The sequence below is a fragment of the Streptomyces sp. NPDC043738 genome, from assembly GCF_056436545.1.
This window is the reverse complement of the sequence record NZ_JBWKCJ010000046.1, coordinates 1-43,455: the sequence shown is the minus strand read 5'-3', so window position 1 is coordinate 43,455 and position 43,455 is coordinate 1. Positions and strand designations below refer to the sequence as shown.

44 protein-coding genes are annotated in these 43,455 nt (G+C 70.6%); 20 read left to right on the top strand and 24 right to left on the bottom strand.

Translation table 11 applies throughout. The features are described 5' to 3' along the window. Positions 1-595: 595 nt before the first annotated feature. Genes AC0680_RS36090 through AC0680_RS36080 form a run of 3 tightly spaced genes read right to left on the bottom strand, consistent with a single transcriptional unit; the run spans position 596 to position 1,842 of the window. Positions 596-1,213 (bottom strand): HAD family hydrolase, encoded by a 618-nt coding sequence (locus AC0680_RS36090; RefSeq protein WP_478637263.1) that lies wholly within the window; start codon positions 1,211-1,213, stop codon positions 596-598. An 11-nt stretch (positions 1,214-1,224) separates the two neighbouring features. Continuing rightward, entirely contained in the window at positions 1,225-1,401 is a 177-nt protein-coding gene (locus AC0680_RS36085) for a hypothetical protein (protein ID WP_478637260.1), read from the bottom strand. 21 nt (positions 1,402-1,422) lie between these two features. Then, a complete protein-coding gene (locus tag AC0680_RS36080; protein WP_478637259.1) occupies positions 1,423-1,842 on the bottom strand; it encodes a hypothetical protein in 420 nt (139 codons plus the stop codon). 113 nt (positions 1,843-1,955) lie between these two features. Here AC0680_RS36080 and AC0680_RS36075 point away from each other — a divergent pair, with 113 nt between their 5' ends. After that, positions 1,956-2,378 (top strand): hypothetical protein, encoded by a 423-nt coding sequence (locus AC0680_RS36075; protein ID WP_478637258.1) that lies wholly within the window; start codon positions 1,956-1,958, stop codon positions 2,376-2,378. Positions 2,379-2,826: 448 nt separating this feature from the next. Here AC0680_RS36075 and AC0680_RS36070 read toward each other — a convergent pair whose 3' ends face one another. Both AC0680_RS36070 and AC0680_RS36065 read right to left on the bottom strand, forming a co-directional pair. After that, positions 2,827-3,786 carry an ADP-ribosylglycohydrolase family protein gene (locus tag AC0680_RS36070; RefSeq protein WP_478637257.1) on the bottom strand — a complete coding sequence of 320 codons (960 nt, stop codon included), beginning with the start codon at positions 3,784-3,786 and terminating at the stop codon, positions 2,827-2,829. Between the two features lie 252 nt (positions 3,787-4,038). Next, positions 4,039-4,554: a hypothetical protein gene (locus AC0680_RS36065; RefSeq protein ID WP_478637256.1), complete on the bottom strand. Its 516-nt coding sequence runs from the start codon at positions 4,552-4,554 to the stop codon at positions 4,039-4,041. Positions 4,555-5,379: 825 nt separating this feature from the next. Between AC0680_RS36065 and AC0680_RS36060 the strand changes: the two genes are divergently transcribed. The 3 genes from AC0680_RS36060 to AC0680_RS36050 all read left to right on the top strand — a co-directional run bounded on the left by AC0680_RS36060 (position 5,380) and on the right by AC0680_RS36050 (position 8,148). Further along, a complete protein-coding gene (locus AC0680_RS36060; protein WP_478637255.1) occupies positions 5,380-6,600 on the top strand; it encodes a lipase family protein in 1,221 nt (406 codons plus the stop codon). 423 nt (positions 6,601-7,023) lie between these two features. Beyond that, positions 7,024-7,560 carry a hypothetical protein gene (locus AC0680_RS36055; protein WP_478637254.1) on the top strand — a complete coding sequence of 179 codons (537 nt, stop codon included), beginning with the start codon at positions 7,024-7,026 and terminating at the stop codon, positions 7,558-7,560. 90 nt (positions 7,561-7,650) lie between these two features. Further along, entirely contained in the window at positions 7,651-8,148 is a 498-nt protein-coding gene (locus tag AC0680_RS36050) for a hypothetical protein (protein ID WP_478637253.1), read from the top strand. Positions 8,149-8,369: 221 nt separating this feature from the next. Here the strand turns inward: AC0680_RS36050 and AC0680_RS36045 are convergent, their stop codons facing one another. Beyond that, positions 8,370-9,344 carry a TetR/AcrR family transcriptional regulator C-terminal domain-containing protein gene (locus AC0680_RS36045; protein ID WP_478637252.1) on the bottom strand — a complete coding sequence of 325 codons (975 nt, stop codon included), beginning with the start codon at positions 9,342-9,344 and terminating at the stop codon, positions 8,370-8,372. A gap of 166 nt (positions 9,345-9,510) precedes the next feature. Here AC0680_RS36045 and AC0680_RS36040 point away from each other — a divergent pair, with 166 nt between their 5' ends. Beyond that, positions 9,511-10,620, top strand: a complete 1,110-nt coding sequence (locus AC0680_RS36040) for an FAD-dependent monooxygenase (RefSeq protein ID WP_478637251.1) — start codon at positions 9,511-9,513, stop codon at positions 10,618-10,620. A 378-nt stretch (positions 10,621-10,998) separates the two neighbouring features. Here AC0680_RS36040 and AC0680_RS36035 read toward each other — a convergent pair whose 3' ends face one another. The 5 genes from AC0680_RS36035 to AC0680_RS36015 form a co-directional block, all read right to left on the bottom strand. Next, positions 10,999-11,985, bottom strand: coding sequence for an NAD-dependent epimerase/dehydratase family protein (locus AC0680_RS36035; RefSeq protein ID WP_478637250.1), 987 nt, complete (start codon positions 11,983-11,985; stop codon positions 10,999-11,001). A 193-nt stretch (positions 11,986-12,178) separates the two neighbouring features. Beyond that, positions 12,179-14,308: a hypothetical protein gene (locus AC0680_RS36030; protein ID WP_478637249.1), complete on the bottom strand. Its 2,130-nt coding sequence runs from the start codon at positions 14,306-14,308 to the stop codon at positions 12,179-12,181. After that, the gene (locus tag AC0680_RS36025; protein ID WP_478637248.1) at positions 14,286-14,723 is read right to left on the bottom strand and encodes a hypothetical protein; all 438 of its coding nucleotides are present in this window, start codon (positions 14,721-14,723) and stop codon (positions 14,286-14,288) included. The genes AC0680_RS36030 and AC0680_RS36025 overlap by 23 nt, the downstream gene beginning before the upstream one ends. Next, on the bottom strand, positions 14,720-16,183 hold the full coding sequence (locus AC0680_RS36020; RefSeq protein WP_478637247.1) for a PrsW family glutamic-type intramembrane protease: 1,464 nt from the start codon (positions 16,181-16,183) through the stop codon (positions 14,720-14,722). The genes AC0680_RS36025 and AC0680_RS36020 overlap by 4 nt, the downstream gene beginning before the upstream one ends. Next, positions 16,180-16,599, bottom strand: a complete 420-nt coding sequence (locus AC0680_RS36015) for a hypothetical protein (RefSeq protein WP_478637246.1) — start codon at positions 16,597-16,599, stop codon at positions 16,180-16,182. Before AC0680_RS36015 ends, AC0680_RS36020 begins: the two co-directional genes overlap by 4 nt. A 318-nt stretch (positions 16,600-16,917) precedes the next feature. Here AC0680_RS36015 and AC0680_RS36010 point away from each other — a divergent pair, with 318 nt between their 5' ends. Beyond that, positions 16,918-17,874, top strand: a complete 957-nt coding sequence (locus AC0680_RS36010; RefSeq protein ID WP_478637245.1) for a GlxA family transcriptional regulator — start codon at positions 16,918-16,920, stop codon at positions 17,872-17,874. A gap of 128 nt (positions 17,875-18,002) precedes the next feature. Continuing rightward, positions 18,003-19,001, top strand: a complete 999-nt coding sequence (gene gap, locus AC0680_RS36005; protein WP_478637244.1) for a type I glyceraldehyde-3-phosphate dehydrogenase — start codon at positions 18,003-18,005, stop codon at positions 18,999-19,001. Between the two features lie 200 nt (positions 19,002-19,201). On the opposite strand, the gene AC0680_RS36000 is transcribed toward gap, so the two are convergent. Then, on the bottom strand, positions 19,202-19,732 hold the full coding sequence (locus AC0680_RS36000) for a hypothetical protein (RefSeq protein WP_478637243.1): 531 nt from the start codon (positions 19,730-19,732) through the stop codon (positions 19,202-19,204). Positions 19,733-19,886: 154 nt separating this feature from the next. On the opposite strand from AC0680_RS36000, the gene AC0680_RS35995 reads away from it, so the two are divergent. Both AC0680_RS35995 and AC0680_RS35990 read left to right on the top strand, forming a co-directional pair. Continuing rightward, positions 19,887-20,642: a leucine-rich repeat domain-containing protein gene (locus tag AC0680_RS35995; protein ID WP_478637242.1), complete on the top strand. Its 756-nt coding sequence runs from the start codon at positions 19,887-19,889 to the stop codon at positions 20,640-20,642. 108 nt (positions 20,643-20,750) lie between these two features. Further along, positions 20,751-21,956, top strand: a complete 1,206-nt coding sequence (locus AC0680_RS35990; protein WP_478637241.1) for a PP2C family protein-serine/threonine phosphatase — start codon at positions 20,751-20,753, stop codon at positions 21,954-21,956. Between the two features lie 29 nt (positions 21,957-21,985). On the opposite strand, the gene AC0680_RS35985 is transcribed toward AC0680_RS35990, so the two are convergent. Further along, a complete protein-coding gene (locus AC0680_RS35985) occupies positions 21,986-22,873 on the bottom strand; it encodes a LysR family transcriptional regulator (protein WP_478637240.1) in 888 nt (295 codons plus the stop codon). A 76-nt stretch (positions 22,874-22,949) separates the two neighbouring features. Here AC0680_RS35985 and AC0680_RS35980 point away from each other — a divergent pair, with 76 nt between their 5' ends. Continuing rightward, positions 22,950-23,669, top strand: a complete 720-nt coding sequence (locus AC0680_RS35980) for a CTP synthase C-terminal region-related (seleno)protein (RefSeq protein ID WP_478637239.1) — start codon at positions 22,950-22,952, stop codon at positions 23,667-23,669. Between the two features lie 192 nt (positions 23,670-23,861). Here AC0680_RS35980 and AC0680_RS35975 read toward each other — a convergent pair whose 3' ends face one another. Together AC0680_RS35975 and AC0680_RS35970 are read right to left on the bottom strand one after the other, a co-directional pair. Further along, positions 23,862-24,110: a hypothetical protein gene (locus AC0680_RS35975; protein WP_478637238.1), complete on the bottom strand. Its 249-nt coding sequence runs from the start codon at positions 24,108-24,110 to the stop codon at positions 23,862-23,864. A 49-nt stretch (positions 24,111-24,159) separates the two neighbouring features. After that, positions 24,160-24,693 carry a hypothetical protein gene (locus tag AC0680_RS35970; protein WP_478637237.1) on the bottom strand — a complete coding sequence of 178 codons (534 nt, stop codon included), beginning with the start codon at positions 24,691-24,693 and terminating at the stop codon, positions 24,160-24,162. Positions 24,694-25,101: 408 nt separating this feature from the next. On the opposite strand from AC0680_RS35970, the gene AC0680_RS35965 reads away from it, so the two are divergent. After that, positions 25,102-26,334, top strand: coding sequence for a GNAT family N-acetyltransferase (locus AC0680_RS35965; protein ID WP_478637236.1), 1,233 nt, complete (start codon positions 25,102-25,104; stop codon positions 26,332-26,334). A 49-nt stretch (positions 26,335-26,383) separates the two neighbouring features. On the opposite strand, the gene AC0680_RS35960 is transcribed toward AC0680_RS35965, so the two are convergent. Continuing rightward, positions 26,384-27,127, bottom strand: a complete 744-nt coding sequence (locus AC0680_RS35960) for a class I SAM-dependent methyltransferase (protein ID WP_478637262.1) — start codon at positions 27,125-27,127, stop codon at positions 26,384-26,386. A gap of 194 nt (positions 27,128-27,321) precedes the next feature. Between AC0680_RS35960 and AC0680_RS35955 the strand changes: the two genes are divergently transcribed. Beyond that, on the top strand, positions 27,322-27,801 hold the full coding sequence (locus AC0680_RS35955) for a DUF6234 family protein (RefSeq protein WP_478637235.1): 480 nt from the start codon (positions 27,322-27,324) through the stop codon (positions 27,799-27,801). Between the two features lie 125 nt (positions 27,802-27,926). Here the strand turns inward: AC0680_RS35955 and AC0680_RS35950 are convergent, their stop codons facing one another. The 3 genes from AC0680_RS35950 to yczE all read right to left on the bottom strand — a co-directional run bounded on the left by AC0680_RS35950 (position 27,927) and on the right by yczE (position 29,901). Further along, positions 27,927-28,208 carry a peptidylprolyl isomerase gene (locus tag AC0680_RS35950; protein WP_478637234.1) on the bottom strand — a complete coding sequence of 94 codons (282 nt, stop codon included), beginning with the start codon at positions 28,206-28,208 and terminating at the stop codon, positions 27,927-27,929. 218 nt (positions 28,209-28,426) lie between these two features. Beyond that, positions 28,427-29,227, bottom strand: a complete 801-nt coding sequence (locus AC0680_RS35945; RefSeq protein WP_478637233.1) for a glycerophosphodiester phosphodiesterase family protein — start codon at positions 29,225-29,227, stop codon at positions 28,427-28,429. Next, a complete protein-coding gene (gene yczE / locus AC0680_RS35940) occupies positions 29,224-29,901 on the bottom strand; it encodes a membrane protein YczE (RefSeq protein WP_468985393.1) in 678 nt (225 codons plus the stop codon). The genes AC0680_RS35945 and yczE overlap by 4 nt, the downstream gene beginning before the upstream one ends. A gap of 107 nt (positions 29,902-30,008) precedes the next feature. Between yczE and AC0680_RS35935 the strand changes: the two genes are divergently transcribed. Further along, positions 30,009-31,514 carry an SCO1417 family PLP biosynthesis transcription factor gene (locus AC0680_RS35935; RefSeq protein ID WP_384437974.1) on the top strand — a complete coding sequence of 502 codons (1,506 nt, stop codon included), beginning with the start codon at positions 30,009-30,011 and terminating at the stop codon, positions 31,512-31,514. 30 nt (positions 31,515-31,544) lie between these two features. On the opposite strand, the gene AC0680_RS35930 is transcribed toward AC0680_RS35935, so the two are convergent. Next, positions 31,545-33,275, bottom strand: coding sequence for a hypothetical protein (locus AC0680_RS35930; protein WP_478637232.1), 1,731 nt, complete (start codon positions 33,273-33,275; stop codon positions 31,545-31,547). 157 nt (positions 33,276-33,432) lie between these two features. Beyond that, on the bottom strand, positions 33,433-33,627 hold the full coding sequence (locus tag AC0680_RS35925; protein ID WP_030412631.1) for a hypothetical protein: 195 nt from the start codon (positions 33,625-33,627) through the stop codon (positions 33,433-33,435). Positions 33,628-33,822: 195 nt separating this feature from the next. Here AC0680_RS35925 and AC0680_RS35920 point away from each other — a divergent pair, with 195 nt between their 5' ends. Continuing rightward, positions 33,823-34,275: a YchJ family protein gene (locus tag AC0680_RS35920; RefSeq protein ID WP_478637231.1), complete on the top strand. Its 453-nt coding sequence runs from the start codon at positions 33,823-33,825 to the stop codon at positions 34,273-34,275. A 21-nt stretch (positions 34,276-34,296) separates the two neighbouring features. Here AC0680_RS35920 and AC0680_RS35915 read toward each other — a convergent pair whose 3' ends face one another. Together AC0680_RS35915 and ku are read right to left on the bottom strand one after the other, a co-directional pair. Continuing rightward, the gene (locus AC0680_RS35915) at positions 34,297-34,671 is read right to left on the bottom strand and encodes an RNA-binding S4 domain-containing protein (protein WP_478637230.1); all 375 of its coding nucleotides are present in this window, start codon (positions 34,669-34,671) and stop codon (positions 34,297-34,299) included. A gap of 49 nt (positions 34,672-34,720) precedes the next feature. Beyond that, positions 34,721-35,749: a non-homologous end joining protein Ku gene (ku, locus tag AC0680_RS35910; protein WP_478637229.1), complete on the bottom strand. Its 1,029-nt coding sequence runs from the start codon at positions 35,747-35,749 to the stop codon at positions 34,721-34,723. 30 nt (positions 35,750-35,779) lie between these two features. On the opposite strand from ku, the gene ligD reads away from it, so the two are divergent. Further along, the gene (gene ligD, locus AC0680_RS35905) at positions 35,780-36,673 is read left to right on the top strand and encodes a non-homologous end-joining DNA ligase (protein ID WP_478637228.1); all 894 of its coding nucleotides are present in this window, start codon (positions 35,780-35,782) and stop codon (positions 36,671-36,673) included. A gap of 10 nt (positions 36,674-36,683) precedes the next feature. Further along, positions 36,684-38,387 (top strand): murein biosynthesis integral membrane protein MurJ, encoded by a 1,704-nt coding sequence (gene murJ, locus AC0680_RS35900; protein ID WP_478637227.1) that lies wholly within the window; start codon positions 36,684-36,686, stop codon positions 38,385-38,387. A gap of 10 nt (positions 38,388-38,397) precedes the next feature. On the opposite strand, the gene AC0680_RS35895 is transcribed toward murJ, so the two are convergent. Continuing rightward, entirely contained in the window at positions 38,398-38,802 is a 405-nt protein-coding gene (locus tag AC0680_RS35895; RefSeq protein ID WP_478637226.1) for a hypothetical protein, read from the bottom strand. 389 nt (positions 38,803-39,191) lie between these two features. Between AC0680_RS35895 and AC0680_RS35890 the strand changes: the two genes are divergently transcribed. The 4 genes from AC0680_RS35890 (at position 39,192) to AC0680_RS35875 (ending at position 43,321) form a co-directional block, all read left to right on the top strand. Beyond that, complete coding sequence (locus AC0680_RS35890) at positions 39,192-40,421, top strand: MFS transporter (protein ID WP_478637225.1); 1,230 nt, start codon at positions 39,192-39,194, stop codon at positions 40,419-40,421. Positions 40,422-40,685: 264 nt separating this feature from the next. After that, positions 40,686-41,453, top strand: a complete 768-nt coding sequence (locus AC0680_RS35885; RefSeq protein WP_478637261.1) for an endonuclease I family protein — start codon at positions 40,686-40,688, stop codon at positions 41,451-41,453. A gap of 126 nt (positions 41,454-41,579) precedes the next feature. After that, positions 41,580-42,824, top strand: a complete 1,245-nt coding sequence (locus AC0680_RS35880) for a D-alanyl-D-alanine carboxypeptidase family protein (protein ID WP_478637224.1) — start codon at positions 41,580-41,582, stop codon at positions 42,822-42,824. A 293-nt stretch (positions 42,825-43,117) separates the two neighbouring features. Then, positions 43,118-43,321, top strand: a complete 204-nt coding sequence (locus tag AC0680_RS35875) for a cold-shock protein (RefSeq protein ID WP_085922226.1) — start codon at positions 43,118-43,120, stop codon at positions 43,319-43,321. The last annotated feature ends 134 nt before the right edge of the window (positions 43,322-43,455 follow it).

The window sequence follows — 43,455 nt, the reverse complement described above, 5'->3', positions numbered from 1 at the left end:
CCGGCCATGACTTCGCGGCACCACGGCGCCGAGACACCAAGGCGTGGACGGTCGTGGCAGCCGTGCTGGCTGCCGGACTGCGTTACGAGGGCCGCGAACCCTGCGGCTGCGGCAAGGACCCCAAGTTCCGCCCCCGTACCCGGGCCCAGTTGCGAGCGCGCCGAATCACAGCGGCACGAACCGGGGTTTCTCTCGCCGACGTGCTGGGACGCGTAGATCCACAGACACCCGCATGATCTGACCCGGTGGTGCACGCGCGGCACGTGATCCGCCGCTTCACCCCACGAGATCATTCACGGAACTGCGGACAGAGCCAGATTCAAGAAGCGCCATCAGGGGGACTAGAAGCTGTCGTATGTGGTCACCCTGGCCGGACCGGCCACTGGTGAATCAGAGGTAGGCGCGGCTTGGCACGTGAGGAGTACGCCTTGCCGGCGGCGACCGCGTGGGGACGGGTGCGCACCGCCCGACTACTCCGCGCACCTTTTCGCCCTCAAGATCGGCGATGAAACGGGTGTTGTCAGCTGCCTGACCAGTGATGAGGCGGAATCCCAACGGGCCCTCCACCCGGCTGGCACTGGGGGATTGGGGCCTGTCAATCGTCGAGCACGAGGCGCAGAGCCTGCTGGAGGTCGGCAGGTTCGTGGAAGTGCACACCGGTCATCCCGAGGGTGATGGCGGCCTCGACATTCTCCAGCCGGTCGTCCACAAACAGGCACTGCCTGGTGGCGGTTCCTGCCCGGCGGGCTGCGATCTCGTAGATCTCCCGGTCGGGCTTGGCCACCCCCACCTGGGCACTGCTGACGACATGGTCCGCGAGATCCGTCAGCCCCATCGACTCAAGGTCGCGCTCCAGCTCCAGGGTTGCGTTGGTTACGAGGACCAGGGGCATGTGTCTGCGTACCCGGTGCAGCAGGGCCACCACCGTGTCGTCGGCCTGGAACGGAGCATGGGCAAGCGCCATGCCCAGCCGACGGGCGTGCGTCTGGGGTACTTGGTCGGAGAGCGCTGACGCGATGGCGTCCACCCACTGCTCTTTGGTGATCTGGCCGAGCAGGAGCGGCAGGTCTATTTCCGGGGTGAAGGCCACCCTCGTGGTGGTGCCCTCGGCCGGCCCCGCAGCACGTTCCAGCTCAGCCAGTGGAGCCATGTCGTAGAAGCGGATCACGTTGTCGAGGTCGCACAGCACCGCGTCAAAGGGCCTGCTGCACATCTCGGAAGCCGTCACCGCCCATGAATAGCACGGTGCTCGTCCACTGCTGGATCACAACCGGGCACAGGCCCCAGCACGCCGCCACCCAGCGCAACCTCTTCAACCGCAATATCGGGCAGCTCTACCACTGTCTTGAGCACGGCCGCAGCTTCAATCGAAGCGGCGGCCTTCTCCACTCCGTCTGCCATGGCGGTGACCGCTGAGCGCGCCTACGGCACCGGAGGCCGCACCCACGGCGCAAACCGCTGACCTGGAGCTACGTCGTCGCGCCAGTACCGCAGAACGGTCTCCCGCACGACCTCGATCCGTTCCGCGGCGATCAGGCAGGAGACGGGGTCCGGTCCGCCCGCGTCCGCCTCGAAGGCGACGAGGACGGGCGGCTCCTCACCGAGCTGACGAGTGACTCTCACAAGTTCCTCGCTCGTCGGTGCGCGAAAGGCCGGATCAAGAAACGTCGCCGGACAACTGACGAGGATCGGACCGCCGAAGACCAGCTCCAAGCCGTGGTAGTAGGTGAGATCGTGCCCGGCCGCCAGCCGGAACTCAGCGGCGTCCCAGGCGATGACGTCCCAGTCCCACCAGGACCCTTCAGGAAGCTGGATGCCGTCATGCCGGCGTTCCGCGTCCACCCTCAGCCCCCTCGTTCAGTTCGAACAGGTCGGCAGGCTACACATGGACTCAGCCGCTGTCTCTCAGGGAGGATCCCGTCGGCATTGCCCCATGACGTGAAGGAGTTCCGCCTGTGGTCACGCAAGGAGTGCAGGTCACAGGTCGGTGCAGTGCCTGCGGAGGCACCACGATCTGTGATGTCGGCCAGTTCATCGACCGTGGCGTGCTTCGCTGGGGCACCGAAGGACGCTGTGAGGACTGCCTCAGCGTGTGGTGCGAGCAAGACAGCGGCCCCATGACACCCGAGAACATTCGACAAGCCCTGCTGCAAGCCCACGGGCCGACGCGACTTCGCCTGACTGGAGACGTGTCGGACCTCGTTCCGGTGATGAAGGCCCTGCGCGATGCAAGCGGACTGCCTTTGAGGGAAGCCCGAACACAGGCTGTTCGACTCGCCGATGCCGGACTTGTCGGCACGCTCGTGGAGATGGAGGCACTGGCGGTCCGCCTTCGAGCGCGAGCCATCCAGGCCACCGTCGAACCGGTTGGTGAGTGAACTTTCAAGTCAGCACTCGGCGCGGTTGACATTGGCATGGAGAAGTCCTGTCCGGCCCTCACCGGGATCGAGTGGCGAGGACCAGCCGGAGCGACCGGAGCGACTGCAGTGACCGGAGCGACCGCAGCGGGCCAGGCGAGAACGTGACGCCGGCGGCGAGGGCGCGGCGGCCGTCAGCAGGAGCGGCGGAACAGGCAGCCTGGGAGACTTCCGGCCTTGGCGCCCCGACGGAGATCGAGACGCTCACCCGCCGGATCGGCGAGGTGGAGCAGCACGTTCTCGCCCTCAATCGGGGCTGGTGGAACGGAGCGAGGACCTCGCCGCGGTGCGCGCAGCAAAGCGTGAGCTGATGGCCCAGCTCAACCGCTGACCGCTTCAGTCCCTGGCGGTCCCCGTCAGCACCCCGTCAGTCCTCATCACCATCGCGTCAGTCCTCGTCACCATCGCGTCAGTCCTCGTCACCACCGCGGCAGTCCTCATCAGCCCTGAGGCGACGGGCGAGATCGATGAGATCGGCCATACGCAGCACCCGCCCGCCGAACCCGGGCAGGGGAACATGCAAGGGCTCGGTCCAGCGGGCGGGAATCGCCTCCAGCCCGTAGTACGCGCCCGCGAGACCTCCGGTGACCGCGGCGACGGTGTCTGTGTCACCGCCGACGTCGATCGCCGCGCGAAGGGCGTCCTCGAAGCTGGTCGTGCTGCGCAGGGCCCACACCGCAGACCCCAGGCAGGGCCAGACCGCACCGTTGAACTCGGTTGCCTGGTCGGGGTGCCAATCGGCAGCCAGGACTGTGGCATATCGTCGGCGATGGTCGGGATGGACGAGATCCAGAACGTCAGGAAGGGCGCGGAGGGGATCGGCGCCTTCCAGGGTGAGGCGAATAAGTTCGTGGAATATGGCGGTGCCTTCCCAAGCGGCGCGGTCGCCATGGGTAAGAGCAGCAATGCGCCGTGCGGCATCCATCGTCGGCAATTGTCCGGCACCTGCAAAGTGGACCGCAGATGTCGATGCCCTCATCAAGGAGCCGTTGCCGGCCGCTCGCTGGTTGACTTGGAAATGCACTGCGGCGGCCCGATCCCACGGCATGGCGTTTGTCAGCACGTCCTCGGTCTGCAGGCCGATGTCTTTGGGGTCAGCCGCGGCCCATCGTTGGAAGCGGGCGAAGATGTCCGGCAAGTCCAGTCCGCCCCGCTGCAGTAGCGACTCCGCGACAAGAACGGCCATCTGCGTGTCGTCCGTGGCTTCGCCCGGTTCCCAACCGCCGCCTCCGCACATCTCGCCACCGCACCCTGGTTCTGGGAACCGGCCAGAGAACGCACCTGGGGGACCGAACTCGAAAGGGGCTCCCAGCGCGTCACCCACCGCCGAGCCGACAACGGTCGCGACGGCTCGCTCCATACGCTTCATTCGCGCAGGCTATCGGCGTCACGCACGGCAGCCACACCGGCCAATTCTTCTTCCAGCTTCCGGAGACAGGAAGTTGCAGAACAACGACCCGCCACCGTGGGGTGATTCGCAGGAGCCGGCCCGCCTGCTCGCCCGCCGCTGACACCGTCCTCGACGCGCTGCCAGCCTTGCAACAGGCGCCGGGTTGAGTGGCGGGCTGGCGGATCAACGTGGGTGGGGCCGCTGTTCGCCCTTTCTGCGCCAGGAGCGACCCTAAACTCGATCTGGATTTCCCCGGTGACCGGGATGCGCGGTAGGCCAAACCGGATCATCCGGCGCCGGACGCCCCGACAGACGCGGGAGCGAATCCCCTGCCAGGGATAACCGACGACGCGCGGTGATGATGAGATCGGACCGGGCCGCGGTCACCCCGGCCTGCAGGTCCAGCCAGCTTTCGTCGGGAGTCAGACCCCGTCGGATCTTTATGTGCATACGCCACAACTGCTCGTCGAGGGCATGCGCGGCCTCCGCGACATCACGGTCGGCAACAACGTTGACCAGGCTGATCGCCTCGTTCCAGGGGTTCCAGTCAACCGTGGTCGAGACGACCATCCCCTGCGGAGCGGACGCAGGACGACTTGCCTCCATCACGCTCAACGCCGTCAATGCGGCGGATGACTCCTGCAGCACACGCAAACACGCCGCCACTTGCTGATCGCGATTCCAACTACGATCCTGCGCCCGCCTGCTGACCACACTGCCGGCGAAAACGCCGATGAGCGTGGTCAAGACCGCCCCCACAGAGGGGACCAGCACACTCCATGTGTCCGTCACCAACCCAGTGTGTGGGAGCGGCGAAGGACCTCTCATCGGTATACGGGGCGTATGGCCCAGATATGCGCCCAAAGGTGATGAGTGCCGTCGCCGATTCGACGCACCCTGATTAGTGCGGTGCGCCGCCCCCCGTCCCTGCCCCAATGTAAGTCCGCCAAGTCCGCCAAGTCCTCTGGGTCTACCGGGACCTCGGTTTCACGGGGACCACCAGGCCGGCGGGCCGGCTCCGATCGAGGCGGCTCGTGTGCAGCGGCGTCGCCAGGCCGCGGCCACCGCGGCCACCATTCCCCAGCCTGCCGCGCTGCGGCTTACGGTTGAACACCGCGATCACCCGCCTCATCGGCAACACAGCAGGTGGGACGATGAGTTGGGCCGGAGAGCGCGGTGTTCACGCAGGGAGACAGGCGGCACATGGTGCGGAAGCCGGCTGGGCGGCAGCAGCCGGCAGCTGATGACGAAGCCGTACGTGGACCGGTTGTGCCGCTGCGGCTCCGCTTGAGGGCGGCTTATCGGACTTCTGTCGCTCGCCTGGCGGCTCAACAGGGTGATGCCGCAGTAAGCCGGAACTACTCCAGCAGGAGCCCCTGCCACGATCAGCACGACCTGCCGCGGGCGATTCCGGCCGCAGAGGCGAGGCACACGCATTTACTGCGGCAGTGCACACGAGGCGGGGTGGTGGGGCGTCCGGCATCCCCTACGGGCCCTGAGGGGGTTTCCCCCCTTGCGGCCCGGGGGGTCGCTCCATGGCCCAGCGGCGCCGTCGACGGGCAAGATCCATCCATGACTTCACGGCGAACGAAAGTCCGAATTCTGGCTGGTGCGGCGGTCCTCGGCAGTGCGTCCGCCCTGCTGGCTCCGGTCTCGGTGGCGGCCGGCTCCCACAGCGAGCGGACACAAGGCGGGGCCGTCGTCTCCGTCGAGCAAGCGGCCGACCTTACAGCGGAGGAAGTAGCAGGGGAACTCCGGGGCAAGATCGACTCGTCCCAGGTCCGCTACGGAGTGACCGCCTATCGGGTCACCTACCGCACCACTGACAGCGCGGGCGCCCCCACGACCGCGAGCCAGCTCGTCGTCCTGCCCAAGAACGGGGCGCGCCACCTGTCCACCGTCTCCTGGCTGCACGGCACCACCGTCTACCGCAAGGACGTCGCCTCGGAGAATCCGAAGTCGAACGACCGGCTCGTCGCCCTGCTGTTCGCCTCGACCGGGCGGGCCGTTTCGGCGCCCGACTACGTGGGCCTCGGCTCGGGCGAAGGCTTCCACCCCTACGGTGACCCTCGGGCCACCGTCGCCGCCTCGGTGGACGGCCTGCGCGCGGCCCGGACCTTCGCCCACCGGCACGGCCGGGAGCTGAAGCGGAAGGTTCAGGTCAGCGGGTTCTCGCAGGGCGGCCCCGCGACCATGCTGGTAGGACGGGCGCTCGAGCAGAAGGGCGCCGACCGCTACTTCAGGCTGGGGGCGCTCGCCCCGGTCAGCGGCCCCTACAACCTCTCGGCCTTCGAGGCCGCCGCGGCCGACGACAAGATCGTCAAATCCGGCCTCTACCTCGCCTACTTCGTCACCGCCTGGAATAGGATGTACGGCCTCTACGCGTCGCCCGGCGATGTCTTCCGCTCCCCCTACGACAGCAAGGTGGAGGGTCTCTTCGACGGCCATCACACCACCGGGCAGATCGCCAGCGAACTTCCGTCGGCCTCCAAGGACCTGTTCACCGAGGACTTCCTGAAAAAGGTCCGCAAGCCCGACGGTGTCCTGAAGGACAGGCTTCGCCCGATGGACAACACCTGCGACTGGCGACCGCACGTACCGGTGGAGATCTTCCACGGCCGGAGCGACAAGGACGTCGACTTCAGTCATGCGGTGTACTGCGCCGACCAGTTGGCGAGGAACGGCGCCGCACGCCGGCTGACCGACGTCGGAGACTACGACCACAACGGAACGGTGCGGCAAGCCCTGCCCCAGATCGTCAGGTTCTTCGACAAGTCGGCGAAGACCGACTGATGCGCGCCGCCGGCTGTCTTCGGCGGTGAGGACACCCAGGTCGGCGCGGACGCTCCACTGCCGGGCGAGCGAGCCGTGGTGTCGCTCGCGCCGTCTGTCACCGAGCCGGCATCGTGGAGCAGCCCATAGCCCATAGCCCATAGCCCATAGCGAGACCTGGACCGTGCGCCGTGGCAGGCAAACATTGGCTGATGGGGCACTAGGGCGGGATGTGTCCGTAATGCTGCTAACGAGGTGATCTTGTTCACCCTGCCGCTTTTTGGATCTTGATAGCGGTCTGAGCTAGTCTCGCAGCTCACCGCCGGTCACGCCCGACTCGGGCTCAACCGGGGGATATCAGGGGGAAGACGGCACGGGGAGCCGTTCAGTTTCCACGCCAAGCGGCGTACCCGTATGCCCTCTTCCCCCACCTACAAGGGGAAAGTGTACGTGAAGACCAATTACATCCGTATAGCAGCAGCCACCGTCGCGACAGCAGTCGCCCTGGGAGTTGCCGCACCTGCCGCGAGTGCTGTCGAGGCTCAGTCGGGCACCGCCGCCGCATCGCAGGCGACCGAGTCGCTGCAGCCGACCGCGGGCGATGTCCGTGACCTCATCTCCCGGATGCGCGCCGACGGGGCGGACGCGAATCAGATCCGCGAATTCGAGCAGTACGCACAGCAGTTGGAGAACCCCGACGCCCACAAGCGCAGCAAGCGCGCCCTGGGTATGGGCACGATCGTGCGCAAGCTGATCGTCGCCGGGCTGCGTCACGGCGGCGCCTGGGCCGGGAAGATCGTCGGCAAGGTCAGCAAGAAGAGCGGCGCCTTCATCTCCCGCAACGGGGGCAAGATCGCCGATGCGATCGAGGATGTCGAGGGCTGGAGCGAGACCGCACTCGCCATCGCCATGGTGAAGGCCGGCGTCCCGACCGACGTCGCGTATGACATCGCCAAGGCAATCATGATGGTTGCCCTCTAGCCAGGCGACTTCGCGGGCGGCACTCCCTGGTTCGCATCGGGACAGGGGGCGCCGCCCGCACCACCACTCCGACTCGGGAAGGAGCACACAGTGCCGCATCAGCGAGCAGGCGACGAGACCGAGCCCACATGGAGCTCGCTGTCCCCACGCGACAAGGTGCTCGCCGCCTTCGGCATGACCAGCCTGGGACTTGGCGTTCTCGCCCTCGTGCTGCTGGTCCTGCTACTGGCGGTTCTCGTCGTCGCCGCAGTCTCCCATGGTCTGATCGAATCCGACGGCGTAGCCCCCTTCATCTGGGGCGCCGTACTGTGCCTGCCCAGCGGGATGCTCGCCGCCGTGTTCATCTACCCCCTGCGCCTCTTCCTCCGCCTCACCTCGGTTTCGCCCAAGGTCAAACGCAGCGCGGAAATGATCCTTTCGGCGGCCACCACCTTCCTCGCCGCCATATTCGTTGAAAGCTTCACTCCCGGGCTGCACGTCCAGAACCCCTGGCTCCCTGCCCTGCTGGCCACACTCTTGGTGGCGCTGGCCAACGTCGTCATCAACCACCTGGAGAACCGTAAGAAGCACGCCGGCTCCGACGCCTGACACCACTCAACACAGTCGGTGAGGCGCCATGCCGCCGATGGCTCGTCCCCGCCTGTCCAGCTGCGGGCGGCGGGGCTGACCCGGTTCGGGCGCCTCTGCGCGCCCGTGCGGTGTGCGGTGACCACGCCGGTCGTATTGCCCTTCCCCGGCGTTGTATTGCCCGTCGCCCGTCGCCCGTCGCCCGTCGGCCGGCTTCCGAGCCTGTCGGGCGACGGCGATCTTCACGATTTCTTAGTGGCGGCAGCTTCCTGGCCTTCGATGATGGAGGTCAGGCCGTCGAGGAGTGCCTTGAGGCCGAATTCGAAGAGTGCGTCGAGGCGCAGGTCGTAGCCCTCGTTGAAGGCTCCGACCACTTTGGTGAAGGTGGGGAAGCGGCCGGATTCCACGAGTTCTTGGAGGGCGGGGGCGCGGCTGTCCATCCACTGGTCTTCCGACTGGCCCGTGGCGGCTTCGGCGTGCGCTTCCCTCTCCATGTGCGTCGCCAGGCCCTGGACATGGCTGTAGAGCAGGACGTGGATGTCGAACAGCGTCGTGGGGTCGAGGCCGTGGCCGTCGAGGGCGCCCAGCACCCACTCGCCGTGGACCATCAGATTGGGTACGAGCAACGGGCGCGTCAGGGAGCCGAGCTGAGCCAGCCACGGGTGCTTGCGGTACAGGCTCCACATGGTCCGGGCACCCAGCTCGATGCGGGTACGCCAGTCCTCGGGGGAGTCCGCGCGGTAGGACTCCTCGCCGAACGCGGCGTCGGCCATGTGCAGGACGAGGTCTTCCTTGCTCGGGACGTACCGGTAGGTCGACATCGCCGCGACGCCGAGGCGGGCCGCGACGCCGCGCATGGAGAGCGCCGAGAGGCCTTCGGCGTCGGCGATCTCGATGGCGGTACGGACGATCCGGTCGAGGCTCAGCTCCTGCTCGGGGTCCGGGGCGGGCGACGGGCGCCTGCGGGCCGGCGCGGCGGGGGCGGCTCCGGCGACGACCGTGCCGATCCGGGGCCGGGCCTCGACAAGTCCCTCCAGACGCAGGGTGGTCAGGGCCTTGGTGGCGGTGGCGAGCGCGACGCCCCACTCCCGGGCGATCTGGCGGGTCGAGGGAACCCGGTCCCCGGGGGCGAGTTCACCGTCCGCGATGCGCCGCCGGATCGCGGCGACGATGCGGAGATAGGGCGGATCACCGGCTGTCGCTGTGGTCTTCGTCACGACCTGTCGCCTTCCTGTCCTGTACTAGTGCAGAGGGTAGCAGCGGAAAGGTCGGATGGAAGGTGCCTGCCCTAGTGCAGGCTGTGTATTTGGCCAGTTGAGACGGTTGGGCGTACGGCGTACGTTCACGACGCGTACACCGTACAGATTGTTTGAGGAGCTTCTTATGCGCACCGTACTCATCTCCGGCGGCGGAATCGCCGGGCCCGTCCTCGGCTACTGGCTGCGCCGCCACGGTTTCGCGCCCACCGTCGTCGAACGCGCTCCAGGTCCACGCCCCGGCGGCCAGGCCGTGGACGTCAGGGGCGTCGCGCTCGAAGTCGTGGAGCGGATGGGCCTGCTGGAGCAGGCAAGGGGCGTGCGGACCCGGATGCGCGGCATGTCGATCCTCGCCCCCGACGGCCATGAGGTCGACCGCTCCACCGAGGCGACTTTCAGCAGTGGACGGCTCGACAGCGAAGACATCGAGGTGCTGCGCGAGGACCTGGTACGGATGGTGCACGAGCACACACGAGCAGGCGTCGAGTACCTCTTCGGCGACAGCATCACCGCGCTCGACGAGGACGGGACCGGTGTGCGCGTCGACTTCGCGCACGGGCCATCCCGCACCTTCGACCTCGTGGTCGGGGCCGACGGCCTCCACTCCACAGTGCGGCGCCTGGTCTTCGGGCCGGAGGAGCGTTTCGCCCACCACCTGGGGAGCTACCTCTCGGTGTTCAGCGCGGACAACTTCCTCGCCCTGGACGACTGGCAGGTGTGGCTGCGGGACGGCGACGCGGGCTTCGGCATCATGCCCGTACGCGACAACACCGAACTCAGGATCGCCTTCGGCTTCGAGTCCGCCCCCCTCGCTCATGACCTCCGCGACGCCGGGACTCTGCGGCGGCTCGTCGTGGACAGGCTCGCGTCGTTGAGGTGGGAAGGGACCCGCCTGGCCGAGGCCGCCCGGAAGGCACCCGACTTCTACGGCGACGCCATGGCCCAGATCCGCATGGACCAGTGGTCGCGGGGCCGGGTGACCCTGCTGGGAGACGCCGGCTACTGCCCTTCGCCCCTCTCGGGGCAGGGCACCAGCCTGGCTCTCGTGGGCGCCCATGTGCTGGCCGACTGCCTTGCCCAGGACAACGGCGACCACCGCACCGCGTATGCCCGCTACGAGCAGCGGATGCGCCCCTTCGTCACCCTCAACCAGGCCCTGGCCACGGAGAATCCCGGCGGACCCGCCCCGGAGGAGTCCGTCGCGCACGCCAAGAACGCACTCTCACTGGACGGCTGATCTCCTGCCCCGAAAGGACATCACAGCAGGCAGAAACAGCGCGGAACCGCTCCCGCGCTCAGCGCCGCCCGCCGCCGGGGACCAGCAGGCAGGTGAGCTCGGCGATCGGCTCAGGGAGGGCTTTGATGTGGGGGCGGACGCCGCCGCTGCGACAGGGCCTGCGTGGCAGCAGCAGCGGCGCCGTCGGTTCGGTGCGGCCTTGGTGCTGCTTCGAGTCGTTCGTCGGGCACCGCCGGGAGCCGCTGGCGGGTGCGGGCGAGGTGGTCGCGGTGGCGGCAAAGGTCGCGGCAAAGGCCGCGGCGGTACCTGTGGGGTGCCTGTCACGGCCCTAGCACCCAGTGCCCTGCCTGCCTCGACTGGCCTGCAGGAGGCCGGCCGTCAGCCAAGAGCGTCGAGCAACTCGCGCTCGCGCTGAGCACCGAGGCCGGCACGTCTTGGCCGGTTCAGGCCCTGCTCGCGTTCCCAGAGCAGCGTGTCGGCCAGCAGCTCCGCCCGGGGCCGATGGCGCATTCCTGTGGCGCGTGCCGCAGACCCGTCCCGGGCGGAGAACCCTTCCCAGCCCGGTTCGACCAGCCACATCGGCAGTGACTCGGCCCCCATGAACTCGGCCACGCCGTTCGTGAGCAGCCATGCCGAGTCGGCGGTGATCACCGGACCGGTGTGCCCGCCGACGGCGCGGGACAGCTCGACCCACTCGCCGAACGGAACGACCGGACCGACGGCGTCGTACGTGCCGGTGATGCCCGTCTCCGCGGCGTCGAGCAGCCAGGCGCTGAGGTCCCGTACGTCGATCGTCTGTGTCGGCGTGGCCGGGGCGTCGGGAACCAGCATCGGCCCTTGCGGGTCGCGCGCGGCACGGGCCACCCAGTAGCCGGAGCGTCCGCTGTGATCCCCCGGGCCGCCGATCAGGCCGGCGCGTGCGATGAGGAGGCGGTCGCCCACAACGGCCGTCGACGCCCGTTCGCAGGCGACCTTCGCCTCGCCGTACGACGCGTGGTCGGCCTCGCTCCGGTCGGTCGGAGCAAGCAGGGTCGCGGACTCGTCCGCGGCCGGCGTGGCATGGGAGGCATAGGCGCTGACGGAGGAGACATAGGCCCAGTGCCTGGCCCGGCGGCCCAGTGCGTCCAGCGCCTCACGAACGAAACCTGGCTGCCATGACACCTCGATGACCGCATCCCATTCGCGTTCGAGCAGGGGTGCGTACGCCGACGGATCGCGCCGGTCGGCGGCCACCAGCGTCGCTCCGCCCGCGACCTCTCCGCTTGCGCCGCGAGCCAGGCATGTCACCCGATGACCGCGCTCCACCGCCTGTCGCGACAGCTCCCGGCCCACCCACGCCGTTCCACCCAGAACCAAGATCTCCATCCCGACAGCCAAGCACCGCGGACACGACTACCCAGGCGGGTTCGCCGACAGCGGACCCGGAAGAGCCGTCAACCGGCCGGCGGCCCCCATGTACAGCACATCCAGCATGCCAAGCCCGATGCCGCCGACGTTGCGACCGCTGACGTCGACGCCCCGCCTCGCCGCGGCGGTCGGCCGTGGGACCCGGCCGGGCTCACGCGGCGGGGCGCTTGGTGCGGCTCGGGCGGTTGCGGAAGCCGAACAGGATGGCTCCCAGGGCGAGCAGGATCACCACGAGAAGGGCGCCGTTTCCGCCGGTCAGACGGGTGGCTTGGTCCTTGAGGTCGTCCCAGAAGCCCCGCTCCGGCGCCTGGACGAAACCGCCCAGCCAGATCGAGCCGTCGGCCGCGGTCACCCGGCGGTCGGTGGAGGACCGTGCGGAGTGGGCGAGTCGTGGGTAGCGCTTGCGCATGTCCGCCGAGGAGACGCCGGTCAGCTGGACCTTCGTGAGGTCCGCGCCGCCGTACACATAACGGGTGATGCGCTTGTACCGGCCGTCGGTGGTCTCCCGCTCGATGTCGAACTCCTTGTTGCGGTACGAGCGGACGTACTCGTCGAAGACCTTCCTGGGACGCCAGTCGCCGGTCATCTTGGCCGGGCCCAGGTCCTTGGAGCCGATCAGCGTGTCGAACGAGGTCCGGTGCCCCTGTTGGTGCCGCTCGCGCACCCACTGCGCGATGATCCGCGCCATGAACGCGCGGCGCAGCGGCGCGTACTCCGGGTCGTTGTTGACCGCCTTCACGACCTTGGGCAGCACGAGGGTGCGCTCCAGGTTCTCGTTGTGGGCGTTGGTGGCCGGATCGGCGTTGCACGGCTTTGCATAGGGGTCGTCGATGTGGTCCGACTGCGTCTTCACGTCGAGCCGTGCCGTGAGGATGTAGAGCGCATCACCGTCCTGGCGCACCTCGACCTTGCCGGGCACGATCCACATCCGGGAGGAGAAGCAGAGCGAGCCGTCCGCGGAGCTTTTGAGCTGCCGCCAGTACTGTTTTCCGGTCGCCGAGTCGGGGTGCAGGATCTTCGCCGATGTGCGCTTCATCTGGAGGTCGGCCTCCAGCATGGCGCGTCCGGCGTTGGTCCGTCCCATCGCGGCGTCGACGATGCGGTCCGGTTCCGTGGGGTTGAGATTGACCCAGAACTTCTGCGGATCGAGCACCAGCCAGGTCCGCAGATCGGACCCCAGGTTCTTCACCATCCGCATTCCGAGTGCGGTGTCCTGCTGGTAGCCCTTGGGGAGGGGGCGCGAAGAGTACGCGTACTGCACGCCGTCTGAGCCGTCGGAGAGGTAACGCATCTCCAACGTCGAGAAGTCCACGCCTCCGTAGGAGTCGGCACCGGGCGGGGCGGCCAGTAGTCGCTGGAGGGCGCCCGACCGTGCGCCCACCTCCTCGTCGCCGCAGGGGCCGGCGGCGAGGGGCGCGGCCATCGCCATGACGGGACGTCCATGGCCGCGCCCCATCGAGGTGCAGGAGGTGCCCGGGGTGCCCGGGGTGCCCGAGACCGGTAGCGCCGCAGCGGCCTGTTGCTCCTGCTTCTTCTTCTCCCGCCGGAGCATGGAGACGCCCTTGCTCGTGATGGCGCCCACCCGGTTCGCCGACTCCGACTTCTCCTGACGGGTGGCGTAGGGCGTTCCGGACACGAAGTTCTTCTCCGGTATGGCGCTGGTGAGCCTCAGGCAGGCCGCACACCGGCCCCGGTCCGAGAAACCGGCGATCGCCCTCTTCAGCAGCCTGTTGATCGCGGCGTTCCGCAGGCCGAGGTTGGACAGGACGGTGGAGAGGATCTTGTCGTAGATGACGGCTTCGGAGTGGTCCTTGCGCGGGTCGTTGACCGCGGCGAACTCCAACAGCGGGCCATCTCCCGGAATCCCCATCCGGTCGAAGAGCGCCTCGTTGCCCTCGCGCTTCAGCAGCTTGCCGTACCCGAGGTAGTAGTCGGCGTGCGAGGGGTTCTCGCCGAAGTGCCGTGTGATCGACGTCAGGTGCGTGGCCTGGAAGCCGGTCAGGTCGAACCAGATGACGGCGAGATTGCGGGTGCCGTCCGTCATCCTCAGGGTCCGATGGGCCTCGAGGCCGGCCCGGCCGATCGGGTCGTCCAGGAGTTCGCGGGCGATGTCCGCGAACTCGCCTCCCACCTCGGGCGTCGGCGACTGGGCGGCGCCCGGCGTGTCGGACGCCACCGCCGAGGGGGCCGGCTGGCCGGCGAGCAGGATGCCGACGGCCAGGAGGGCGGCGCCCCACCGGCCCCCTCGCCCGGCGCGGCTAGAGCGACCGGTCCGCACCATGGCCACCCGTCTCCTGCTCGGTCCGGCGCGGGAAGCCGGAGACCGGATCGGCCTCGCCGTCGCGCCGGCGGCCCACCGCGACGCCCGTGGCGTCCAAATAGCCGGTCAGGGCCAGGCTCGGGCCGGTGCTGCCGTTCTGCGACGGCGCACCGAAGCCCTTCTCGGACTTCCGATGGGCGCACCAGCTCGCCGCGACGAGGGCGCCGGGGACCAGAACGGCGACCGCACCGGCGCCGCCGAGCGAGGTGCCCGTCGAGCACGTCTTAGGGCGGCTGAGGTCGCGGATGTCGAACGACGGCTTGTAGCCGATGCCGACCGTGCAGGCCGAGGCCTGCTGCGGGGTCAGGAGCAGCACCGTGCCGGCGAGGGCGGTGGCGCTGACGGCCGTCCGCCAGGCAGTTCTGAGACCGTTCATGGGGTTACCTCCGGGGGCACGCCCTTGAGCCGCGCGATCCGTGCGCGCAACTCGTCGGCGTGAGCGGTGTCCGTGGGATCGTTGTGCACGTGGTGGCCGGCCAGGTCCAACTGGACGGAGTGCAGGCGGTGCAGCGTGCGGGCGGCGCGCCAGCCGCGCCAGCGCCAGGCGCCCACCACCGCCCAGAGCCGCAGCGCGGGCGAGGTCAGGACCGGCACCTCCGCCGGGGTGATGGCCGGGCCCGCTGCGACCTCCTCCGCCACGGCCGCCCGCAGGGCGGGTGCGCGCGCCCGTAGACCACGGACCAGCAGGGCGAGGGCCAGGGCGATCAGGGGCAGTTGGGGGAGCAGCCACAGGAACGGGGAGACCACCAGGACGTCGAGCGGGCTGCCGACCTCGACGTGGTCCCGGACGAGCCCGGACAGCCACCCCGACAGGAGCTCGGAGGCCGTGGCCCCGCCGATCGCCCCGACCACGGCGGCCGTCGCGATGAGCCCGCGCCGCCGTGCCCGGGCTGCGACGCCGAGGCCGGCCCCCAGCAGCGCGCCGTAGGCCACCTGCCCGCCGAGCAGGCCGATCGACTGCCGGATCCAGTACTCGAAGCCGCCGGTCGACCCGAGCATGCCGCCCAGCGAGCCGTAGATCTTCATGTACAGGGCGCTCTCCACGAAGTTGAAGCCGAGCCCGACGGCGGCGCCGAGGACCAGGCCGCTCACGGCATCGGTGACGCGGTGGCGGAACAACAGGAAGAGCAATGTGACGCCGCCCGCGACGGCCAGCGTGTCAACGACGCTGAGGTGCACGATCAGCAGGTCGATGGTGCGGAACTGGTTCTCCGCGAGTCGGCTGATGTCGGTGGGGGAGGACTTTCCCAGGTAGCCGAAGAGGGTGCCGAACGCGAGCCCGCTGTAGGCGCGGCCCAGTCCGAACACGATCAACGCACCCCAGGCGAACGCGGCCAGCAGTGCGGCCAGCGGGACCCGGGCGAAGCGCACCCCGCCACGCAGCAGGAGCAGGACGAGGGCCGTACTGGGCACGCAGGCGAGCACCAGCGGGAAGTACTCGACGACGACCACCAGCGACAACAGCCCGAACGGCAACAGCAGGCACCCCAGCGTCAGCCAGGTCGGCGCCACCGAGCGCCGTTCGGATCGGCGCAGGACGGCCGCCGCGATCTGGACGACCACCCCCGCCACGATGCCCGCCAGGGTGCACCAGAAGACGGCGCGCGGCATGGACAGCAGCCGGTCGAGCGAGCCCGCGAAGCCGGGCATCTTGCCCAGGCCCTTGGGCAGTTCGTAGAAGATCGACAGGGCCGGTTCGTCGGGCAGCACCCGCGGGCGGGTCATGTTCAACAGCAACTCGACCAGGTACAGCACGATCGCGATCCGAGCGATCATCAATGCCCTGGTGTGCGCCAGCGGGTCGTCCCGCAACGGCAGGGAAGCGAGGCCCTTCACGAGCCACCTCCCGTCAGATCGGTCGGCAGGGGAGGCAGGCTGGGCAGGTTCGTGGGCAGGTCGGTGGGCAGGCCCGTGGGAAAGTCCGTGGGGAAGTCCGTGGGCATCGAACCGGGGCCCGTCGGCCGGGACGTCGGCATCGGGGGCAGACTCGGCAGGCCCGTGGGCAGGTCCGTGGGGAACCCCGTCGGCATCGAGCCGGGATCCGTCGGCAACGAGGGCATCTTCGGCAGCCGCGGGATGCTCATCGTGGGAGAACTCGTGAGGCCGACGACCAGGGACGCCGTCAGCAGCGCCGCACCGACCAGCCCGCCCGCCAGGACCAGCCGGACCAGTACCCGGCCGGGACCCCCCTCCCCGCCTTCGGTGTCGCTCACCGACGACTCCGGTGGTGAGGCGCCGGACGTGTCCGTCATACCCATTTCCCACACTCCCCGTGACTGCCCATCGGGCCGTTCCCCCGATTCCGTGCTTCCTCGCGGGACTGCCGCCGAGCGGATCGCGCGCCGGTTCCGACGCCGTCCGGTCCACTGTCGTGGGAGGTACTGAAATCCCGATGAAATAGCGATGATGCGGGCGGCAGCCCGGGCGGAGCCGGGCCCGTCGTGCGGCGACCGGCACTGCGACGGCCCATGCCCGCCGCCTTCGGTGGTGCGCACCGGCCGGGCCGGAGTGTCGTCTGCCCCCTCCGCGCAGTGGCCGGGTCGACGTCACGCCCCACGTAACCTCTTCCTGTGCCAGCCTCCCGTCCGCGTCGCGTCGCCGTCCTCGTGCTCGAAGGCGCGAAGCCGCTCGATGTCGGAATTCCCGCGCAGGTCTTCACGACCCGCGCGAGCATGCCGTACGAGGTGCGGGTGTGCGGGGCGACACCCGGTCTGGTGACCGGCGGCGACGGCCTCGCGTACTACGTCGCGCACGGCCTCGACGCGCTGGCGTGGGCCGACATCGTCTTCGTCCCCGGCTACCGGTTCCCGGACCGCGACGACCCGCCGCGGGCCGTCGTCGACGCACTGATCGCCGCCCACGACCGGGGCGCGCGGCTCGCCGCCATCTCGACGGGCGCCTTCGCACTCGCCGCCACGGGCCTGCTCGACGGCAGGCGCGCCACGACGCACTGGCACTACACGCGGGCGCTCGTGGCCAGGCATCCGCTCGTCCAGGTCGACGAGAACGTGCTGTTCGTCGACGAGGGCAGCGTGCTCACCTCGGCCGGCGCCGCCTCCGGCATCGACCTGTGCCTGCACATCCTGCGCGGCGACCTCGGAGTGGCCGCGTCCAACCATGCGGCCCGGCGTCTGGTCGCGGCCCCCTACCGCAGCGGCGGCCAGGCCCAGTACGTGCCGCGCAGCGTCCCCGAGCCGCTCGGCGAGCGGTTCGCCGCCACCCGCGAGTGGGCGCTGCACCGGCTCGGCGAGCCGCTCACCCTCGACACACTGGCGCGGCAGGCCGAGGTCTCGCCGCGCACGTTCTCCCGGCGCTTCGTCGAGGAGACCGGCCACACGCCGATGCAGTGGGTGATGCGCGCCCGCATCGACCTCGCCCGCGAACTGCTGGAGCGCTCGCAGCGCAGCGTCGAACAGATCGCCGCCGACGTCGGGCTCGGCACCGGCGCGAATCTGCGCCTGCACTTCCAGCGCATCCTCGGCACCACACCGAGCGAGTACCGGCGCACCTTCACCCGGGGCGAGTAACCCGCTCGGCACCGTCCGGCGACGCGTGGCGGGAGCGTGGCGGGATCCTTTTGAACCATGGCGATCCCGCCACTGTCAGCGGTGCGAGCCGCGGGCGACCCTGGTGGCGAAGGAAAGGGACATCACTCATGACTCGCATCGCCATCAACGGATTCGGCCGCATCGGACGCAATGTGCTGCGCGCACTGCTGGAGCGCGACAGCGCCCTCGAGATCGTCGCCGTCAACGACCTGACGGAGCCCGCCACTCTCGCCCGGCTGCTCGCCTACGACAGCACGGCCGGCCGGCTCGGGCGCCCGGTGACCGTCGACGGGGACGCCCTCGTCGTCGACGGCCGTCGGATCACGGTGCTGGCCGAGCGCGAACCGGCGCAGCTGCCGTGGGCCGAACTCGGCGTCGACATCGTCCTGGAGGCCACCGGCCGCTTCACCTCGGCGAAGGCCGCCCGGGCCCACCTCGACGCGGGCGCGAAGAAGGTGCTCGTCAGCGCGCCGTCGGACGGCGCCGACGTCACGCTCGCGTTCGGGGTCAACACCGACGCCTACGACCCGGCACTGCACACGATCGTCTCCAACGCCTCCTGCACCACCAACGCGCTCGCGCCGCTGGCCAAGGTGCTCGACGAACTCGCCGGTATCGAGCACGGGTTCATGACGACGGTGCACGCCTACACGCAGGAGCAGAACCTCCAGGACGGTCCGCACCGCGACGCCCGTCGCGCCCGGGCCGCCGGCGTCAACATCGTGCCGACCACGACCGGCGCCGCCAAGGCCATCGGCCTGGTGCTGCCGAACCTCGACGGCAAGCTGTCGGGCGACTCGATCCGGGTACCGGTGCCGGTGGGCTCGATCGTCGAGCTCAACACGACCGTCGCCCGCGACGTGACGCGCGACGACGTGCTGGCGGCGTACCGCGCCGCGGCGGACGGGCCGCTCGCCGGCGTCCTGGAGTACTCGGACGACCCGCTGGTGTCGTCCGACATCGTGGGCAATCCCGCCTCGTCGATCTTCGACTCGGCCCTCACCCGCGTCGACGGCCGCCACGTCAAGGTGGTCGCGTGGTACGACAACGAGTGGGGCTTCTCGAACCGCGTGATCGACACGCTCGAATTCCTCGCCACCCGCTGACCGGACGCCGGGGCGGTGCCCCGCCTCCGGCGGGCCGCGCCGGCCGGCACTTCCTCCGGGCGCTCTGGTCGACCGGTCGGGCCGACCAGAGCGCCCCGTCACAGAAGCGGGTCCGCCCGGCCTCCGCAGGGTGCGCCGGGCGGGTGTTGCCGTGGTGGCAGGTTCAGGGCGGGCTGCCGATGGGGCCTCGTCCTTTGTCCTCAAGCGGGGACGGGCTCCTCGGCGGGAGTGCTCTCCAGCGCCTCCAGGCGCTTGATCATGCGGCGAACAACCAGCAACGGGATCACGCCGAACACGCCGAACGACATATCGATGACCGACCACCACATGGGGATTCCCCGGATCGGGCCGCAGACGAGCGCGAGCGGGATGATCCCCGCGCAGGCGATCATGCCGAACTCGACGACCCAGATGTTGCGTACCGGATCGCGGTAGGGCCCGTAGAAGGCCACGGCGATGACGAGGTGGGCGAAGGCCAGCCAGTCGGTGCCGTACAACACGAAGGGGTACTGGGCGTCGGTGGCGTCGAGGCCGTCGCGGACTCGCTCGATCCACTCCATGAGCCCCGGAAGGGCGTCTGCGACAGGCGCCGCCCAGGACGTCAGCGCGTCATGGACGAGGTGCAACTCGGTGACGAGGGGGAAGGCCGTGAGCCCGCTCAGCACCAGACAGATGATGAAGACGACCAACCACACGCGTATGCGCCGCAGTAGCGCTCTTCGCTCGATCATGTCCGCAGAGTACGCCCGGGTTTGCCTGTGTCTTTCCGCGCCCCGGTGAGGCGGCGCGCGAGGGCTTGCGAGAAGATGCCGGGGCCTGTGACCGCAGCCGGTCCGGTCACCGTGTCCCGCGGCGGCTCGCCTCCCTTGAGGAGCACGGACGAGAATGGCGTCCGGCACTGCTGACGAAGGGGGCGACGGCTTGAGGAACGCGCTGAACCTATGGCGTCAGGATCTCAAAAGGGTGCCCGAGTCGGTCTGGCGACGAACCGACCTCCGCGTGCTGATCCTTGCGGACAACGGGCTCACTTCCCTCTCGCCGGAGATCGGAAAGCTGGATCGGCTCAGGACCCTGGACCTGGGCCACAACGCGCTCGCGTCGGTACCGGACGAACTGGGGGATCTCTCAGGGCTCACGGACTGCCTCTACTTGCACGACAACCGCCTGTCCCAGCTTCCGCAGACCCTGGGGCGCCTGGCGCGACTGCGTTACCTCAACGTCGGCGAGAACCGCCTGGCGGCATTGCCGGAAACCATCGACGGGATGGCCAGCCTCATCGAGCTGAGAGCACAGCACAACGGCCTGACCACGCTGCCCGGATCGATCGGCCGGCTCCGCAACCTGCGTGAGCTCTGGCTGCGCGGAAACGCCGTCGAGTGCCTGCCGCCGTCGACCGCGGAACTCCACGAACTGCGTCACCTGGACCTTCGCGAGAACGCCGTCGCGGAGCTCCCCGAGTCTTTGGCGAGCCTTCCGCTGCTGCGGCAGATCGACCTACGGAGCAATCGGCTCAGTTGCCTGCCGGACTGGCTCGGGCAGATGCCGTCGCTGGAGAAGCTGGATCTGCGGTGGAACGACATCGATCCCGCTCTGCCCGTGCTGACCCGACTGGAGCGGCGGGGATGTGTGGTCTTGACGTGATCGCGCTACGGCGACCGCCGCGTCGTGTCGTGGCCCGGCTCGGTGGGTGCCGCTGAGGTGAGGGGCGCAGTGATCGGTGTGAGACTGGGTGGGGAAGGGGTGATCCCCGTGCCGGACCCATGGGCGCCCGCGGATACCGGCGCCGCGGTCGACGAGCGTCTGCTGGAAGAGCTGATCACCGAGACGCAGAGCGTTCTCCCGGTGGACTTGTCCGCGCTGGCGAACCGGTGCGCCTGCGCCCTCGGACTGAACACCGTACTGATCTACCTCGTCGACCTGCAGCAATGGCTGCTCGTCCCGCTCGACGAGTCCCTGGAGCCGCTGCCGGTGGACGCCTCGCAGGCCGGCTGGGCGTACCGCACGGTCTCCCCGCGGGTGACGGACAACGGCGACGGCCTGGTCGTCTGGGTACCGCTGATCGACGGTGCGGAGCGGCTGGGGGTCCTGGCGGTGCGGACCGCCACACTGGACGGGCCGCGGATGCGCCGCAGCCGGATGCTGGCCGATCTGCTCGCGATGGTCGTCACCTCCAAGCGCGCCTACAGCGACTGGATCGCCGCGCGCACCCGCACCGCGACCATGCAGCTGCCTGCCGAGATGCTGCGGGCCTTCCTTCCGCCCCGCACCATCGGCAGCAAGGAGTGCGTCTCGACCGCGGTGCTCGAGCCGGCGTACGACGTCGGCGGCGATGCCTTCGACCACGCGGTGATCAAGCATGTGCTGCACACCATGATCCTCGACGCCATGGGCCACGATCTGGCCTCCGGGCTGACGACCTCGGTGGCCATGGCTGGCGCGCGCAACGCCCGCCGCAGCGGCGCCGACCTGCCCGACCTCGTCGGCAACGTCGACCGCGCGCTCGCCCAGTGGCTGCCCGACCACTTCTGCACCGGTGTGGTGTGTCGGCTCGACGCCAAATCCGGGCAGTTGCACTGGATCAACTGCGGTCACCCGCCACCGCTGCTGATCCGTGACGAGCAGGTGCTCGAGGGAGCGCTGGACAGCCCCCCGCAGCCGCCGATCGGCCTGCACCTCGAACTCACCCCGGCAGCCCGGCAGGTCCACGAGACCACACTCGAACCGGGTGACCGCGTCCTGCTCTACACCGACGGTGTGGTCGACGCGCGCGACGAGAACGGCGTCGAGTTCGGCCTCGACCGGTTCACGGACTTCATCATCCGCGCCTCCGCCGTCGGCCAGCGCCCGGCCGAGGCACTGCGGCTGCTCAGCCACGCCATCCTCGACTACCAGCACAACGACCTGCGGGACGACGCCACCATCCTGCTCTTCGAATGGCACCCGCAGCAGCCGTGAGGGGCTGGTGCGCGCCGGCTCCGCCGCGATCACTGCGTGGGCCGCAAGGTGTCGATGAGTTCGGCGGCCGGGGTGGTGGGTGTGCGGGGGTGCAGGAGCTCGGTGCGGTGCACGATGCGGGGCTCGGAGATCGGTACGGCCGCGGTGCCGGGCAGGTCTTCGGCCACGGGCAGGGCTGCGGTGGTGAGGCCGGCTCCGGCGGCCACCAGGACGGCCAGTGCGCGGATGTCGGTTCCGGTGTAGGCGAGTTGGTGGCCGAAGCCGTCGGACTGGGCGGCGGCGCGGAGTTGGGCCAGGGGTACGGCGGCGTCGGGTGCGTCGATCCAGCGGGCGGCGGCGAGGTCGGCCAGCCGTAGCGCCGGGCGTCCGGCGAGCGGGTGGGTGGCGGGCAGCAGTACCGCGAGGGGTTCCTCGCTGACGGGGAAGGCGGTCAGGGGGCCGGCGTCGGGCAGCGGCAGCGGGTCGCTGGGTGCCACCGCGCCGTCGACCAGCGCCAGATCCGCCGCGCCGGTCAGCACCGTCCGGACCGCTTCGGCGCTTCCGCACACCCGCACCGAGGCCGCGAGCCGTGGGGCGTCGGTGTGGGCGCGTACCAGCGCGAGCGCGGTGGCGGGTGTCAGCGCGCCCGGTGTGCAGGCCACCGTGAGCCGCCCCGGTTGCACCTGCCGCAGGCGCGCGATGTCGGCGCGCGCCGCGTCCAGGCGCAGCAGCAGCGGGCGGGCGTGGTCCAGCAGTCGCTCGCCCGCCGGGGTCGGCGTTACCGGGCGGCGGGTGAGCAGCGGGGCCTCCAGGTCGGTCTCAAGGCCCGCGATGTGCTGCGAGACCGCGGACTGGGTGTAGCCGAGGGCCTGGGCGGCGGCGGAGAAGGAGCGGTGGTCGACCACGGCGACGAAAGTACGCAGCTGCTGCGGATCCATGAGTATCAGTATTCCTGATACTGGATCCAGGAATCATCGTTGGACGCGATGCAGCTGGGCGGCTCAGGATGACCGCATGACACACACCGCCCGCGTCGCCCTGGTCGGCGACCGCTCGCCCCACGTCCGTTCCCACACCCGCGTCCCGGGCCTCCTCGACGCGCTGCGCGAGCACGACGGCCTGGACCTGGACGCCTACTGGATCGCCACCCAGGACGTGGCCGACCACACGACGCTGACCGGGTTCGATGCGATCTGGGTGCTGCCCGGCAGCCCCTACCGCAGCGAGGCCGGCGCACTCGCGGCCATCCGCACCGCCCGCGAGGACCGCATCCCGCTGCTCGGCACCTGCGCCGGCTTCCAGCACGTCCTGCTCGAATACGCCCGCAACGTGGCCGGGCTGGCGACGGCCGGTCACGCGGAGAACGCGCCCGACACGCCGGCGGCCGACGCCGTGGTGGTACCGCTCGCGTGCTCCCTGGTCGGTCACGAGGGCACGATCGAGCTGACCGCGGGCTCCCGCGCCGAAACGCTCATCGGCGCCGAGCGATCCATCGAGCGCTACCACTGCAACTTCGGCGCCAGCCCCCACCACGTTCAGCTGCTGCGCACCCACGGGCTGCGGTTCACCGGCACCGACACCGACGGCGAGGTGCGGATCGCCGAGCTGCCGGAGCACCCGTACTTCCTCGCCACCCTCTTCCAGCCGGAACTCGCCGGCGACGGCACCCGCCCGCACCCCCTCGTCCGCGGCCTCGCGGCGGCCGCCGTCGCCCGAGCGAAGGGCGCGGCGTGAACGGCGTCAAGCGCCTGTTGAGCCGCTACCTGCGCCTGTGCACGGTGCCCGACGCTCATGTCGCCAGCCCGCTGGCCTCCACCCGCGACACGTGGTTCCCCAGGCTGCCGGACCCCTGTCCGGCGGTGCCCGCTGCGCACGGCGGCGGGCACCGCCCTGACGGGGGTCGAACCGGCCTGATCTGCTGCGGGGTTACGACGTGGCGTTGTCGTTGTCGTCCCGGTTCTCCGTGAGACTGCGGGCCCTTCGGTATCTCAGGTCCGCCTGCCGATGCCACAGGCGGGCCACCAGAGCGACGGCGACGGCGCCGGCGAACCCCGCCACGGTCGAAACCCAGCCCGACAAGGACACCTTGACGACCGTCCCCACGCAGATGGCCACAGCGACCGCGCCTGAGAAGAACAGCCGGCCGTTCGGCGGACGCGGTTCCTTCCGCTTCATCGCCACATCACCTTCAAGCATCCCCACCTCCTCACTTCCGCTGAGCCGGTCAGCACTTGTGGGCACCCTGGACCACGCCGGCCACGGCCCCGCCGAAGCCACCCACGGCGGCCCCCGGGGCACAGCCGGTCTCCAGGTCGGCGACACAGCCGGCAACGCCGCCGAGCTCGGCTGTGTCCAGGCTCTTCTTGCCCACGCACTTGGCCCAGTCCCAGAATCCGTAGGCCGTCACAGTGGGGACGACGGTCCCCTTGAGAGTGGTGTTCGGGGTGTCGACGTGCTGGTAGAGGGTGTTGCCCCTGACCTGCCACGTCACCTTGTGCAGATGTCCGTCCGTGTCCTTGATGGGCTTTGGCGACATGGTGAGGAGCCTGACGCCCTCGCCGTCCTCGATCGACACGCTGCCGTCCTTGGCGGAGGCGAGGTGGTGGTCCCCCTTCAGACGGGAGAACGTCCACGCGGTGTCGCGGGCGAAAGTGGTGGTCTTGCCGGATGCGGCCAGGACCTTGTCCAGCGTCTGCCCTGAGGGCGCCGCGGCGGTGGCGCTCGGCGCCGCAGCGATGAGGGTGGCAACAACAGCCAAACCCGTTGCTATGCCCGTACGCTGACGGTCCGTCATACGCATGAAGTCATTGCCTTCCTGTTCATATCCGCCGGAAGAGGGCACATGCGCCTCTGTCCGATGTGTGCACACCAAGATCAACATCTGTGTCCAGCACCGCGCAAAGTGCATTTACCGACTTGATGAACCGTTTGCGAAGGGTTTACGAGGTGTGCAGGTGGTCGGCGTGTGGTGCGACATCCGGATGCTGCCGTTCGCGCCGCGGCGGGGACAGGCGAAGGCTTCGGACCGACTCCGGGCGAGACCGTGCTGCGTCGATCAGGCCGCGGGGCCGGCCGTAAACCGTTTGACCTGGTCGCCGGCCAACGCTGCACTGTGGCGGGGCACCACGAGTCGCGGTGCCGGTATCCCGAGGAGGCAGCGGCAGCTATGCGGATCCGTTCCACAGTCGACCAGGACCTCGACGTCTTCGTCGACACCCTCCATGCCGCGTTCGGGCGCTTCCCGGAAACCCCGGCCGAGGGCGGTGGCGGACTGTGGTGGTCGGCGCTCGAAATGGACCGCAACCTACTTGCCGTGACGGCGGACGGGCGGCCCGTCGGCACCGCCGGTGCGTACTCCTTGGAGCTCACCCTGCCCGGTGGGATCCCCGCCCCGGCCGCCGGGGTGAGCGCCGTCGGTGTTCTGCCCTCGCACCGACGCCAGGGCGTGCTCAGCGCGATGATGCGGCATCAGCTCACCGAGCTGCGGGCCCGAGGGGAGTCCCTCTCCGTCCTTCTGGCCTCCGAGGCCCCGATCTACGGCAGGTTCGGCTACGGGCCGGCGACCTACACGCAGCAGCTGACGGTGCCGCGCCACCAGGCCGCCCTCGCCGTCCCCCGGGCGCGCGCAACGGCCGACGCCCCGGCGGCCGGCTCGGACACCGGCACCGTCGAGCTGCTGCGGCGTGCCGAGTGCGGTGAGATCCTGGAAGAGGTCTACGACCGGTACCGCCGCGCACAGCCCGGCGCGCTGTCCCGGCCGCACCGCTGGTGGGCGCTGGGCGCGGGGCAGCCCCCGGTCTCTCCGACGCCGCGCCACGTCGCCGTCCACCGTGACGCCGACGGCGCCCCGGACGGGTACGCCAGCTACTCGATCGAGTCCGGCACCTTGACGGTCGACGAGACCATCGCCACCGACGACGCCGTCTTCACGGCCCTGGCACGGTTCGTGCTCGGACACGACCTGGTCACTCAGGTCGTGTTCAAGCACTTCCCGCCCGAGCACCCGCTGCGCTGGCAGTTCGCGGACTTCCGCGCCGGCGAGGTGAGCGGCGACACCGACTGGCTCTGGGTGCGGCTGCTGGACGTCCCGCGTGCGCTGACCGCGCGCGGCTGGTTCACGGACGGCGAGCTGGTCCTCGACGTCGACGACCCGTTCCTCGGCGAGCACGGCCGCTACCTGCTGACCGTCCGGGACGGCAAGGCCGACTGCGTCCCGACGGACCGGGAACCGGACCTGTCCCTGGATGTGAGCGACCTGGGCGCGGTCTACCTCGGCGGCACCGCCCCGAGCACCCTGGTGCGTGCCGGACACATCCGGGCCCACCGCCCGGACGCGGCCGCCCTCGCCGACGCCCTCTTCCGTGCCGAGCGCTCCCCGCACTGCCTGCACTGGTTCTGACCGCGCGCTCACCGGTCCTGGCCGCGCCTCGTCAGGTGCGAGGCGCCCGTCAGGCGCGGCAGCGCAGCATCTCCAGTGGGGGGTTGGCGCGGAAGTCCGCCCAGAAGTCCGCGCCGAACTCGCGCACGCCGGCCTCGGACACCTCCATCGGGACCCAGGTCACCTCGCTGAACCCGGCGGCCCGCAGCGACTCCTCGTGGACCTCGCGGCGCGGCCGGGTCGAGACGAAACTGACGGGGTCGCCGTCGAGCAGCGCCGTGGTCCGGACTCGCGGCCCTGTCTCGGCCTCCTCGCCGGTCAGCTCGCTGCGAAAGCCGTACTTCTCCGGGGACGGCCCGTCGAACCGGAAGTCGGGCGACTGGTTGACCAGGAAGAACTCGGCGCCCGGCTTCAGGCTCCGGTGCACGTTGCGGCACATCCGCTCCGTGGTGGCGTTGTCCTCCGCGTAGTTGAGCAGGTGGACCCCCACGGCCACGTCGAAGCGCTCATGGAGGGGGCGCAGTTCGGAGGCGTCGCCGACCTCGTAGCGCACGCCCAGTGGATCGCGCTCCTCCAACTTCTGTGCCACGGCGATCATTTCGCCGGAGATGTCGATTCCGAGCACCTCGGCGGCACCGCGCCGCTTGAACTCCCTGCTGTAGAACCCGGTGCCGCAGGCCAGGTCGAGGACCGACTTGCCGCGCACGTCCCCGACCATGGCCAGGAACCCGGGCACCGCCGCGTACCGCTCCAGCGGCAGGGACTTGAAGCCCTCGTACGCTTCACCGATCTCGTCGTACTGCTGCACGCCCATCGTGCCGTCCTCCCCGTGCTTCGCCATGTCCTCGGCCGCGGCCCCGCCCTCGGAGCGCACCGCTGCCTCTGCCCGGCAGTCTCTACGAAGCCCGGAAGGCCGTCGTACTGGCAGAAGCTACGAAGGTGCGGACGGCGTCCCGGCCCCTTGTACAAGGGGGCTTACGGGCACAGGTCCCGAGTCGACGGCGCCGCATGAGTACGCGTACTCATGCGCGCCTCCTGACTGCCCGTCAAGATGTGGCCATGACGTGCGCATTCCCTGAACCCTCGCCGCGGCGTGGCCGGCCCTGGTCGCGCAGGACGCCTCGTGCACGGGACGTGGGGATCGGCATCGCGCTGTTCGTCGTCGAAGTCGCGGTATTCCTGCTGGCCGGTTTCGGGTACGGCATGGAGGTGTGGGCCGCGCAGGGGGAGCAGGCGCGGATCGATGCGGTGCAGCTTGCGCAACTCGCCTGGATGCAGCACTTCTTCGTCGCCGTGGTCGTATGTGCCGGGCTCGCGGCGCTGTTCCGCGCGCCGTGGACGGTGCTGTCGCAGCTCCTGGCCGCCGGAGCGGTGGCCGTGCTGTTCATGCTGGCGCAGCACGACTACGACCGGAGCCATCCGGATCCCTCGTCCGTCCCGAGCGCGGGCTATACGCCCTGCTACAGCGGTAGCGGAAGGTGCAACTGAGTCGCTCCGGCCGTCAGCGCCCTCAGCGCCGCCCCGGTGAGCGGCGTGGCCGGTCAGCGCCCGTCCGGCCGCCCTGCCGGGCGGAACCGGGCCGCGCCTCGACGACGCGGCCCGGCGCATTCGCCTCAGTCCTCTCGGCTGGTGACCTCGAGGAGGTGAAAGCCGAACTGGGTCTTCACGGGACCCTGGATCGTGCCGACCGGGGCGGAGAAGACGACCGTGTCGAACTCCTTGACCATCTGTCCCGGCCCGAACGATCCGAGGTCGCCGCCCTGGCGCCCCGAGGGGCACGTGGAGTGCTGCTTGGCGAGCTCGGCGAAGTCCGCTCCGGCCTCGATCTGTGCCTTCAGCTCCGACGCCTTGTCCTCGCTGGCGACCAAGATGTGACGTGCGGTGGCCTTAGCCATTTGTTACACCCTTTCGATGAGACATCAACGCTGCGTTACGCCCAGGGGCCGGCAGGTGGTGGCGATCAAGGCTCCCACCGCCACAGGTCCCTTCGGGCTCCCGTAAGCAGCCTTCGGTAAGTCGGTCATGCACCATCTCACAGACGATCACAGCATGACGCACCAGGCGGGCGCTTTCGCCGCGGCCGGCGCGGGGCCGCCGGGGAGCGGCCGGTGGCCTAGGTCCAGCATCCCCGCGCGGTCAGCACCTTCCGCAAGGTCTCGATGTCGTCGGTCATGATGCCGTCCACGCCGAGATCCAGCAGGGCCGCCATCCGGTCCGCGTCATTGATCGTCCAGACGTGGACCTGCATGCCCAGTGCGTGCGCGGCGCGCAGGAACAGCGGGTCGACCACCGGGAGGCCGGACTGCCGCTCGGGTACCTGTACGCAGACCGCGCTGCGCCGCACCGCCGCGCCCAGCAGCCGGTCGAGCGGCAGCGCCCCACGGCCGTAGGAGCGCAGCCGCAGGCCGGCCACGCCGCGGGTGCCGAGGGAGCTGGCCATCCGTGCGCCGGCCAGGCGCTGCGCGCGCGCCACCCGGGCCTCCGAGAACGACCCGACGCACACCCGGTCCCAGGCGTCGGTGCGGCGCAGCAGCTCCAGCAGCGGGGACAGTGCGGCCTCCGCCTTGAGGTCGACGTTCCAGCGCGCTTCGGGGAACTCCTCCAGCAGCTCCTCGAACAGCGGCAGCGGCTCCCGGCCGGCGACCCGGGCCCGGCGCACCGCCCGCCAGGGCAGCCGCCCGATCGCGCCGCGGGTGTCGGTGACGCGGTCGAGCGTCGGGTCGTGGAAGGCGACCAGCTTTCCGTCCGAGGTGGCGTGCACATCGGTCTCCAGATAGCGGTAGCCCAGGTCGACCGCGCGGCGGAAGGCGGCGGCGGTGTTCTCCAGGCCGTCCGCGGCCCCGCCCCGGTGGGCGAAGGGGAGTGGCGCGGGGTGGTCGAGGTAGGCGTGGCGGAGGCGTATAGCGGGGGTCACTCCGGCAGTATCGCGCGCTCGGGTGAAGTCCTGGCGCGGGCCACCACCCGCGACGGGGCCTCGGGCAGTCCCTTGATCGCGAAGAGCCGCAGGAAGAGCTGCGCCAGCGGTCCGATGGCCAGCGCGTAGACCACGGTGCCGGCGCCGACGGAGCCGCCGAGCAGGAAGCCGACCGCGAGCACCGTCACCTCGATGCAGGTCCGCACCAGCCGCACCGGGCGGCCGGTCCGCTGGTGCAGCCCGGTCATCAGCCCGTCGCGCGGCCCCGGGCCGAAACGGGCGGAGATGTACAGACCGGTCGCGGCGCCGTTGAGGAGGACGGCGAACGCCAGCAGCGGGATACGGGCGGCGTACGAGGGCAGCTCGGGCACCCACGCCATCGTCGCGTCCATGACGAGCCCGAGGATCACCACGTTCGACACCGTGCCCAGGCCGGGGCGCTGGCGCAGCGGGATCCACAGCAGCAGGATCAGGGCGCCCGAGACGATGGTGACCGTGCCGATCGAGAGTCCCGTATGCCGGGATATGCCCTGGTTGAGCACGCTCCACGGCTCCAGGCCCAGGTCGGCGCGGACCATCAGTCCCATGCTCACGCCGTACAGCGTCAGGCCCGTGTAGAGCTGGATCAGCCGACGCGCCAGCAGGCCCCTCCGTGGACCGGATCCCCTCGTCATGGACACGAAAATTCCCCCTCCTGGCAGGATTGGACCGACGCATGACACCATGTGGCATGTCCGAGCTCGGGAAGTAGAGCCAATTCGGGGAAGGTGGACTGATCTTCATGGCTCAGTGGACTTCAGCGGTAGGTGCGCCCCAACTCGCCCGGCTGCTCCGGTCGCAGGACCCGCGAGCCGCCGAACTCGCCGTCGGCGGACGCAAGTTGCCCGCCTACCGCGGACTCGCCGACGGCGTACGCCTGCTCGTGCTCGAAGGCCGGGTGCCGGTCGCGGCCCGGCTGCCCGCCGAGCGCGAGCTGGCCGCCGCCTTCGGCGTCAGCCGCACCACCGTCGCCGCCGCCTACGAAGCGCTGCGCGCCGAGGGATTCCTGGAGTCCCGGCGCGGCTCCGGCAGTTGGACCGCCGTCCCGGCCGGCAATCCGCTGCCCACCCGCGGCCTGGAACCGCTGCCCCCGGAGGCCGCCGGCTCCATGATCGACCTCGGCTGCGCCGCCCTCCCCGCCCCCGAGCCCTGGCTCACCCGCGCCGTCCAGGGCGCCATGGCCGATCTGCCGCTCTACGCCCACACCCACGGCGACTACCCGGCCGGCCTGCCGGTGCTGCGCCAGGCCCTCGCCGACCGCTACACCGCCCGCGGCATCCCCACGATGCCCGAGCAGATCATGGTGACCACGGGTGCGATGGGAGCGGTGGCCGCGATCTGCCGGCTGTGTACCAGCCCCGGAGAGCGGGTGGCCGTCGACTCGCCCTCGTACGCCAACATCCTCCAGCTGATGCGGGACGCCGGCGCCCGGCTGGTCCCGGTCGCCCTCGGGGAGCGGCTGGCCGGCTGGGACATTCCCGCCTGGCGCCAGGTGATGCGGGACGCCGCGCCCCGGATGGCGTATGTCGTCGCCGACTTCCACAACCCCACCGGCACCCTCGCCACCGAGGACCAGCGCCGCCGCCTCGTCGACGCCGCCCGCTCGGCCGGCACGCTGCTCGTCGTCGACGAGACCATGACCGAGCTCCGACTGGACGAGGACACCGAGGTTCCCCGGCCGGTCTGCGCGTTCGACCCCGCCGGCAGCGCGGTGATCACCGTCGGCTCGGCGAGCAAGGCGTTCTGGGCCGGGATGCGGATCGGCTGGGTGCGCGCCGCCCCCGACATCATCCGCAGTCTGGTCGCCGCCCGCGCCTACTCCGACCTGGGCTCACCGGTCCTCGAACAGCTCGCCATCGCCTCGCTGCTGGAGGGCGGCGGATGGGAGCAGGCCATCGAAATCCGCCGGGACCAGGCCCGTGAGAACCGCGATGCGATCGTGGCCGCCCTCCAGCGGCACCTGCCCGACTGGGAGTTCAGCGTGCCGCGCGGCGGTCTGACGCTGTGGGCGCGTACCGGCGGGCTCTCCGGCTCCCGGATCGCCGAGGCGGGGGAGCGGCTCGGGGTGCGGGTCCCCTCTGGCCCCCGGTTCGGTGTGGACGGCGCCTTCGAGGGCTTCGTACGGCTGCCGTTCACGGTCAGCGGCGCGGTCGCCGACGAGGCAGCGGCCCGCCTGGCCGGTGCGGCGCGGCTGGTCGCGACGGGCGCCCCGGTGGAAGCGGAGCTGCGGCAACACTTCGTCGCCTGACGGTGCGCCGGGAGCGCCGGGGCCGGGCTCTCACCGCTCCGCGCGCAGGGCCTCCACCGAGCCGCTCTTGACCGTACGGGACTCGCCGCCCTTGACGATCGACACCCGCGCGGGCGCACGTACCGGCCCGGCGGCGGGCCCGGCCGGCTCCGCGGCCGGCGCCGGATCGGCCCCCGCGGACCGGCCGTCCGCAGCGCCCGCCGCCGCGGTACCGGCCTCCGCGTCGGCCGCAGCCGCACGCTCCGGCAGCAGCGCCAGAACGGCCTGCCGGTGCGCCTCGCTCGTCGCGTCGTCGAACGGATCGGGCGTGGCCGGCACCTGCAGTCGCAGGACGGGAGCGGTCCCCAGCCGCGCATAGCCGCGTCCCGGCGGTACCTGCGCCGTGGGCGTGGTGTGCGGCGGCGCCCCGAGGACCGTCCGTACCTCGTCCGCCGAGGCGGGACCGAGCACCACCCGCGCCTTGGTGTGCGCCCGCACCGGATCGCTCAGCAGGTCGGCGCTGTCGAACTGGTCGGCCACGACCACCGTGACATGGGCCGCCCGGCCGTGCCGCAGCGGCACCTGCAGCCAGCGCTGAGGGTCGTCCCGGCCCTCCGCGGCCGCGATATGGGTGAGTGCCGTCAAACGGTCGACGATGATCCACAGCGGTCGCCGGGTGTCGTCCGGCGCGGGCCGACCGGCCTGCCGCGCCCGGTTCGCGACGACCAGTCGCCGCTCGGTCTCGTGGGAGGCCCACTCCAGCCTCGTCAGGGCCCCCGACAGCCCGCTCTCCACTCCCAGCACGCCGGGGTGCCCGACCAGGCACCCGAACTCGCCGGTGCCGGTGCCGTCGACGACCAGTACGTCGCCGTGCTGCAGTGCCTGCAGCGCGATCGAGCGCAGCAGCGTCGTGGTGCCGGTCGCCGGCTGCCCCAGGGCGAGCAGATGCGGCTCGGCGGAGCGCGGCCCGGTACGCCAGACCACCGGCGCGGCGTCGCGCCGCTCCTTGCCGGCGGCGACCGGCAGGGTCCGCTGCACGGAGTCCGGGTCGGTGAAGCCGAGCACCGTCTCGCCCAGGGAGGTGACGAAGCGCTGTGCGGCGATATCGGCGGGCAGCGCCGCCAGGACGGTCACGGTGAGCTGGTTGGCCAGCTCGTCCCAGGCGAAGTGGTACTCCCGGCCGCGGCCCGCCTTCGCGTACAGCACCTGCTCGATGCGGGCCCGGGACCGGTCCTCACCGTCGGTGAAGTACGCCGGGTACTTCAGCCGCAGCCGCTCCAGGCGCCCCGTGTCGTCGAACGCGTACTCGCCGAAGACCTGCTTCCAGTCGCCGTCGTGCGCGTACAGGGGACTGGGATCACCCTCGGCGGAGAGGTAGGGCACCAGAGCCTCGTACAGCGCCCGCAGCCGCTCCGTCTCCGCCTCGCTGGGACCGGTCTCCACGGTGGTACGCTCCCGCCCCGCCCAGGCGCCCGCCCCCATGGCCGAGATCAGGGCGAGCAGCGGCCCGTACGGCACCAGGGCGACCACCAGCACGCACGCGCCGACGAAGCACAGCAGCGGACCGCGGCTCTCCTTGGGCGTCTCGGTCCAGCGCCCCCGGCCGGCCGCCGCCAGCCGGCGCAGCCCCCGGCCGATGGTGATCAGCGGATGGAACACGTCGGAGGCGCTGTCGGCGGCGGTGCGCGCGAGCTCGCGACTGCGGGCGAGCGATGAGCTGTTGGCCATACGGGCGAGCGGTACGCGGTCGGTCAGGATGCGGGGCAGAGGACGCCGGGCCACATCTTCTCCTGTTGCTCGTGCGGTGGTCTGGGCGGCTCGGCGTGGGCGGCGAGCCGGGGCGTGCGGAACGCGGTGCCGCCCGGACGGGATCTGCTGCGGTCCGTTCGGGCGGGACCCGTGGAGTGGAGCCGGCGGAGGAGATCGGGGAGGCATCTCCCTAGAGCTTGATCCCCCCGAGGAGGCTCGCCAGGCTCGCCCCGCCGGCCTTGATGCTCGGCGCGATGGCGGAGCTCGCGAGATAGAACCCGAAGAGCGCGGAGACGAGCGCGTGGGACAGCTTGAGTCCGTCTTTGCGGAAGAAGAGGAAGACGATGACACCGAGCAGGACGACGCCGGAAATGGACAGAATCATGGGGGGTTCTCTCCTGGGTGGTGGGGACGGTCACCATGAGTTCTTCCAGCCTCACAGCCCGTATCAAGCCCCCAAAAGCTGCGAATGGGTGATTTATCGTTGAAATTCCCTATTTGGGCGCAGCTCCAGGGCGTGTCGCCCCGGCGTGTCCCCGGCGTGTCGCGATCCGCACCCGCCGACCGGCACAATCGTCGGGTGTCGAAGCCGAAGAACAAGCCGCCCAAGAGGCCGTCGCCCGCGCCGCGCCGCCCGGCGGCCGTCACCCCCGATGCGCCCTGCCCCTGCGGACGGGCCGAGAGCTACCGCGACTGCTGCGGCGCCTTCCACCAGGGGCGCGCCGGCGCCCCCACCGCGGAGCGGCTGATGCGCTCGCGCTACAGCGCCTTCGCCGTCGGTGACACCGGCTATCTGCTGCGCACCTGGCACCCGACGACCCGCCCCGCGGCCCTCGACCTCGAACCGGCGCAGCGCTGGACCGGGCTGGAGATCCTCGGCGCGACCGGCGGCACGGCCTTCCACGCCGAAGGCACCGTGGAGTTCCGCGCGCACTTCAGCCTGCACGGGCACGCCGACAGCCAGTACGAGCACAGCCGGTTCGTCCGCGAGGACGGCGAGTGGGTCTATCTGGACGCGCTGCCGCCCGCGTAGTCCGCGCCCCGCCGGGCCGGCTCAGCGACCCCGCAGCTGGTCGGTCTCGCGGCGCTCGCGCTTGGTGGGGCGCCCGGCGCCGCGGTCGCGATGCGCGGCCGGCGCCGTCATCTCGCGCGGCGGGGGCGGCGGACTGTTGTCGATGAAGCACTCGGCGGCGACGGCCGCGCCCACCCGCTTGCGCACCAGCCGCGAGACCACCACGATCCGCTCCCGGCCGGCGTGCCGCAGCCGGACCTCGTCGCCGTTGCGCACGGCGTGCGCCGGCTTGACCCGCTCGCCGTTGACCCGTACGTGCCCCGCGCGACAGGCCGCCGCGGCCAGTGAGCGGGTCTTGGTGAGCCGTACGGACCAGATCCAGCTGTCGATGCGGGTGGTCCCCTCGTCTGAAGCCATACCCAGACTCTAGAGCGATCACGGCGCGCGGTGGCCGAGCGGTGAGCGGTCAGCCGGACTTCCTGGCCGTGGTCTTCTTCGCCGCGGTCTTCTTGGTGGCGGCTTTCTTGGCCGCGGTCTTCTCGGGGGACTTCCGCGCGGTGCTCTTCGCCGCGGTCTTCTGCGCCGTCGTCTTGCGGGTCGTGGCCTTCTTCTGCGTGCCGCCGGCCGCGGTCTTCTTCGCGGCGGTCTTCTTCGCCGCGGTCTTCTTCGCCGTCTTCCGCCCCCGTATCGGTGTCACGGACGCCGGCTCCTCGGCCTGCGCTTCGCCCCCCTGCGCGGCCCGCACGCTCTTCTCCAGGGCCGCCGTCAGATCGATGACCTGGGCGCCGGACGGCGTCGCGGGGACGACCGGCTCCGCACCCTCCAGCTTCGCGGCGACCAGCTCCTCGACGGCCTCCCGGTAGTCGTCGTGGAGTTCGGCCGGGTCCAGCGCGCCCAGGGAGTCCATCAGGGTCTCGGCCAGCGTCATCTCGTTCTCGCGGATCTCGACCTCGTCGGGTACGACACCGGTGGCGGGCCGGATCTGATCCGGCCACAGCAGCTGGTGCATCACGATCGCGCCGTCGTGCGCCCGCAGCATCGCCAGCGACTCCCGCCCCCGCATCGCCACCTTGCCGATGGCCACCTTCCGATGGTGCTCCAGCGCCTCCCGCAGCACCGTGTACGGCTTGACGGCGGCCGCCCCGTTGGGCCCCAGGTAGTAGGCCTTGTCCATCTGGAGCGGATCGATCTCGGCAGGGTCGACGAAGGACAGGATCGACAGCGTCTTGGCGGTCGGCATCGGCAGCCGGGAGAGGTCGTCGTCGGTGATCGGCACGACGGTGTCGTCGCCGGGCGGCTGATAGCCCTTGCCGACCTCCTCGTTCGGGACCTCCTCGCCGTCCAGCTCGCAGATCTTCCGGTACTGGACCGGAGCGCCGTCCTTCTCGTGGATGCGCACGAAGGAGACCGAGGAGGTGCGGTCGGTGGCGCTGTACGTCTTCACGGGGATGGTGACCAGCCCGAATGAAATCGACCCATTCCATATAGAACGCATATTTCATCCCTTGTGTGGGATTCTCATCGTATGTCGCCGATCACCATCGTGGAGGGGCGACGCCTCTCGCTGACCAACCTGGACAAGGTCCTCTATCCCGAGACCGGCACCACCAAGGGCGAGGTGCTGCACTACTGCACCACCACCGCCGACGCCCTGCTCCCGCACCTCCACGACCGGCCGCTGTCCTTCCTGCGTTACCCCGACGGGCCGGACGGCCAGCGCTTCTTCACCAAGAACGTGCCGCCCGGCACCCCCGCCTGGGTGCAGACCTGCGAGGTCCCCCATTCGACGTCCGGGCCCACCCGCCAGGTCCTGCTGCAGGACCTTCCCGCGCTGGTCTGGGCCGCGAACCTGGTCGTCGAGCTGCACACGCCGCAGTGGACGAGCCGGGCGCCGGGCATCGCCGACCGCCTCGTCGTCGACCTGGACCCCGGCGCACCGGCCACCATCGTGGAGTGCTGCGCCGCGGCACAGTGGCTGCGCGAGCGGCTGGCCGCCGACGGCCTGGAGGTCTACGCCAAGACGAGCGGCTCCAAGGGCCTGCACCTCATCGCGCCCATCGAGCCCACCCCCTCCGCGCGGACCACCGCCTACGCCAAGCGGCTCGCCGCCGAGGCCGCGCGGGCCCTGCCGGACCTCGTCGTGGACAAGATGACCAGGTCGCTGCGCCCGGGGAAGGTCTTCATCGACTTCTCCCAGAACGCCGCCGCCAAGACCACCGCCGTCGCCTACACCCTGCGCGCCCGCGCCACCCCCACCGTCTCCACGCCCGTCACCTGGGACGAGATCGCCGACTGCACCGCACCGGAGCAACTCAGCTTCCTCTTCAGCGAGATCGCCCCCCGCTGCGAACGCCACGGCGAGCTGCACGCGCCGCTGCTCGACCCGGACCGAGCCCGTCCACTTCCCGGAGCGGCATAGATTGACCCTCATGATCGACGGGACATCGGACGACACCGTGCAGCTGCGAGCGCCGGGTGGGCGGATACCCGGCCCGGACGGGGACCGGGGCGCCGGCAGCGGTGAGCAGGACACCGGGAAAGGGGTGGCGCGCTCCTCGCTCCTGATGGCCGTGGGGACGGTGGTCTCCCGCGCCACGGGGCTGATCCGGACGGTGCTGCAGGCGGCCGCGCTCGGCACCGGCCTGCTCGCCACCACGTACAACACCGCCAACGTCGTCCCGATGAGCATCTACACCCTGCTCATCGGCGGCGCGCTGAACTCCGTGCTGGTGCCGCAGCTGGTACGCGCCAGGGTCGAGCACGCGGACGGCGGCCGCGCCTACGAACAGCGGTTGGTGACCCTCGTGCTGAGCGTGCTCGCGATCGGCACCCTGCTGTCGGTCTGGGCCGCCCCGCAGATCGTCGCCGTCTACACCGCCGACACACCCCGGACCCACGCCGCCTTCGAACTCACCGTGGTCTTCGCCCGCTTCCTCCTCCCGCAGATCTTCTTCTACGGGCTCTTCTTCATCTTCGGCCAGGTGCTCAACGCCCGCGGCAGGTTCGGCGCGATGATGTGGACGCCGGTGCTCAACAACGTCGTGCTGATCGCGATGTTCGGCGTCTACCTCGGCCTGCTGGCCGGACCCGACCGGATCGAGGACATCACCCCCGGCCAGATCGACCTGCTGGGCATCGTCACCACGGGCGGTATCGCCCTCCAGGGCCTGGCGCTGATCCCGTTCGTACGGGCCGCCGGCTTCCGCTTCCGGCCGCGCTTCGACTGGCGCGGCAGCGGCCTGCGCAAGAGCATCGCGGCCGCCCGATGGACCCTGCTGTTCGTCCTCGCCAACCTGGTCGCGATGACCGTCGTCACGCACTACGCGGGCGCCGTCGACCAGCAACTCCCCACCGCGGGCGTGGGGTACACCGCCTACAACTACGCCCAGGGCATCTGGATGCTGCCGCAGTCGATCGTCACCGTCTCGCTGGTGACCGCGCTGCTGCCGCGGATGAGTCGCGCGGTCACCGAAGGCCGGCTGGACGACCTGCGCGGCGACCTCTCCCGCGCACTGCGGGTCAGCGGCGTCCTCATCGTTCCGGCGGCCTTCTTCTTCCTGGCCTTCGGCCCGCAGACCGCCCAACTGCTGTTCGCGCACGGCACCGTGGACGCCGCCTCGGCCGCGCCCGCCGGACACATGCTCCAGGCCTTCGGTCTCGGCCTGATCCCCTTCTCCGCCCAGTACCTGCTGCTGCGCGGCTTCTACGCCTTCGAGGACACCCGTACGCCGTTCTGGATGGCCTTTTGGACCAGCGCCGTGAACATCGCCCTGGCCACCGCCTGCTACCTGCTGCTGCCCGCCCGCTGGTCGGTCACCGGGATGGCCGCCGCCTACACCGTCGCGTACGGATTCGGACTGCTGGTCACCGCGCGGCTGCTGCGCCGGCGGCTCGCCGGACGGCTCGACGGCCGGCGCCTGTGCCGTACGTACGGCAAGCTGGCCGGGGCCGCCGCCGCGGCCGGAGCGGTCGGCTGGCTCGTGGCCCGATCCTGCTCCGGGGTCCCGGTCCCGGAGGGCTGGACCCCCGTCCTGGGCCTGGCCGCCGGGGGCCTGACGATGGCCCTGATCTTCCTGGGCCTGGCCCGCGCCCTGAAGGTCGCCGAGCTGCGCACCCTGCCCGGCCTGCGCTGACCGGGGCGGCTCAGACCGCGTGCGGTCGCGGCCAGGACGCCCGTGCCGCGGCCTCGATCCAGCCGATGACGGCCTGCACCGCGGCATCGCTCAGCCCGGCCAGCTCCGCCACCGCGGTCTGGTCCCCGGCCGCCGGTGCGACCCCGGCCGCGGTGAGCGCCACCTGGAGGTCCAGCCGCCGGCGGTCGGGCAGCGCCACCGGCGCCTGCAGCCGCTCCTCGGGGCGCGGGGGAGGGAGCGGCAGGTCATCGGGGTGCGACGACAGGGTGGGCACCCGGTCCTCGGGGCGGGGCGGCGGGAGGAGGAAGTCCAGGGGCAGCGCACGGGTGTCGAGGCGGTCCTCGGCGCGCGGGGGAGCGAGGGCGTAGTCCGGTGTCGCGCCGTACGGCGGGGAAGCGGGGCGGTACGGCGACATCGGGGCCTCCAGCGCGGTCCGAAAGGATTGGGCAACGGTTCAGAAGGGGTTCAGGGGGTTCGGCGAAGGGCGCGTCAGTTCCGGGGGAGCGGGGGCGGTTCCGGAAGGGAACCGGGCGGTTCCGGGGAAAGACGCGTCGGTTCTTCTGAAGCCGTCCGGTGCGCCTTCGGTTGCGAGAAGGGCGCGGGTTCACTCGATGGGGGCATGGCCGGATGCCGGCTCGACGTGGTTTTGGAACGCACGATCCAAAATGCTGTATCGTCCTCGGAGCGGGCGGGGGGCTGGTGTGGCGCGCTGTGCCGCCCCCTGCACCTGTGGCCGCCCGGGATTCCGGGGGCCTTCGCCCGCTCTCGTAGGGGATCGATCGGATGGGAAAGGGAGGTCGGGCCGTGCCGCGTGCCGTGTATGTGCTGGCCGTCGGGATCTTCGCCATGGTGACCAGTGAGTTCGTGGTGGCCGGGCTGATGCCCCAGATGGCGGACGGGCTGGGAGTGGGCGTGCCGCGGATCGGCTATCTCATCACCGCCTTCGCGGCGGCCATGGCGGCCGGTGGGCCGTTCCTCACCGTCGCCGTGGTGAGGCTGCGTCAGAAGCTGGCCCTGATGGTGTTGTTCGGGATATTCCTGGCGGGCAATGTGCTCGCCGCCCTCGCGCCGGATTACGGGGTGATGCTGGTGGCGCGGATCGTCACCGGGGTCGCCTCGCAGGCGTTCTTCGGTGTCGCGATGTCGATCTGTGTCCAGCTGACCCGGCCGGAGGGCCGCGGCCGCGCCATCGCGGTGCTGATGAACGGGCTGATGCTCGGCACGCTGCTCGGACTGCCGCTGTCGACGGTCGTCGGTGAACGCTTCGGCTGGCGGGTGGCGTTCTGGGTCATTTCCGGGATCGCGGTGCTGGCCGCGCTCGCCACACTCGCCGGAGTTCCCCGGCTGGGGCGCGCCGAGGGCGGTGGGAACGTCCGGGAAGAGCTGGTCGTCTTCAAAAATCCCCGGCTGTGGCTGGTGTTCTCCACCAGCACGCTCATCATCGGTGCGACCTTCTCCGCCTTCAGCTATGCCAATCCCATTCTGACCGGGGTCACGGGATTCAGTACCGGAACCGTGCCGCTGCTGCTCATCGGATACGGTGCCGCCACCGTCATCGGAAATACCGTCGTGGGGCGACTGGCGGACCGGTTCACGGTCGGTGTCCAACTCGCCGGCCTGGCACTGAATTTCCTCTTTCTGGCCGGGTTCGCGCTGCTGGCTCATCTCGCCGTACCGGCGGTGGTGCTGTTGATGGGAATCGGCCTGGTCGGTGTCACGATGAATCCGGCGATGGCCACCCGTGTGCAACGCACCGGAAACGCCCGGCCGTTGGTGAATACCGTGCACTCGTCCTTCATCACCCTCGGTGTCATCGTGGGTTCCTCGGTCGGCGGTCTGGCGATCGACTCCTTCGGGCTGCGTGCTCCGTTGTGGCTCGGTGCCGCGCTGGCCGCCGTCGGGATCGCCACGCTGCTGCCCGACCTGCGCCGCCGCCCCGGCACGGTGCCGACGGCCCCGGCGGGAGCCCCCGCGCCGCGGGTCCAGGTGCCCACGGCGGTCGAGCCGAAGGAGGCCTGCGCGGCGCGGTCCTGACGGCGGACCGATGAATTCCGCTGTCCTTTCGGGGGGAATTCGGCGATTGCCACGGGGCGGACACACAACTCTCCCCTGGTGTTCACACTGTGGTGATTACCGCGATGGAAAGCTGCCAAGTGGCCGTATTCCCAACGGCCGGTGCCGGTCGTGCCCCACACATTTCACGGCCTGGTACCACAATTCGGGGAGAGGACACCCTTCGTGGACAAGACCCACATAGTTCGCCGTGGCCGCGTGCTGGCCATCGCCGCCACCACCGTCATGGTGGCGGTGGCCGTGCAGATCCCGGCCGGTGCGACGGCCACCCCGGCCGCACCGCGCGGTTCCGTCACCGCCTATGACGACACGTACTACCAAGACGCCGTGGGCAAGACCGGCCAGGAGCTCAAGGGCGCGCTGCACCGGATCATCAGCCAGACCCAGACCGGAAAGCTGACCTATTCCCAGGTCTGGGACGCCCTGAAGGACACCGACGAGGACCCGGCCAACAGCGCGAACATCATTCAGCTGTACACCGGAAAGTCCCAGAGCAAGAACTCCAACGGCGGTGATCCGGACGACTGGAACCGCGAGCACGTCTGGGCGAAGTCGCACGGCGACTTCGGCACCGCCACCGGCCCCGGAACCGACATCCACCATCTGCGGCCGGCGGATGTGTCCGTCAACAGCACCCGCGGGAACAAGGACTTCGACAACGGCGGCACGGAGGTCGGCGAGGCTCCGGGCAACTACACCGACGGCGACTCCTTCGAGCCCCGCGACGCGGACAAGGGCGATGTCGCCCGCATGATCCTCTACATGGCCGTCCGCTACGACGGCGACGACGGCTTCCCGGACCTGGAGCCCAACGACAAGGTCGACAACGGCAGCCAGCCGTACCTCGGCCGGCTCTCGGTCCTGAAGGAGTGGAGCCGGCAGGACCCGCCGTCCGCCTTCGAGCAGCGCCGCAACCAGGTGATATTCGACAAGTACCAGCACAACCGGAACCCGTTCATCGACCACCCCGAGTGGGTCAACGAGATCTGGTAACCGCAACCGGCCGGGTTCGGCCGTGGCGCGCCGGGGTCGGCCCGGTGCGCCACGGCGCCCGGCGGCCGGGCATCGGATGGAGTACGCCAACCGGCGCGCGGCCAGGGGCGTTCTTAGCGTGGCCTCATGTCGAGCGTGAGGTGGGTCCCCGTCAGAGTCGTGACCGCGCTGTCGGTTTGTGCCGCGAGCCTGCTGGCCGCGACCGGGCCGGCGCGCGCCGACGGCCCGCACGGCGTCGACGACCTGCGGGCCGGCGCGCACGCCGCCGCCGGGCCGGGCGGCCCCGGGAGCCGGCTGGACCGCCGGGGCCTGCAGTTCCTGCCCCGGCCGGAGGTGTCCGCGCCGCCGAAGGTCTCCGCGCTGTCGTGGATGGTGACGGACCTGGAGAGCGGCAGCATCCTGGCGGCCGAGAACGCCCACCGGCCGCTGCCGCCCGCCAGCACGCTCAAGGCTCTCTTCGCGCTGACCGTGCTGCCGAAGTTCTCCCAGCAGGAGGTGCACACCGTCTCCGCCGCCGACCTGACCGGCATCGAGGCGGGCAGCTCGCTCGCGGGCCTGAAGCAGGAGGTGCCGTACCGCGTCGCGGACCTGTGGTACGGCGTGTTCCTGCGCTCGGGCAGCGACGCGGTGCACACCCTGGCCGGTATGAACGGCGGCTGGGACAAGACCATCGACGACATGCAGGAGATGGCGCGCCGCCTGGGCGCACGCGACACCAGGGTGGAGTCCGCGGACGGCTTCGACACGCCGGGGCAGTACTCGTCGGCGTACGACCTGTCGCTCTTCGGGCAGGCCGGCCTGACCAACCCCGACTTCGCCCACTTCGCCTCGACGAAGTGGGCTGAGGTCCCCGAGGGCGCGCCGGACGCGTCCGACATGCAGAACACCAACCGGCTGCTGGTCGGCTCGCACGGCGTCCGCCCGTACGACGGCCTGATCGGCGTGAAGAACGGCTATACGTCGCACGCCGGCAACACCCTGATCGCCGCCGCGGAGCGGGACGGCCGCAGGCTGCTGGTCACCGTCATGCACCCGCGGTCCGGCGGCCGCAACGCCGTCTACGAGGAGACCCGTGCCCTGCTGGACTGGGGCTTCGAGGCGGCTCCGCGGGCCGCGGCCGTCGGCATGCTGCCCACGATGGCGCCGGTGGAGCGGCAGGAGGCGCCGGAGCACGTCGTCCACCGGCCGCGGCCGTCCGCCGCACCGCACAAGGCGGCGGTCGCGGCCCACGCCGCATCCGATGCCGAGCGGCACCGGTGGCTGGTGTCGGCCGTCGGAGGCGTCGGCGCCGTGGCCGTCGCCGGGCTCGGCACCGCGCTGTGGTGGCGCCGGCGGGTACCGCGCGAAGCCGGGGACGGGGAGTCGGAGTGAAGCGGCTCCCGCACCGCCGGCCGTCGTACATCAGTCCGATGTGTCAGGGGTACGGGGGACGTCGGCTGGCCTTGCCCGGTGATCGGCGACGCGTCAGCAACGGTTGTACCGCCCGCCGGGCGTCGCTCGGTGTAGCGTCCTGATCAGCTGTCGTGGTTCCGAAGTACCGGGCGCCCGTGTCGCATTCACGGGCGTTCCTGCTGTGCGGTGCGTGTCCGGGCCAAGGCGATCACCTCCGGTTTCCGCGGTACGCGCGGAAACCGACGCAAGCCCATTGAACGAAGGAGACGTACATGGCTTCCGGCACGGTGAAGTGGTTCAACTCGGAGAAGGGCTTCGGCTTCATCGCACAGGACGGCGGCGGCGCCGACGTCTTCGCGCACTACTCCAACATTGACGCCACCGGCTTCCGTGAGCTGCAGGAGGGCCAGAAGGTGACCTTCGAGGTCACCCAGGGACAGAAGGGACCCCAGGCGGAGAAGATCCGGCTGGCGTGAACGCGGCCGCAACGGCACCGGGGGGGGGTGGGGGGGGGGGGGGGGGGGGGGGGGGGGGTTTGGGGGGGGGGGGGGGGGAGGGGGGGGAGGGGGGGGGGGGGGGGGGGGGGGGGGGGGGGGGGGGGGGGGGGGGG

Coding starts and splice junctions, on each gene's coding strand:
- AC0680_RS35935 (WP_384437974.1), top strand. CDS start 30,009: ATGGCTCAGTGGACTTCAGCGGTAGGTGCGCCCCAACTCGCCCGGCTG.
- AC0680_RS36090 (WP_478637263.1), bottom strand. CDS start 1,213: ATGTGCAGCAGGCCCTTTGACGCGGTGCTGTGCGACCTCGACAACGTG.
- ku (WP_478637229.1), bottom strand. CDS start 35,749: ATGCGTTCTATATGGAATGGGTCGATTTCATTCGGGCTGGTCACCATC.
- AC0680_RS35875 (WP_085922226.1), top strand. CDS start 43,118: ATGGCTTCCGGCACGGTGAAGTGGTTCAACTCGGAGAAGGGCTTCGGC.
- AC0680_RS35975 (WP_478637238.1), bottom strand. CDS start 24,110: ATGAAGCGGAAGGAACCGCGTCCGCCGAACGGCCGGCTGTTCTTCTCA.
- AC0680_RS36015 (WP_478637246.1), bottom strand. CDS start 16,599: ATGACGGACACGTCCGGCGCCTCACCACCGGAGTCGTCGGTGAGCGAC.
- AC0680_RS35980 (WP_478637239.1), top strand. CDS start 22,950: ATGACACACACCGCCCGCGTCGCCCTGGTCGGCGACCGCTCGCCCCAC.
- AC0680_RS36030 (WP_478637249.1), bottom strand. CDS start 14,308: ATGGTGCGGACCGGTCGCTCTAGCCGCGCCGGGCGAGGGGGCCGGTGG.
- AC0680_RS36025 (WP_478637248.1), bottom strand. CDS start 14,723: ATGAACGGTCTCAGAACTGCCTGGCGGACGGCCGTCAGCGCCACCGCC.
- AC0680_RS35960 (WP_478637262.1), bottom strand. CDS start 27,127: ATGGGCGTGCAGCAGTACGACGAGATCGGTGAAGCGTACGAGGGCTTC.
- AC0680_RS36085 (WP_478637260.1), bottom strand. CDS start 1,401: ATGGCAGACGGAGTGGAGAAGGCCGCCGCTTCGATTGAAGCTGCGGCC.
- murJ (WP_478637227.1), top strand. CDS start 36,684: ATGATCGACGGGACATCGGACGACACCGTGCAGCTGCGAGCGCCGGGT.
- yczE (WP_468985393.1), bottom strand. CDS start 29,901: ATGACGAGGGGATCCGGTCCACGGAGGGGCCTGCTGGCGCGTCGGCTG.
- AC0680_RS35955 (WP_478637235.1), top strand. CDS start 27,322: ATGAGTACGCGTACTCATGCGCGCCTCCTGACTGCCCGTCAAGATGTG.
- AC0680_RS35915 (WP_478637230.1), bottom strand. CDS start 34,671: ATGGCTTCAGACGAGGGGACCACCCGCATCGACAGCTGGATCTGGTCC.
- AC0680_RS35880 (WP_478637224.1), top strand. CDS start 41,580: ATGTCGAGCGTGAGGTGGGTCCCCGTCAGAGTCGTGACCGCGCTGTCG.
- AC0680_RS35995 (WP_478637242.1), top strand. CDS start 19,887: ATGGCGTCCGGCACTGCTGACGAAGGGGGCGACGGCTTGAGGAACGCG.
- AC0680_RS35885 (WP_478637261.1), top strand. CDS start 40,686: ATGGTGGCGGTGGCCGTGCAGATCCCGGCCGGTGCGACGGCCACCCCG.
- AC0680_RS36060 (WP_478637255.1), top strand. CDS start 5,380: ATGACTTCACGGCGAACGAAAGTCCGAATTCTGGCTGGTGCGGCGGTC.
- ligD (WP_478637228.1), top strand. CDS start 35,780: ATGTCGCCGATCACCATCGTGGAGGGGCGACGCCTCTCGCTGACCAAC.
- AC0680_RS36000 (WP_478637243.1), bottom strand. CDS start 19,732: ATGATCGAGCGAAGAGCGCTACTGCGGCGCATACGCGTGTGGTTGGTC.
- AC0680_RS36070 (WP_478637257.1), bottom strand. CDS start 3,786: ATGAAGCGTATGGAGCGAGCCGTCGCGACCGTTGTCGGCTCGGCGGTG.
- AC0680_RS35925 (WP_030412631.1), bottom strand. CDS start 33,627: ATGATTCTGTCCATTTCCGGCGTCGTCCTGCTCGGTGTCATCGTCTTC.
- AC0680_RS35965 (WP_478637236.1), top strand. CDS start 25,102: ATGCGGATCCGTTCCACAGTCGACCAGGACCTCGACGTCTTCGTCGAC.
- gap (WP_478637244.1), top strand. CDS start 18,003: ATGACTCGCATCGCCATCAACGGATTCGGCCGCATCGGACGCAATGTG.
- AC0680_RS35985 (WP_478637240.1), bottom strand. CDS start 22,873: ATGGATCCGCAGCAGCTGCGTACTTTCGTCGCCGTGGTCGACCACCGC.
- AC0680_RS36035 (WP_478637250.1), bottom strand. CDS start 11,985: ATGGAGATCTTGGTTCTGGGTGGAACGGCGTGGGTGGGCCGGGAGCTG.
- AC0680_RS35895 (WP_478637226.1), bottom strand. CDS start 38,802: ATGTCGCCGTACCGCCCCGCTTCCCCGCCGTACGGCGCGACACCGGAC.
- AC0680_RS36040 (WP_478637251.1), top strand. CDS start 9,511: ATGCGCACCGTACTCATCTCCGGCGGCGGAATCGCCGGGCCCGTCCTC.
- AC0680_RS35950 (WP_478637234.1), bottom strand. CDS start 28,208: ATGGCTAAGGCCACCGCACGTCACATCTTGGTCGCCAGCGAGGACAAG.